Raw genomic sequence first — 56343 nt, forward strand, 5'->3', positions numbered from 1 at the left:
ATATTTTTTTGATATGGTAATTGTTATAGTCAATTAGTTATCAGTCTGGAGTTTATTGATGAGTGATACTTTGTAGAGTGCGTCGATAACTTTGTTATCATTTACTTTTCTCTTTCTCACATTCCTTATGTATGCGGGATCTTTCGGTTCTTTTTTGAGAATGATATTGACGGATGTAGTGTAGCGTGCCGGCAGCCACTGCTCAATGAAATCAAGCTTTTCGCCGGTTTTCTCGTGATGAGAGGGATTCATCAATGTGCTCATAGAAGTGAATAATTTTTGTTTAACCTTTTTTCGTAATTTTGTGTCTGTCGGATAAGACATTTTAAAAGCAAATATACAATTATATATTTAAAAACAACATATTATTGAATTTTTAACAATATTTTGTTGTTTTATTAAAAAAAGAAAAAACTCAATATGAAAATCTACGAAAAGATCCGCGAGTACAGCAAGAGTAAAGGTGAAACCATGAAGGAAATTGCCGATGCTTACGGCGTGACACCCCAGTCGATTCAGCTTTATTTTTCGGGAAAAAATGCAATGCCTCTTAATTTTCTTGTGTGGTATATCGAAAAACACCCTGATCTGGATCTGTACGCACTGTTCAATAAAAATCTGTCGAGTGTGGTTGCTGAACCTAAGTCTACCTACAGCAAGAAGTCGAAAAAGCAGGACGTTATTGACAGAATTGTAGAAATCCTGGAAAAAGAACTGTAAACGGCTGTAATGAAGCTTTCTAAAGTCTTATGATAATATAATATCTCAAATTGAATGAATTGTAAGATTTATGCTTTTCATACAATTATTAATGATTATTTAGTGAAATGCTATTCTGTGAATGTTAAATTTTAGTAAATTAAGGGCGTTTATAGTAGTTTTAATTTTTAATGAACTACCTTTATCGTGATATAGAAAAAACTACATTTTTTTATAATTATGTATTACATTTTTGTATATCTATTGTTTTAATGATCAGGATTCAACAAATATATCAGAAGGTTTGTAATCAGGATTCCGGTATTCAGGCGGATATGTTCGCCGGCTACGCTGTAAACTTCATGTATCATCATAAGTTTATGAATTTCGGGGTGAACAGTTATTCAGTTATTTTATTTTTAGTTAAGGATTAGAATCTTTTTTTTGGTATGACAAGCAAAATCATCGGTGTAGGGAACTACATACCCTCAGAAACCATCAGCAATTTATTTTTTGGTAATCATGTATTTCTAGATGAAGAGGGCATCTTATTGAAAGACAGTAATGAATCTATTACAAAAAAGTTACAAAAGATCACAGGTATTGAAGAGAGAAGGTATGCCGGCAGCACGCAGGTAGCTTCTGATCTGGGTCTTATTGCGGCACAGTCTGCAATAGAAGATTCGGGTATTGATCCTGAGACTCTCGACTATATAATTTTTGCCCACAATTTTGGCGACGTGCGTTTCGGAACGATACAGTCTGATACGGTTCCGAGCCTGGCTTCCCGCGTAAAACATTCTTTAGGGATAAAGAATAATTTCTGCGTGGCATATGATGTTCTTTTCGGATGTCCTGGATGGATTGAAGGAATGATCCAGGCCAATGCTTTCATCCGTTCGGGGATTGCTAAAAGGTGTCTGGTAATCGGTGCAGAAACACTTTCCCGGGTAGTTGATATCCACGACAGGGACAGCATGATCTATGCAGACGGAGCAGGAGCGGTCATCCTTGATGCCAATGAGGCGGATGATTCAGGAATCAAGGCTCATCTCTCGGCTTCTCATACGCTGAACGAAAAGGATTTCCTGTATTTCGGGAAATCATATAATAATGAATGCTGTCCGGATACGAAGTATATTAAAATGGACGGAAGGAAAATCTATGAGTTTGCCCTTTCCAATGTTCCGGCTGCAATGCAAAAGTGCTTTGACAGCAGCGGATATTCGATCAATGATCTGAGTAAAATCATCATTCACCAGGCCAATGAGAAAATGGATGAAGCGATTGTGGAAAGATTTTACCAGCTGTACGGCATGAGCGCTCCTTCCGGAATTATGCCAATGGTAATCAGCAAACTGGGGAACAGCAGCGTAGCAACAATCCCTTCTCTGCTTACCATGATCCTGAACGACGAGCTGGAATCTCATACGATAGAAAAAGGCGACGTTGTTCTTTTTGCATCCGTAGGAGCAGGCATGAATATCAACGCACTTGTTTACAAATTTTAATTGTCATTGGTATCCGCTTTTATCACCTAAAAATATATTTTTGATAATCAATCATTTAAATTAACTGTAGTATATATATTTTTTGTATATTTGCAGAACAAAACAGGTTTCTGCCTTTGCTATTCTGTAGAGCATAGATAATATTTTCTTTCAGTTTACTTTTTCAGCCACCATTTAGTTTTAACAATCAAGTCAGAGCACAAGGCTTTTGACTTACCAATAATTTTTTAATACCATTTACAATGCAAGAAGGCACAGTAAAATTTTTCAATGAAGCAAAAGGCTTCGGATTTATCACTCCTGCAGACGGAAGCAGAGATGTTTTCGTACATTCATCCGGATTAATCTCAAGATCTATCCAGGAAAATGACAGAGTAGTTTTTGAAGTTCAGCAGGGCCAGAAAGGCTTAAACGCTGTGAACGTAAAGTTGGCGTAATGCCGAATGTCAAGGTATTGACAGTTGAGATCAAAAGGTATTGACGAACTTTCTCAGTTAGCCAAATCTAGATAATATCCGATTTTATCGATTTTTCTCATCCTGAATATATTACCTGAAACGACATTATTGAATTGATTTAATCTTATTTTATATATGTCATCAGCCTCCCTCAGAAATGCGGGAGGTTTGTTTTTTTCTCTACTTATTGGGATAAAATAGTTTTCCTGTTTTTAGCAATTTATTTATCTTCGTTTTTTCAACCATAATATTTTAATTTTGCCGCCAGAAACATTAAATATGCCAATCAGTTCTCATAAATTAATTCCTATGACAGATTTTGTTATAGAATATTATTCCCATGAAGGATATGCGGATCTGCAGACCCTGAAACTGATGAATAACTATGCTAATTTTCTTAAAAAGCCTTTGACACTGGGCATGTTCGTACCGGTAGACAGTAAGGGAAACATCCTGAAAGAGCCTAAAAACTATTCTTCATGGAAATCTCTTGAGCACAACAGAAAAGGAACGAAAACTGACGGAACGGCATTCGAAGAATATAAAATTTACCGTAAGGCAGAAGAAAAATGCCTCTTCGAAGGATTTACAATTGCATATAACGGTTATTCCGTAGTACGTATTACCGCAACATACAATCCTTCCATCGAGCTTTCATTCAATAAAAATGATAAAACATTTCAGAACTTCAGTAATGTGGAATCACTGACGTCGTTTGATGAAATATTTTTAAATGCGAATGCGTTGAAAAAACTCGGTTTACGCCCATAAGTATTGCTAAAGCGTAAAAGAATAGAGCCTTTTTTAATTTTAATCTTTTAACATTAAGCAATTAAGTCCTTTAAGCTTAACTTACTAAAATTCTTACTGTTAATTTAAGAATAAACAATTTTTTTTTAATTTAGAAATTAAGAAAAAGCTATAAAAAATGTATTAAGCAAATTTAAAATAAGTTCTTAATTTTTTACCGCTTTTCCGTAAACATCAAGTGCTCTTTTCCTGGCGAAAGCATGTTCTACAATTTCCTCTGCATTAATTTCATCTTCGGTAAGCCATTTTCTAATGTATTTCTGATCTTTATCAAATTTTTTCGCCTGCTCAGACGGATTAAAGACCCTGAAATATGGAGCTGCATCGCATCCGCAGCCTGCCGCCCACTGCCAGTTGCCATTGTTGGATGACAGTTCGTAATCCAGCAGTTTTTCTGCGAAGTACGCTTCGCCCCACCTCCAGTCGATCAACAAGTGTTTAGTGAGGAAACTTGCCACTACCATTCTTACCCGGTTGTGCATGAAACCGGTTTCGTTCAACTGACGCATTCCTGCATCAACCATGGGATATCCGGTCTTCCCTTTGCACCAGAGATCAAATTCTTTTTCGTCATTTCTCCATTGAATCGCTTCATATTTTTCTTTGAAAGAATGATTGACGACTTTCGGGAAATGATACAGGATCTGCATAAAGAATTCTCTCCAGATCAGCTCATTCAGCCAGGTTTCATTGTGTCTCATGGCAAAATGAACACAACTGCGTACCGATATGGTTCCGAAGCGGAGAGCCACGCCTAAATGAGTCGTATGTCCCATTCCCGGAAAATCTCTGTATTTATCGTAATCGTTAATAATCGATCTGTTTAGCGTAGGATGTACAAATTCCAGATCTGTCTTTTTAAATCCGAGATTTTCAAGATCAGGAAACCTTGCAGGTCTGTACGAAAGAAAGTGAGAAAAATCTGTTTCGAAATTTTCAATGCGGGTTCTGTTGAGAAGTTCTTTCCATTTTTTTGAATAAGGCGTGTAAACCGTATACGGCGTACCGTCGTTTTTCATCACCTCATCTTTTTCGAAAATCACCTGATCTTTGTAACTTTTAAAACCGACCTGATGGTCTTTAAGAAAATCCGCTATCTCCTGGTCCCTTTTAATTGCTTCGGGTTCATAGTCTGCATTACAGAAAACGGTATCAACCTGATACTCTTTTATAAGTTTTTTAAAGGCATCCAGGGGTTTTTCATGGAAAACGGAGATTCCGCTATTGTGTTTTTCAAGTTCTTCATGGATTTCTTTCAGAGCCTGGTGGAAATAATCTACCCTTTTATCGTATTTGTTTTCCAGCTGATCCAAGATCTCTTTATCGAAAATAAAAACAGGAAGCACTTTATGCTCTTTCTTTAAAGCATGATAAAGCCCGCAATTGTCCTGCAGCCTAATATCCCTGCGGAACCAGAATACATTTACTTTATACTTTACTTCGGTCATAAATATTATTGATTGAAGTGTTTTTCGAGCACTTTGAAACGATAATCGAAGATATGTTGGAGTTTGCTTTTTACAAACAATACATGCGCAATATCTCCGAGAAAGCCCAGAGGAAGTTCATAATCAACCGTATCTTTCATTAAGACGCCGTGTTCATTTTCAATAAATTCATGATGATGATTCCAGAGTTTGTAGGGTCCTTTCTTTTGGAAATCGGTAAAGCTTTTTCTGAAATCTACCTGGGTAATTTCTGTTTTCCATTTCATTTTAATGCCCAAAATTGGTGAAACGAAATAATCGATGATCATTCCTTCGTATATTTCATCATTTTCAAACTTTGTGCGCACCACGAAGTTCATGTCTTTGGGGGTAATTATAGAAAGATTACCAGGCGCGGAGAAAAACTCCCAGGCTGTTTTTATATCACAATGCAGCTGCTGCTCGCGGAATAATGTATGTCTCATATTTTTTTCAATCAAATACAATTAAAGTACCACAACATTAAATTACAGAATAAAAAAGTAAAATAAATTACTAATACTGCAAATTTAATATATTATTTTTTAATACAGTAATTTTTGAATTGAGAAGCTGTAAAATATCGGGCATATTTAATGGTAACTGTATCATTATCCAGAAAATAAGTGGGTTCAAAATAACATCCCTGAAACAGATCACTTACCGGGTATACGTGGAATTTATATTTTTTGCCTAAAACGATTTCTTTGCATTTCTTTCCTTTTTTATCTTTGAAAGTTTCAATAATATCATTGTTGTCAGCAACGAGAATTTTAACCCTGTCGTTTTCGTAAACTTTTATGATTCTTCTCTTTACAGTAAATTTATTAGAACCACAGCCTGTAAGCAACAAAGCAATAAGCAAGAGAAACACATGATTCTTCATATTAATTATAAATCCACATCAGGACAGGAGTTTTTGATTGCTGCAAGAGCGGATCGATTTCTTTCATAGCATTATTGGAAACGGTAGGACAGCCCCATCCTTCGGGAGATCCTTTCGGAAAGCATTCTTCATCGCCCATCAGTTCCCATGAGTGAAACACAATAACTCTTTTCAAAGCGTTATTATTGGTATCTTCCAGTCCATGCATGAGATATTTAATATTAATTCCCCAGTTGCTGTACCCTCTTCCCTCAAGCCTGTATTTCCCTAAAGAAGAAAGATGGCTTCCATCCTCATTACTGAACTGTGGCTTATCGCGCGATTCATCAGCGCTCCACCGATTGTTTCCGCAACCGTGGCCTACAAGATAAGATGCAGTAATATTTTCCTTTTTAAAGTCCCAGAGAAAAAGCCTCTTCAGTCCCGAATGCATACTCATGTCGATCAGAATACAGAAATCGGTACTCAGTTGATTCTTTTTACAGAATTGCAGGGCTTCAATGGCTTTTAGACTTATCTTTTTAAGATCGGCCTCAACCTTATATGCAGAAGTCTTTTGTTCGGTTAAAAAAGTTCCGGAGCTGTTTTGTTGCTGTTCTTTCTGACAGGAAAGAGATGCGTACAAAAATACAATCCCCAAATAAAAGATCTTTCTCATTTTTTATAGTGCAGAAATATCCCGTAGTCAGTAGGCGTCCACAATGCAGCTTTTTGTCCGGCCGCTTTCAGTGCATTATTTGCCCAGGTATTGCAGGTATCAAGGAAGCTGTATCTGCCTTTAGCATCATAAAATGCATCATTTTCCCCATAGACCGCGTTGGTGGGAATCAGGATATAGTTTCCATTCTTATCTGTATCAAATTTATTTTCCACAAATTGTACGAGCTGCTTATACTGATTTTTGCTGATCATAATCATTTTACAATCGTCACCTTGTTTCATTTCTGCGTAATAAGTACAATGCATAGCAGATTCGCTAAGCCAGAAAGCGGCTTTGAAAGCGGTTGAAAATTTAAGATCGGCCCAGGTAGGCGTATCCAGATAAAATCCCTTGTCGCCCCAGCCAATGCCTATGAATTTATAGTCTGATTTTCCGGATTTTGTATTGGTAAAGGGAATTTTGGAGCTCCAGTCATGAAGATCATTTTTTACAGGCATTACAATATCGGTATGTACTCCGTTGGTATAAATATAAATAGGAATCTCTTTCTTTTGTCCGTCCTCTTTTTCCGAAATTTCGATAAAGGGGAGCAAATATCCTAATGCTACGTACAATGCAACAATACCAACAATAATCCCTACAGTTTTCAGAATGATAAACACCATTTTCTTCGCAGTCATGCTTATAAATATAGTTAATAAAATTTAATATTAATTTTCAAAAAAATATTGGATGTAAGTAAATTTTTCTCTAAATTTAAGTACAAAATGTTCACAAATATGCAGAAAAACGCTAAATCCAACAAAAGATTTAAAATAAGAGTAAAAGTAGCTCCGAAAAGAGTTCAAAAAAAACGTTGATTTTCATGGGATAAAATAATCTCCGGAAGTCAATTTTCTTTTTTAGAAACTATTCTATTTATTAAGTCTTGCCTCTTTAAATACTGATTTAAGGATTGGCCGTTTACCCTTTTTACTTTGGAACCTCAATAATTCCAGACAGGAGATTATCTCTAAAAATTATCCAGCTTATTCCTGCTTTCCAGAAATTCGATATTTCTTTTTAGTCCGGAAAACTTTGTCCTTTTAACAGGAGATTTCCTGAAGATTTCCGAAAACAGTTCCTGGGTGAGTTCTTTCCACTCTCCTTTTTTAAAATTTTTCAACGCTTCGTTCGGAACAAATTTCTTTTGTTGTGTGGGTACTGAAAACCGGTTCCATGGACAGACATCCTGACAGACATCACAACCAAACATCCAGTCGTCCATTTTATCTTTAAAATAATCGGGAATTTCATTTTTCAGCTCAATCGTAGCGTAAGATATGCATTTGCTTCCATCAATCAGCTTATCGGAAACAATAGCTTTTGTCGGACAGGCATCAATGCATTTTCTGCAGGTTCCGCAATGATCTGTCGTTGCGTGATCGGGACTCAGCTCCAGATCGCAGATAATCTCTGCGAGGAAATAAAATGATCCGTTCTGTTTGGTAATCAGATTGGCATTCTTGCCCACCCAGCCTATTCCTGACTTTCTGGCCCAACTTCTTTCCAACACCGGCGCCGAATCTACAAAAACCCGGAATCCGAACTCACCGATCTCCTCCTGCAGCCCCGAAACCATATCCCTGAGAATTTCTTTAATAACCTCATGATAATCTTCAGCATAAGCATATTTGGAAATTTTGAAGTTGTCCAGCGTGGAAATTTTTTCTTCAGGAAAGTAATTATAAGAAAGAGAAATCACCGATTTTGAACCTTCAACGAGCAGCCTCGGATCCAGTCTTTTATCAAAATGATTTTCCATATATTTCATTTCGCCATGAAAATTATTTTTCAGCCATTGTTCCAGCGGTTTTGCATCTTCTTCCAGAAAATCGGCCTTAGAGATACCACAGCTCTGAAAGCCAAAACTTTTTGCCCTGGTTTTTATCAACTGTGAATATTTTTCAGCGTTTGAATTCATGATTTTACCTTGCAAAACTAAGATTATTTTATAAATTTGTTTGAGATTTGAAGATTGAATTCCTGTATAATTGTTTTCAGTCATTCATTTTCAACAAATAACTCTAAAATATTACATATGTCTTTATCAGAAGTTTTAAAATCAGGAAATTATGCATTAATCGACGTTCGCGAACCTATGGAACTGGAAATGGACGGAAGCATTGATGGTGCTAAAAATATTCCTTTAGGAGAAGTAGAAGACAGACAAGAAGAGATTTTGTCTATTGAAAAGCCGGTGATTATTTTCTGCAGAAGCGGAAACAGAAGCGGAAAGGCTTTAGAATATCTTAATTCTCAAGGACTGAAACAAGGCTATAACGGCGGAGGCTGGGCAGAGCTGAAGCAGGCTATAGAAGCAAATCAGGGAACTTTTTAAAGTTCCTTTTTTTATCTAAATATTTTTTGAATGCAATTGAGAGAAAAATTTTCAACGCTCTGCTCCACATTCACAAACGATCAGAATCTTATTGAAAATTTGTGGATGGAAATTGAGAAAAAGTATTCCGAAAAGGGAAGATATTATCACAATTTTGAACATTTGCAAAACATGTTTCGTGAATTTAATGATGTAACAGCTGCTGTACAAGATTATACGGCCATTGCTTTTTCGGTGTTTTATCATGATGTAATCTATAATGCTTCTTCAAAATCGAATGAAGAAAAAAGCGCGGGTTTTGCAGAGAAACATTTGCAGCAAATTGATGCAGAAGAAGTCTTTATTAAAAAAATTTCTCAGCAGATTATGGCTACGAAGTTTCATCAGCAATCCGGAGATGCTGATACCAATTATTTAGTGGATGCTGATCTCTCGATTCTCGGCCAGGAGTCCGAAAAATATTTAGATTATACTCAAAAGGTAAGGAAGGAATATTCCATTTATCCTGATTTCCTTTATAATCCGGGGAGAAAAAAAGTACTGCAGCATTTTCTGGAGTCAGAAAGCATTTTCAAAACAGAATATTTTAAAGAGAAATATGAGCAGCAGGCAAGAAAAAATATTCTTTCGGAAATCGAATATTTAAATTTTGGCTGAAGCCAAAGCTGGAATTTTTAAAGTAAAGCGGGCTAAAGCCCGCTCCTATTGCTATTATAGCAGTTCTATTTAACGATTCCCGGTTTATGGAATCGTTTTGACTTCACATATAAACTCTCCCGATTTTTTCAGAACAACTTCAGGAACTTCTTTATGCGGTGTGTGGCCAATATCGGGAATAATGAATTTTTCGGAAGTTCCGCTGAGCCCTGAAAGTGTTTTCTCAACCTGATGTAGGGTTCCATATTCGTCATTTTCGCCCTGAATAAATAATAAAGGCGCCTGAATATCCTGAAGCAGATATTCTATATTCCAGTTTCTGAACCTGTCACTCAACCATATTTCCGTCCATGCTTTTACCATCATTTCCACTTTCTCACCGTGATATTTGGCAAGACGTTCGGGAAGATTAGTTGTTGTATAGGCATCGAAGGCATCCTGCACACCTTTTACGGTAATGTTTTCCACGAAAATATGTCCGGCTTCACAGATGACAGCTTTTATTTTTTCAGGGAATTTTGCAGCTGCTATTAAGGCAATAGTTCCGCCGTCGCTGTGACCGAAGAGGATCGCTTCCGTGATATTTAGTGTTTCAAGCAAATCGTTCAGGACATCTGCTTCGGTTTCCATGTAATCATTACTCCGTTCATGAGTATCCATAGGGAATGATCTACCATACCCCAAGCGGTCGTATACTAAAAGATTACATTCTGTTTCTGCAGCCAACTTTTCGGGAAAATCCCTCCAAAGCTGTACTGATCCCAGTGAATCATGTAAAAAAACAATTGTTGGCCGATTTTCGAATGAATCATTGTATTCTACATAGAGCTTTTTACCTTTTACATCAATAATTCTTTCCTCCATGAATTTAATTATATCACCGGATTTCCTGTGTTTCTGAATTCTTCCAATAAGTTATTGAATACGGTTTCTGCAGGAAGTACTTCATCAATCAATGCTGACACCTGCCCGATTTCAAGCTCGCCTTCATCCATATCACCTTCGAACATTCCTTTTTTGGCTCTAGCCCGTCCAAGGGAAGCGATGAGAGATTCTTTATTTCTTCCGGTATTATAGATTTCCTCAAGGTCGTTGAAGAATTTATTTTTAACCATCCTTACGGGAGCCAGCTCTTTTAGGGTGAGATGCGTATCTCCTTCCTGTAGCTCGGTTATTTTGTGTTTCCAGTTATCGTGCGCGCTCGCTTCGGTAGTTGCGGCAAAGCGGGAACCGATCTGTACTCCGTCTGCTCCGAGAATCATGGCTGCTTTCATCTGGGAACCCAACGCGATACCTCCGGCTGCGATCAATGGTTTCGAAATATGTTTTTTCACATTCGGAATAAGGCAGAATGTTGTGGTTTCATCTCGTCCGTTATGGCCACCGGCTTCAAAACCTTCTGCAACTACGGCATCAACGCCTGCTTCTTCACACTTGATAGCGAATTTGGTGGATGATACTACGTGAGCCACCTTTAGCCCTTCCTTCTGTAACGTTTGGGTATAGGTTTTTGGATTTCCGGCTGATGTAAAAACAATCTTTACACCTTCTTCCAGGATAATCTGTATCACTTCATCCAGATTCGGGTAGAGCATAGGAACATTCACTCCGAAAGGTTTGTCTGTTGCCTGCTTACATTTCCTGATATTTTCACGTAAAATGTCTGGATACATGCTTCCTGCGCCAATAAGTCCCAAGCCACCGCAATTGGATACCGCAGAGGCGAGCCTCCATCCCGAGTGCCAGATCATCCCTGCCTGGATAATAGGATACTGAATATTAAAAAGTTGTGTAATTCTGTTTTGACTCTCCTGCATATCATGAAGTTTTTTTGCCGAATTGAAATCTATAAAATTGCTCATGCTGTAAAAATAATAAAAACTAAGATTTAGCGGGAGTTTTAAGCACAAAAAAACCTTCAGAAAATTCTGAAGGTTTCGTATTATTTTTTGATTGAATCTTTCTTCCAGTTCCCTTTAAAAGCACAGCTGTCGTAACGGCCGTCTATGGAAATAAATGTTGTAGTCAGTTTAGAATTTACAAATTTTTCAACCATTTCATTTCTTGTTTTGTTGAGTGCCATTTGTTTGATTCTGTCATAATCTGTCTCCAGGGTAATCTGGTGCGAAGGAATTACATCTTCTATTTTTATGATCTTTACAACTTTTCTGTCTCTTTCATCCTTATCATCAAATGCATTGGTAATATCGCCTTTGTTAAGGCCCGCCAACTCATAGCTGATAGCTCCGGGAACCGATTCTCTTTCGATTTTGCTTGAACCGTCTGCTCCCGGGATGACTCCTGCATTGAATTTTGTTCTTTTGTCATCCGAAAATTTAAAAGCGGCATCTTTAAAGGTTATTTTCCCGCTGGCAATCAATCCTTTGATACTGTCTAATTTTGCTTTTGCCGTTTTGATCTCTTCATCGGTAGGTGTTGCCATTAAAAGAATATGCCTTGCGTCGTAAATCTTTCCTGATCTTCTGACCAGCTGTATGATATGATATCCGAATTCGGATTCTACAGGGTCAGAAATTTCGCCTTCCTGAAGATTCAGGGCCGCGGCTTCAAAAGGTTTTACCATCTGGCCTTTGGAAATATTTTTCATAAGTCCTCCGCTTGACGCAGATCCAGGATCCTCGGAATAGATTCTTGCCTGGCTTTCGAAACTTTCGCCTCCTTCGATATCTTTTTTAATCTTCTTCAGTCGGTTGATAAGATCTTCTTTGTGAGCCTCAGTAAGCTTAGGATACATCATAATCTGTGACAAAGAAATCTCATCTTTCACTTCCGGAAGCTGACTCTTGTACATATTATAGAAATCCGTTACTTCATTAGGAGTAACGTCTGCTTTTTCCGTAATTCTCTGGTATTTTGCCTGTCCGTAATATTGATCGGTATCGATTTTCTCGATGGCATTTTTCATTTCGTATCCGTTTCGGAACTTGTAGGCCGTCAGCATTGTTTTCTCATCGGGAAACTGTGACAGTAACTGCTGATATTTTGCATTGGCCTGCTCTTTAATGGCAGCAGAACGGTTTTCAATCAACGTATCTTTTCTTGCTTCATACACGAGAAGCTTATTGTTGAGAAAGTTTTCCAGAAACTCACACTTATCTATATTGGTTGCTCCCTGCTGCTTGGCGTAGTTCATCTGTTCATTTACGTCAGACTCCAGAACAATTTCATCACCGATCACAGCAGCAATACCATCCACTAAATCTCCTTGTTTCAGCTGAGCATTCATCGTATTTGCACCAAACAAGATGATGAAAATTCCAAAAAGAAAAGTGATCTTAAGTTTATTTATCATTTTACTATTTTAAACAAGTTGCAAATTTAGAATTCTTAATGAATTACACTAAATTTTTTATTATAAATATTTCTTAAAAAAGACCTGTTTATTGTAGTTCGACATCAAAAGTAGTCAATTCTTTAAACTGTCTTAATCTCTCGAACATATCGGCTTCGTTTACTTCTTCGATTCTTTCGGTTCCGAATTTTTCAACAGTGAAAGAGGCCATTGCAGAACCTACGATAAGTGCAGATTTCATGGTTTCGAAATTTGTTTTGCCTTTTTTGGCCAAATAAGCTGCAAAACCTCCTGCAAAAGTGTCTCCCGCTCCGGTAGGATCAAAAACCTCTTCTAAAGGAAGCGCAGGAATAGCAAATACTTTACTGTCATGGAAAAGCAAAGCACCGTGCTCCCCTTTTTTAATGATGACATATTCCGGTCCCATTTCGTGGATCTTTTTAGCTGCTTTTACTAACGAATATTCTCCTGAAAGCTGTCTTGCTTCTTCATCATTAATGGTGATCACATCTGTTTTGGCAATCATATCCATTAAGATATCCCATGCGGTATCCATCCAGAAATTCATGGTGTCGAGGATTACCAGTTTCGGACGGTTGTGCATTTTTTCCAATACGGAAAGCTGTACACCCGGATGAAGGTTTCCCAATAATAAAATCTCCGCATCCTGCATAGACTCAGGAATTTTAGGATCGAAGTTTTCAAGAACGTTCACTTCTGTCGCCAATGTATCTCTTGTGTTAAGGTCATTGTGATATTTACCGGACCAGAAGAATGTTTTTCCTTCTTTTACGATTTCAATGCCTTCGATATTTATATCTCTGCCGGTAAACATATCCAGGTGTTCCTGCGGAAAGTCGCCTCCCACTACTGAAACAATCCCTGATTTCACCCCAAGAACAGAAGAAGTGATCCCGATGTATGTTGCCGCACCTCCCAAAATTTTATCTGTTTTACCAAACGGTGTCTCGATTGCATCGAATGCAACACTTCCTACAACTAAAAGTTTCATATTTTTTTCAAAGTATATTTAAGAGTAATTAATTTTTCCATTCAAATGTATCAAGCAGGTGCTTCATATCTTTTTTGATATAATCTACTGCGGGTGCCAGAGAATCCGGCTTCGGTCTTGTGTTGAAATATAAATAGGCCGTCACAAAGTGTTTTGTACTATCCGTAATATAAAACTGAAGGTTTGAAGCACTTTGACCTTTCAGCTCATAGAAATTCCCGTACACTTTTTTATCAGGATATTCAAATGACTTGGTATCAATAGCGCTTGCTTTTATAGTATGTTCGTACACCATTTTTTCAGCTTCCTGAATGTGGGCGGCAAAATCATTCTGTATCGGATAGTACGTTACGAAGATTTTAGCTTTCATTTTGGGATAGCTCAGGTAGTACCAGCAGGGCTTTTTGGCATCTGTAATTTTTGCAAAATCAGAATATTCAAAAGTATAGGCACAGTTGTTTTCAAACTTCTGATATTTCGGTGCGGGATATTCCAGGCGAAGCTCGCCGTAGGGCTTCGGAACCGGGTCTTTGGAACAGGACACCATTACCAGTGCAATAAAAATAAAAATGGCGTTTTTAAACATTTTGCAAAAGTACAAATTAGATTTCAGATTTCGGAAGACAAATTTCAGCATTTCAATCTGTAATAGTGATTTTTACACTGATGTTTTAATTACACTATAACCGCAAAACTTTAATTTAAGCCAAAATTATTTAACATTAAGATTTTATAAGGTTTTAAAGAAAATATTTTAAGGGCATTTCTTAAATCCGGATGGTAAAATGGAGTTAATTTCGTGAACAAGTTTATAAACAAAAAACGAACTTTAAAAAGTCCGTTTATTATTTAATTGATCTAAAACTTCATTACATCCTTTACAACTCCGTTGTTCTGCGTATGCTGCAGCAATTCCGTTTCGATAAAAGATTTTATTGTTTCTTCGGAGCCGTTATTAGGAAATAACAGGTGAACATTAGCTCCCGCATCCAGTGTAAAAAATAAAGGCAGACCGGTTTCTTTTCTGAACTCCCATATTTTATTGATCACTTCAAGGGTTCCTGTTTTCATCAGGATAAATGCAGGATCACTCATCATCATCATCGCATGGAGTGTTAATGCTTCATGCTCTACGAGTTTAATAAACTTCTGTAAATCTCCTGCGGCGAGAATTTCTTTCATGGGTCCAAAATTTTCTCTTGCTTCCTGAAATCTTCTGTCGGCGTAGGGATTATTGTTCATCAGGCCGTGGCCTACTGTTGAGGAAACGCTTTTCTGCCCTTCATGGATAAGCAGAACCCAGTCATTAAAATCTTTAAAAATTTCATGAATTTCTTCGTTGGGATACTGAACCGCAAAAAGATCCGAGCTTTCTTTTATCTGACATTCTCCCCAGACAACGAGTCCGTTGTACAGACTTCTGCAGGCGCTTCCGCTTCCCAGTCTTGCCAGGAAAGACGCTTTTCTAAGAGATTCTTCTTCAGAAGTTTTTCCTGAAAAGTTTTCGTCCAGTTGCATCAGGCATTTAGCAATCGCCCCGAAGCCGGAAGCGGAGCTGGCAATTCCTGAGCTGTGAGGAAAGGTATTTTCCGTTCTGATAATATATTTCCCCTTTAAAATCCAGGGAAGGTATTGTTCTATATTGCTGAAATATTTTTCAATTTTCGCCGCAAATTTAGGTTCTTCGTTACCTGCTAAGAAAGTCTGAACGGAAAACGGTTCATTTGCTGAAAATTCTATGGTGGTATTGGTTTTACAGTGGCTTAATGTATAACTAATGCTCGGATTCGCAGGAATCTGATTCTCGTACTTGCCCCAATATTTGATCAGTGCAATGTTGGACGGGCAGCTATCCGAAACCGTCTGGTTGTGTATGGTAAATTCATTATTTCCTAAAAATTCCTGTGTTGTCATAATTCTGTTTTTGTCAATAAGCGCCAATATTCAATCCTGTTTTCAGTACATTTCATCAATGAGGTCTGCGTATTTTTTAAGAACCACATTTCTTTTCACTTTCAGCGTAGGCGTGATCTCTCCGGTGTTGATCTCAAATTCTGCCGGCATCAGCGTAAACTTCTTCACTTTTTCGTAATCAGACAGATGTTCCTGCAGTTCTTTGATTTTCTGTTTATAAAAATCGTTCACCTCTTTGCTTTTCACCACTTCCTCCCAACTGGTAAAAGGAATATTATTCTTTTTAAGGTAATCTTTCAAAAACTCGAAATTGGGTACAATAAGCGCCGAAGCAAATTGTCTTCCTTCCGCGATCATTACGATCTGCTGGATAAAATTATTATTGGTGAGGAGATTTTCGATCTGCTGCGGAGCAATATATTTCCCGTTGGATGTTTTCATAAGGTCTTTCAGACGATCGGTGATGGTAAGATTTCCTTTTTCATCGATCTTTCCGGCATCACCGGTTTTGAACCAGCCGTCTTCGGTAAAAACTTTCCGGGTGTCTTCGGGGTTATTGTAATACCCTTTCATAATTCCGTTTCCTCTGGCCTGAATTTCATCCTGATCTCCGATGCGGATTTCCACTCCCGGAAGCGGCTTTCCGCTTGTTCCGTGTTCGAAATGGATGAATGGAAAAAGCGTAAGCGTAGCCGTAGTTTCCGTGAGTCCGTATCCTACCGTAACATGAATTCCTACGGATTCAAAAAAACGGGTTACTTCAGGAGATAAAGAAGCTCCTCCGCAAGGTAAAAACCACAACCTTCCTCCCATCCTGTCTTTAATTTTGCTGAAAACCAGCGTTTCTGCAACGGTTTGTTTCATTTGTAAACCGAAAGGAATGGGTTTTTCATTCCGTTTCAATTCTGCAGTCTCCCAACCTGTTTTTACGGCCCAGTCGAAGATTTTTTTCTTTAATGCTGAACCTTCTTCGGCCTTTTCCAGCACACCGGCATAGATTTTCTGAAAAAACCGCGGAACGGCACACATCATTGTGGGCTTTACCTCTTCTAATGTGTTTGCAATATTTTTAGGATCTTCAAGAAAATATACTTTTGCACCGCCATACAGACAAAGCAGGCTCCAGCTTCGCTCGAAAACATGGCTTAACGGTAAAAATGCGAGTGAAAGTTCTTCCTCAAAATTTTTAAATTTAAAAAATTCAAAATGCGCATCGAAAGCTTTGATGAAATTTCCGTGGGTAAGCATCACCCCTTTCGGCGTGCCGGTAGTTCCGGAAGTATAAATAAGGGTTGCGACATCATCGTTTTCTTTAGCACAAAATTCTGCTTCTGCCGGCAACTTTGCAATAAAATCTTCCAGGTAAAAACTGCTGAATTCTTTCTTGATCCAGACTGCTTTTTTAGAAACAATGATCGTTTCGAGGCTGCATTCTTTTTTATGTACAATTTCAAGGCACGCATCATACTGAGCCTGATCTCCTACCAAAATAATTCTTGACCCCGAATCTTTAATGATATACTCTGCCTGCTCTGCGTTATTGGTTGAATAGATGGGAACCGTGACCGCACCCAATGACAACGCCGCCAGATCAAAGATCATCCACTCCGAAGAGTTATCGGAATAGATAGAAACTTTATCGTTTTCTTTTATCCCGGCTTCTTTTAAAGCATTGGCTGTTTTAAAAATAATTTCCGAGAATTTCTTCCAGCTGAGCTCTTTCCATCCTTCCTTCTTTTTTTTAAATCCGATTGCAGATTTCAGGGGGTGTTTTTCTATATTTTTTTGAATGATTGCCTCCGCAAGATTCATTGTTTCGCCTTTTTATCGTTAATATAATTCTTAAGGTGGAAGTCTATGGTTTCTTCCAGCGGAATAAAGGTGTAGTTCAGCCTTTCCTTTACTTTCCTGTTTGATACTATTTTCATCCGGGAAATCGCTTCCACATTTGATTTGGTGACCATTTTAAGTGGCGGGATCAGCCATCCGAAAAGCGTATTGGCCACTATTCCTATATTAAGCTGGAATTCTGAAAGTATTTTTGCTTCTTTCAGGCCAAACTCTTTCCTGATCTGTTTTGCCAGATCAGCATATTTTTTGTTTTCAGAAATAATAATGAACCGTTCTCCGAAAATATTCCTTTCCATCAGTTCAATTGATATTTCAGCGACATCTCTTACATCTGCATAGCTGGTTCCTCCTGAAAAAGTAAAGCTGTTTTTTTCCATCGTAGGGAATATGTCGCCGCTGCTGTTTCCCCAGTTTCCGCTTCCAACGATCATTCCGGGGTTTACGATAACAATATTCATTCCTTCGGCAGAGGCTCTCCAGGCTTCCATTTCGGCAAGATGCTTTGAAATCGCGTAAGCAGAATGATCTTCTTTGGGATTGAAATCCGAATCTTCATCGAGCTCGCCATATTCATTATCAATATCAAGGACAGCAATGGAGCTTACAAAGAGAAATTTCTTTACTTCCGATCCTTCGCAGGCGTACAAAAGATTTTGGGTTCCTTTTACGTTGGTATGATACATTTCCTTATCATCCTTTGGGTTAAAACCTACTTTGGCCGCGCAATGGTATACTTCTTCAACACCATGCAGTGCATCCTGAATCGACTGAATGTCATCAAAATCTACATTCACCCATTCTATTTTATTAAAAAAACCATCGGGATTCTCCGTATAAAATGAATAGGAATGTTTTACATCGTCTAAATTGCTTGCGGCCCTCTTTGCAGCGCGAACGTTTTTCCCTTTTTTAAGAAGTTCCAAAACGATGACCCTGCCGAGAATCCCGGTAGCACCCGTTACAAAAACCATCCGTTATATTTACTTGGTTGACTCATTTATGTTCACATTCTCCGTATTTGCAAATTTGCGATTTTTAACGGAGAATTCCATTTTTAAATCGTTCTAAATTATATTATCTTCAACAATATTCCAACATAAGAATCATGAAATTCTTTTGCCGATAAAAAAAACGGGCAATGCCCGTTCTATCAAAATTAAAAAAATCATTTTTCTGTTATGCCAGAACAGCATTACTTCTTCTGGGAGCTTTATCACAAAGAAGGTCTGCGATACTCCTGGAAATCAGGTTTTCCTCGGTAAGATTATCCAGCCAGAAAAATTCTCCCGCTGCATTAATTTCAATAAAATAATATTCGTCTTCCGGAGAAACAATAATATCGATGGCTCCGTAATCTACATGATAGACATCAAGAAGCTCCAGTAATTTTATTTCAATATCAGAGGGAAGTTCTGTTGGAACCCATTTGTCAATAAGGTTGACCCCATCTTTTCTCCAGTCTATTTTTGCGGCATCCGACTGTTGGGAATCAATTTCAAAAGCAAAAATATCTCTTCCTACAACAGTTACCCGAAGCTCTTTTTTCTTTTCAATCTTTTTCTGAAACTGCATCGGGCAGTATAAAAGGGTATCCAGCTCATCCAATTTGTCTTCATTAACGACGTTGGTAAACACCACACTTTCTACCCCATCTTCATAAATGGCGAAACCGGTCTGCATTTTTGCTACGACGTTCCGGTGTTTTACGATAAACTGTTTTGCTTCTTCGGGATTATTGGTAATGCAGGTCTCAGGGATTTTAAGGCCTATTTTATCTGCAATTTTCAATTGCTCTTCTTTACTGTCAAGCCTTCTGTAAACACTAGGTTTTCCCAGCGAATAAACATCAACTGATTCTAAAAAGCCAAACAGGGTATTTCTGATTTCTCCCATTGCTGCGCCGTAGAATTTTCCATCGATTTCCTCTCTCAGACCCTGACCTATATTGTAAGCCCTTCTGTACCAGATTGCTGCAATATCATCAAGACGGTGCTTTTTTTCAGGTGTTTCAAGAATGGTGGTCCATTTTCCATCCTGAAAAGTGGAAGATAATTTGTTGGTTAAAGGATATTCGTCTACATTAAAGCGGATAACTTCACATCCGTTTTTATCAATATATTCGGTTACTTTTTCGACTGAAAAGTTATCTGCGGTATGGGTAATTATTAAAATTTTATTCATTGGTTTTCATTCTTTTTATAAGATTATCGGCAATTCTCTGTGCGATGGGAAAGTTGAGATCTTTCTGCAGCATTCCCCATTCTCCCTGCGGATTTACTTCCAGAAAGTAATATTTCCCGTCTTTTCCTCGGATCATGTCTATGGCTCCTATATAAAGACCCATTTCTTTCATCATTGCAGTAAGGCCTTCCTGTATTTTTTCGGGAAGATGATATGCGGACCAGAAGTAATTTCCGTGTGCAATTCTCCAGTCGGCATTTTCACTGTTATTGATTTTACCGGTAAAAAATTCTCCGTCAAGATAAACAATCCTCAATTCATATTCTTTGTCAATGTATGGCTGAAAGATCATCGGGCAATATTCGATATCGGCAATACCCTCAATGGAATCTTCATCAATAATCTGGGTTGAAAGGAAATTTTCTCCGCCCATTGATTTTGAAATGACACCGTGAAGCTTTGCAACCATTTTTCCGTTGCAATGGCTGCGGAAAAATGCTGTAATAGTGTATGCATCGTTAGAAAACAAGGTTTCAGGCACCGTCAAACCGTTTTTTTCAGCAAGGTTAAGCTGAAGCATTTTATTGCCGTCTATTTTGTTTTCAATTTCGAAAGGATTAATCCACGGAACATGCTCAAGTGCTGTGAAAAGGTTGTATCTCAGGGTTGAATATTCTTTAAGAAAAATATTTTTGTAGGCCTCATCCAGCTCTTCAGGAATATCAATCTGCCAGGATTTTCTGTGCCATACCGCTGTAATATCTTCCGATTTTACGGTATTTCCGGACTCGTCTGTGAGTTCAAATGAGTTCTGACAAATGCTGATCTTCTGACGGTAGTTCAGCTTATCGGAATTCAGCCTGAAATAAGGAATATTTTTTTCCTTAAGGTATTCGAAAAAGATGTCAATATTGTAAAAATCCCGGGAATGTGTAATGCAAAGAATCATTTGCCTGTTTTTATTAAAAAAGGAAACTTAGAATGTAAGTTTCCTTTTGATATGATTTTGTTAATATATCTTTTATCAACAATTCACTTATACAGTCGGAACATCATCGTCACCATCTGACGGATATTTCATTGTATGAGCCATGTCATAGATCGGCTTAGTTACAGTATCAGCTTCTTTTGTGGTAATTACACCGTCTTGTGTAGCGATGGTAACATCACCTCCACCTTTGATTTTTTCAGGATCCTGAAGTTGTTTTTCAAGGAAAGAAGCGAAAAAAGGTTTCTTTTTCGAATTTTTGTTTTTCATAATAATTTAATTTAGAGTTTTAATTTGTCGGTTTCTTTAGTTTTTAAACTGCTGTTGCATCTTCGTCACCGTCTGAAGGATACTTCATGGTTACGTGATCGCCTCCGGGTTTTGTAACATTATCCAAAGTGGTTGAAGTACCGCTGTCCTTCAATACTCCTGTTGTATTATCAAGTAATACAGAAGTTACAGTACCACCTTTTATTGTTTCCGGGTCCTGGATTTGCTTTTCAAGGAATGAAGCGAAGAATGGCTTTTTTGATTTTTTACTTTCCATCGTATTAATATTTAATGATTTAGAATGGCTCTAAAGTATTAAAAAAAAATCACCTAAGGAAGAATAAAATAATTTTTAAGAAAATTTTAACAAATAAAGACAAATATCAAAATTATTTTAATTAATATGTAAAAATTCTTTGACAACATTAGCAAAATCCACGGGATTTTCTGCCTGAACCCAATGTCCTGCATTTTTTACTGTTACAAATTCAGCTTTTGGAAACTGCTGTCTGATCGAAAAATGATCCTGAGGAAGGATATAGTTCGATTTTTCTCCGGCAATGAATAAGGTTCTGCCTTCAAAGACGCCGAATTTTATGGCATTCGACACAAATTCGTTATATTTTTCGGATAAAGTTTTCAGATTAAACCTCCAGCCCAGCTTTTTATTATCGTCCCAGTACAAATTTTTTGTCAGGAACTGAATGGTAGATTTTTCAGGAATATATTGGCTGAGTACTGCTTCCACGTCATTTCTTGAAGAAACCGTATTAAAATCAACCGTTTCCAATGCTTTAATAATTCCCTGATGGTGCGGAGGATACGCTTTTGGTGATATATCAACTACAATGAGGCTTTCCACTTTTTCCGGGAATTTTATGGCAAACTGCATTACTGCTTTTCCACCCAGCGAATGTCCCAAAATATGAGCTTTATCGATCCCGTAATGTTCCATATACCTCAAAATATCTTCTGCGAGATCATCATGAGACATATCTTCCGAATGAAAGCTTCTTCCGTGGTTCCGAAGATCAATAAGATGTACGGGCAGAAATTCACCCATATCTTTTCCGAAAGTACCCCAGTTATCAAGCATTCCGAATAATCCGTGGAACACCAGAAGTGGTGTTGACGAAAGGTCTTCGCCGAATATTTTTGAATTTAAAATTTCCATAATTTTTTATTTTTAAGGACAAAAAGCATTAAGATGCTAAGATTTAAACAACAGTATATAAAACTGCCGGCCTCGTCCTGCTCCTTCAAATTCTTATTTTACCATTTTGCCAGTCTCTTCAGATAAGCCTGAACCGTATTTTCCAACCCCATATATAAAGCTTCGGAAATTAACGCATGACCAATAGAAACTTCCAGTAAATTAGGGATATTGTCTGCAAAATATTTAAGATTATCCAAGCTCAGATCGTGCCCGGCATTCAGTCCAAGACCAAAATCTGCCGCTACCATTGCCGTATCGTAATAGGGTTTCAAGGCTAATTCTTTATTTACCGTATAGTTTTTTGCATATGCTTCCGTATAGAGTTCAATTCTGTCAGTTCCTGTTTTTGCAGCATATTCTATCATTTCCGGATTAGGATCTAAAAAAATTGAGGTGCGGATTCCTGCATTTTTAAACTCAGCAATGATTTCCGTAAGAAAATCAAGATGTTTTTTGGTATCCCAGCCTGCATTGGAAGTGATGGCGTCATCAGCATCAGGAACCAGAGTCACCTGTTCGGGTTTCACCTCTAAAACCATATCGATAAAGGGCCTGTGCGGATTTCCTTCGATATTGAATTCTGTTGTTACAATCGGTTTAAGGTCATAAACATCTTTTCGGGTGATATGTCTCTCGTCCGGCCTTGGGTGAATGGTAATTCCCTGCCCTCCATATTCCTGAATTTTTATTGCAGCCTCTGTTACGCTTGGCGTTTCGCCTCCTCTTGCGTTTCTTATGGTTGCAATTTTATTAATGTTTACGCTTAGTTTTGTCATTTTTACTGATAAGTTTTTGAAGTACAGTTCTGAAGGCTAAGGCAATTAGCAGGAATCAAATAAAGACGCAGCTTGCCAGGAATAGTACCGTCAGACCTGTGATGGTTTTACAGATACAAAGCTATTGATAAAATCCAGATTTCAGAAATGAAAAGACTAAAATTCTCTCACAGAAAGCATCTGTAATAACAATTTCATCGTTATTGTTTTGAAAGATTAAATTTTTACCTGCATCACTTCCAGATCAAATTCTTTTGAAGCAACCAGAAGGTGGTCAAAGATATCAGACTGTATTTCCTCAAACCGTACCCACTCGGTATCGTTGGTAAAGGCATAAATCTCCAGAGGAAGACCCTGCGGCGTACTGTTTAGCTGACGGACCATAATCGGACCTTCTTTATCAAGCTCAGGAATGCGTTCTATATATTTTTGGGCATAATACCTGAAAACTCCGATATTGGTAAGCTGCTTGCCGTTGATGATCTCTTCTTTGTGCGCCATATTTTCTTTTTCTTTTTTCAGCTCTAGCGATCTCTGCTCGAGATAATCAGAAATAAGATTAATACTTTTAAGACGTTCGATATCTTCTTCCGAAAGGAATTTAAATGAGTTGATATTAAAGAAAATAGATTTCTTGATTCTTCGGGCATTGGTTTCGGAAATGACCTGCAGGTTTTTGATTTCCGTAGTCAGCAAATCGTAGGTGGGAATGGTGGAAAATGTCCTGTCGAAATTATTGATTCTTGTTGTCAACAGATTTATTTCAGCAATATTTCCCTCTACATTATATTTCGGAATGCTTACCCAGTCTCCTACTTTAAGGTTTTTAGAGGTTGCTACATGGAGCCCGGTAACAAATCCTAAAATCGTATCCCTGAAAACCAGAACCAGAACAGCAGTAATCGCTCCCAAACTACCGACAATGGTTGTTCCTTTGATCCCGAAAATCACGCAGATCCCAAGTACCGAAAAGATGAAAATCCCAAGAATCTTCACCGTTTCAGAAATAGCATTAAGTGCCATGATTTTGTAAAAATCCTGCTTGATGACGAAATAATTCCTGAAAGCCGTCAGACCTCTGTACAGCATTCCGGCAAAGATCATTACCAGACCCAGATTTACACATCGGACGATGAATATGGTCGTATTCTTTAAAGCTCCGTAGAATATAGATTCGTGAATACTTCCGATAATAAGGAGCGCAAAAAGATGAGCAATGGAATTGGTGATTTTTGATTCGTAGATAGAGTTCACCACCGGATATTTCTCCTTATTCCGGAAAATCCGGAAAACGCTGTTGATTACAATTTTAAAAATGAAATCAAAAACCAGGAAAATAGCAATAAGCAAAAGAATCTTGAAAATAATATGAAATACAAACTCAAAACCGGATGGGGAAATACGGCTGATATATCGGTAAAGAGGCTCACTCAGCCCCTGTATAAGATCTTTTGTTTCTTCTAATTGGTCGTTCATTACAGCAAATTTAGGAAAATAAGTATGATTTTTAACATAATATATTGCATCAATTTTTATCCCAAAACAAATTTTCAGTCTGGATTTAATGTAAGTTTTTTTGATTTTTTTTAAAATTAAGACCTGCCCCAAACCCCCTACAGTAAATGAAAAATTCAACAAAAATACAGAATATGAATAAATTATTTTAAAAATAATCAATATTCTATGATTTATTATTCAATTTATTTTTACATTTGATATAAACTAAATAAATCAAAACCTGATACATATGAGAAAACACTACTTCTTTATTTTACTGTGTGTATTCACACTTTTAGCTAACTGTTCCGGAGGAGAAGATGCTCCGATAATTACCGAAAATACAAATACGGCCGTAAAAACCGGGAAGATTACCGGTAAAGTAATGTCACAAAACGGGAGCAAACCTATCGGCGGAGCTTCTGTTTTTACTTTTGATGACAAGTATAAAATCTATCATACCACTTCTGATTCCGGAGGTAATTTTACACTTGACGCTCCGGCCGGAAACCGTACTATCTACATCCAGACCGGTAACGGCACCAATTTCCGTACTGAAATTTCTGCAATGGTAAAAGACAATGAAACAGTTGCGCTTGACGCGAGCCAGACAAAACTTAACCAGGTTGCAAAAATCGCGTACGTAAAAGGAACGTATGATAAGATAGAAGACATCATTCAGACTTTAGGATATACGGCTACCGAGATCAACAATAATGATCTTGCCAATATGAACACAATCGCACAGTACGATATCATATTCCTCAACTGCGGCTCCAGAAACAGCTACTATACCAACCCTGCACTTTACGCTGCCATTGATGCCAATTTAGCCATCTTTGTTGCCAACGGAGGAAGCATCTATGCTTCAGACTGGGATGTAGCTTATTTAGTAGGCGGAACCACCAACACCAACAACTGCTCATTGCCGGGAGGATTTGTACCTGACTCAAAACTGTGTTCTAAAAATATCGGAAATTCAGGCAACGTAAGTGCCACGGTAAACAATGCCGGACTTGCATCTGCTTTAGGATTTAACAACCTCAACATTGACTATGATTTGGGAACATGGCAAAAAATAATCAACTACGATCCTGCTTACTGGGAAGTTTTGGTTAAAGAGTCTTCTACCAATGACGCTTTAATGATCAGAACCAATCATTTTGCAGCAACGGGAATTCCTGTTACTCCTATCGGAAACGCTCCCAATACAACGTTTGTAACGGTTTGCGTTACGCTTCCGGGAAATATCCAGATCAGCCTTTCTGTTCCTCAGGCGGTAGTTCCTTACCTCGTTGCATTAGGTGCAACGGTAGGGCCTTGTTCGGGATCTTCCAACAGTGGCTATATCTATTATACGACTTTCCACAATCACGCTTCCGGAAATATCGGTAATGCCGGTGTCATTCTACAGTATGTAATTTTAAACCTTTAATAAAAACTTCATCTTAAACATGGAAGTGGCTTTTCTGAAGCCACTTTTTTTATTATCTTTTCATGAAATTAAAAAAATGGACACAGCCTTAATTGATATTCTCTGCCTCATCCTTTTGTTTTTAGGAATTTTAGGAACTTTTTTACCAATTTTACCCGGTTTGCTTCTAAGCATCTGCGGACTTCTGATCTATAAATTCGGCACTGATGCAGATCTTAGCATGATTTACATCTGGGCATTTGTAGTTCTTACGATTGTTTCCGTGGTTCTTAATTACGTCATTCCTGCAAAGACGAACCAGAGATACGGAGGAACACGCTGGGGAAGCATCGGCTCAATAATAGGGACCTTTGTAGGCATCTTTTTACCGATTCCTTTAGGATTTTTAGTGGGAATGTTTGCAGGCGTTTTTATAGGAGAACTCCTGCATGACAGCAAAGACATGAACAAGGCTCTGAGATCCACGAAAGGAGCTTTCATAGGTTTCATCTACGGAACAGGATTCAGCTTCGTAGTCGGTGTGGCAATGTTTTTGGTGGTAGTACTGGATATGCTTGCTATTATATAAAAAGAATCAAATGTTATACAAAGCCATTATATTAAGTGCAGGATTATTATTAATCAACTGCAAAACACAAAAAGGAGCGCAGGTTCCGCCAAAAGATAACGTGGAAACTTCAGGAAATCTTACAAAAGGCACCACCGCTGGATCTGTAATCTACTTCCATGAAGGAGAAAACAGATTTCTGGACGAATACCAGATGAATGTAACATTCAAAGGCATCTCGGAAGACAGCCGTTGCCCGAAGGATGTCAACTGTATCTGGGCCGGAGTTGCCGTAGCCCAAGTGGAAGTCATGGGAACTACAACAAGACCGATGACTTTATCTCTTGCAAGTTTGGACAATAAGGGAAGAAATTATCATCAATCGGCTGATTTCAACGGATACACCATCACCTTAACGGAAGTAAATCCGTATCCTGAATCAGCAGAAGGATCAAAAGGTCTTAAAGGAAAATATAAAATCGGTATCACGATTAAAAAAAACGATAATACTTCTACCATGAAATAGGTTTTTTCCCTTTTGATATCAGATATTCATTAATTTTTGAAAAAGGTTTGCTTCCGAAAAAACCCCTGTGAACAGAAAATGGTGACGGATGCGCAGACTTTAATATAAAATGCTTAGCCGGATCAATGAGTTCGGCTTTTTTTTGTGCAAAAGCACCCCACAATACAAATACTACGTTTTCTTTTTTATCAGAAATTTCTTTGATAATAAAATCCGTGAATTTTTCCCAGCCCAGATCTTTATGAGAATTCGGAGAGTGGGCGCGTACGGTTAACGTCGCATTTAAAAGCAGAACTCCCTGTTTTCCCCAGTCATCCAGCTCTTTTGAAGTTCGTTCTACACCGATATCATTTTTAAGCTCTATAAAAATATTCTTCAGTGAAGGAGGTGCAGAAACCTGCTCGGAAACTGAAAAACAAAGTCCGTTTGCCTGATAATCATTATGATAAGGATCCTGACCAATAATCACAACCTCTACCTCATCAAAAGGAGTTATTTCAAGCGCCCTGAATATCTGGCTTTTAGGAGGAAAAACTTTTGTTGTTGCGTATTCCTGTCTTACTTTTTCCCAAAGATTGGTAAAATATTCAGTGTTTTTTATCGGGGCTAATATTTCTGTCCAGGTCATATTCTAAATAATTTGTCGAATGATTTTATTCTATTGACTTTCCAAAGCTGATTTATAAGATCAAGTATTGCCAGCTTAGAACCTTCTGCCGTTCCTGATCAGGAAATACTCTATAAAAATTCAGCTGGTATTATTTTCAAATATAAAAATATATCACGACATCCCGAAATGCGGTTCTGCATCATATGTATAAACTAATTATTTCTGGTATTATGAGCAAGAAATTACCCCTGACTTTCATCATCATTTACCTTCCTGCTATTTACATGATTTATTTTTTCTGATACGTTTAAGCAAATAAACGGCCGAAAAATCACAATTACCGTTCAGGCTTTAACAATTTTCAACTTAAGTATTGGTTTCGATGAAAATTACACAATCAAACATATATTAAAGATTTATATCATATTCAAAAATTATCATAAAATTAACATAAACTCTACCTTTATATCATAAAACAAAGGAATATTACATAACATAATTAATAAATATTTGTCGATATGAAAACTTTAAGAATTTTCTTGAATGCTACAGCGCTATGCGGAACATTATTTTTTTATCAAAATGCAGAAGCTCAAAAAATAAATCAGAAGACAACAGTAATTGCCGTTAACGGAACTTCACCTTTACACGACTGGGAAATGAATTCTTCAGCAGCTTATTTTACAGGAACTGTCAGCGGAAACAGTATATCCAACGCCACTTTTACCATGCCAGTGAAAAACCTGAAAAGTAAAAAAGGCAGCACCATGGATAACAAAGCCTACGAAGCCTTAAAATCTTCACAATATCCTACCATCAGCTTTTCGGCAGCTTCCATCAATTTCGGCAAAAGTAATGTAAGCGGAAAACTGACTATTGCAGGAGTTTCCAGAAATGTATCTTTTCCCGTAAGCGTTGCTAAAAATGAAAACACTTACACCATTTATGGAACCGAAACCTTAAAACTTTCAGATTTCGGAATGAGCAGACCCGGATTCATGGGCATCAAAACGGGAGATGAAGTTACCATCAAAGTAAATATTATGGCACAATAAACTACAATCAACATTAAAAAAATAAAACGTTATGAAAACTATTTATATAAAAGCAGCTTTATTAGGAACCATTTTACTTGCCGGTGCCGCACAGGCACAGCAGTTTCCTCTAGACAACCTTAAACCGAGAGACCAGAGAGGCATTAATATTTTTGAAAACCCTAAAGATTCCGTAACAACCTTTGAAAAACTTAAAGTAAGAATCGGCGGAGCATTCGCCCTCCAGTTCCAGGGTCTGAAACATGAAAGCGGCGCCGACCAGACCGTACCGGCAACCCAGCTTTACGACATCGGAAACAACTTTAACCTCGCTACAGCCAACCTTGATATTGATGTGGCTTTATATGATGGTATCAATTTACATTTAAGAACCTTTTTAAGCTCCCGCCACCATAATGAGACCTACGTAAAAGGAGGCTACATTCAGATTGATAAGCTTGATTTCATCAAAAAAGACTTTCTGAGCGACTTTATGAAATATTCAACCATAAAATTCGGTCATGACGAAATTAATTACGGGGATGTGCACTTCAGAAGAAGCGACAACGCCTACACTACCCAAAACCCGTTTGTAGGAAATTACCTGATGGATGCTTATGCAACAATGGTTTTTGCTGAATATTACTACCGCAGAGACGGCTTTATCGGAATGGGAGGTATTACCAACGGAAGACTCAACCAGAATGCCAACGGCGGAACAAGTCCTTCATTGTATGCTAAAATAGGTTATGACAAACAACTGAACAGCGATCTGAGAGTACGTCTTACCGGTTCTGTTTACAACACTGCCAATACCCAAAGACTCGACTTCTATGATGGTGACAGAGCAGGATCACGATATTACTATGTGATGGAAAATGCAGCTGCCACTTCTTCTGCCAACTTCAGATCAGGACAGGTAGTTCCGGACTTTAAAAACAAAGTTACCTCCATTATGATCAACCCGTTTGTAAGATACAAAGGTCTTGAATTCTTCGGAACTTTTGAAAATGCATCCGGCAGAAATACTGCAGAAATCGACCGCAGAACCTGGAACCAGTATGCTGCAGAACTTCTCTACCGATTCGGAAATAACGATAATCTGTATGTAGGAGGAAGATACAATCTTGTAAAAGGCGAGCTTGCCACCGGAAACAAAGTAGATGTTACCCGTTACAATATTGGCGGAGGATGGTTCATGACCAAAAACATCCTCACCAAAGTGGAATATGTGAATCAGAAATATGACGGCTACCCTACTTCAAGCATTCTGTATGACGGCAAATTCAACGGATTTGTTCTGGAAGCTGCAATTTCTTTCTAAATGTTAATGTAAGAAAAGGCTCAAATTGAGCCTTTTCAAAATACCACCTGAATTATGAAAGCTTTTTTAACTGTTGTTCCGCTCTTATTCGGAATATTCATGAGTGCTCAGGACAACTATATCCAGATCAGCGGAAGCACCAATATCAATACTTTTAAATGCACCAACAATACATTCAGAACACCAGGAGGAAATTTTACGATCAGCGAAAGAAACCTCCCGAACATCGCATTAAAAGTTGATGATTTTGACTGCCGTAACAAAATGATGACCTCCGATTTTCAGAAAACCCTTTCCGCAGAAGATCATCCTTATCTCAATATCAGATTTCTTTCTTTAGACAAGAATAAAGCTGTATACAATGCACAGATCGAAGTAAAGATGATCAACAGGAGCAAAATATATAATATTACGCTCTGCCTTGAAAACGGAAAGCTTACCGGAAAAAGAAGCGTGAAATTCAGTGATTTTAATATTTTGCCACCGACAAAAATGGGCGGAATGATTGTAGTAAAGGATGATCTTAATCTCGTTTTTGCGCTGGCAGCAAATACTCAGTAAAAAATCCCGTTTAGTTCATAAGGAAATGTTTAGAGATTGATGAAAGTCTGCAGTATAAAATTACTGCAGACTTTTTTAATTTTAAATATCAGCTATTTACTGTTCTTCCGACTGAATACAAGATTATCAGGAAAACCTTCATCTTTTTTATCCTCTTCCCAAATAAAACCGTGACGCTGAAGAAGCTTTTTAGAATCATCATTCATTCTGTGTGTCATGGCAACGATTTCATCCAAAATTAAATTCGTAAAAGCAAAATCCACAACAGTTTTTAAGGCTTCGGACATCATTCCTTTACCGTGATAATCCGGCAGCAGTTCATAACCGACCTCCGCTGTTTTGCGGTCTTCCGAAAAATTATAGAGACAGATCGTCCCGATAAGATTCGGCTGATCTTTTAAAGAAATCCCCCAATAGAATGTCTGATTATTCTTCGTTCTTTCTTTAATCATGAGAATAAACTGCAGCGCATCATAGTTGTTTTTCGGAGAATCCCTTTTAATAAAACGGTTGATCACCTCGTTGCTTCTGATCTTTAAAATATCTTCGGTATGGTGCTCGTTGATCTCTTTTAACTGTAATCGTTCAGTGGCTAGTTTCATGTTTTAAATTTAATAATTAAACTGGTAACATTTAAACAGTCTCAAAAGATTTAGTCATCAGAATCTCAGGAATGTAAACTTTAAAAATGGTAATTTACCTGATAAGAAATCAAAGATTTACAAAAACTAATGTGTCCTTCTTTGCAGTAAACTTAACTTCAAATAATTAATGTATAAAATCTTTGTGCCTTTTGTGGCTAAATAACAGTAGACTTATTAGTCAAATTAGCTCATTTTCAAATTAAAATTCACATTTTCTCACTAAATTTGCATTGTGTTTATAAATAAAGAAGATTTAAATGAATTAGAGTTTCCGCAATTGCTCGCGGAGATCTCTCCTTTTGCATATTCTCCGAAAACGAGAGAAAAAATTCTTCAGCTTCGTCCAATGGAGATTGATGAGGCTGAACTTTCCCTGAAGAAAACATCAGAATATTTATCAAGTTTTGAAAGCTCCAATGCCGTTCCTTTCGACGAGTATGAAGATATCGAAAGCGAACTGAAACTGATGCTGATTGAGAATTACCGCCTTGAAAACAGCGCTTTTATCAAAATAAAAACCCTCACGGAACAGATCGGAAAACTTCAGAAGTTTTTCCCAACCATGCCAGAAACATTCCCTACATTGATGAATGATGTTTCTGTACTGGAATTCAAAAAGGAAATTATTGATAAAGTAGATAAGGTTTTTAACCGTTTCGGAGAAGTAAAGAGTGAAGCTTCACCGGTTTTAAAAGTTTTAAGAACGGAAATCCAGCATGCTAAAAAAGCAATTCAGGAAAACTTTAACCGGGCTTTGTTCAATTACGGTCAGAGCGAATTTTTAGATGATATCCGCGAAACAATTATTGATGACCAGAGGGTTTTAGCCGTAAAATCAGGCTTCAAGAAGAGAGTTCCGGGAAGAGTTCTGGGATTATCAAAGACCGGTTCCATTACTTATATCCAGCCGGATTCTGTGGTGAAGCATTATTTTAAGCTTAAAGAAAACGAAGAGGAAGAAAAGAAGGAAATTGATAAGATTTTACGACAGCTTACTGCAGAATTGGCCGAATACCAACCTCAATTGTGGAGATACCAGAAATATATTTTTGATCTTGATTTAACGAGGGCTAAAGCAAAATTTGCCGAGGTTATTAACGGTATTTTACCGAAAATCAACCGCCATAAAACACTGAGGCTAAGAGATGCTTTTCATCCTTTGTTGTTTTTAAGAAATAAAGCAGAAAATAAGACGATTTATCCTCAGACGCTTACCTTTACGGAACATAACAGAATTATCTGTATTTCCGGGCCGAACGCCGGCGGAAAATCAATTACCCTGAAAACCGTAGGATTACTTCAACTGATGATCCAGAGCGGAATTCTTGTTCCCGTTCACCCAAAATCCGAAATGTTTTTCTTTGAAAAGATCATGACTGATATTGGTGACAATCAGTCTATTGAAAACCATTTATCGACTTATTCTTCGAGATTGAGAAAAATGTCGGGAATTATCCGAGAAGCGGACGCCAATACGCTTTTACTGATTGACGAATTCGGTACCGGCTCCGATCCTGAATTAGGAGGTGCTTTAGCAGAAAGTTTTCTGGAGTTTTTCTATGATAAAAAGAGCTTTGCAATTATCACCACGCATTACACCAATATCAAACTGGTGGTAGAACAGCTTCCGAATGCACAGAATGCCGCCATGCTCTTCAATGAGGAAACGCTGGAACCGATGTATAAACTTGAAGTAGGACAAGCAGGAAGCTCATTTACTTTTGAAGTAGCCGAGAAAAATAAAATCCCAAGGTTCATCATTCATTCTGCCAAGAAAAAGGTAGAACATGATATCGTAAATCTTGATAAAACGATTGTAAAGCTTCAGCAGGAAAAGTACGAGGTTGAAAAGCTGAAATCTGATCTTGCAGAAAGGAAAGAATCCGTTGAGGACAAGCGTGATAACCTTCAAAAGCTGAATGAACAGCTTCAGCAGAAATTATATAATTTCCAGAAGCTGTATGAAGAAGAACACCGTAAACTGCAGTTCGGGAACAAGATTGAAACGTTTATCGACAGCTACACGAAAGGAAAATCGAGAAAAGATGTAGTGAAAGATTTTGTAAAACTTCTGGAACAGGAAAAATTCCGTAAGCTGGGTGTTGACAAAGATGAAAGCAAGCGCCTTCAGGTTGTTAAACGGAAAATCACCCAACAGCTGAAAAAAGAAGATGTGATTGAAAAAATTGCCGAGACCAATGAAAAATTGGAAGAAAAAAGGCAAACTGACCGTTCCCTTTGGATGAAAGTGGGACAAAGAGTTCGTATCGCCGGAAGCACCAGTGTAGGAACGATTGAAAAAATTTCCAAGAAAAAGGTGGTGGTGAACTATGGTACGTTCAAAACGACCATTGATGCGGATGAGCTGGAAAGAATTTAATGATCATAGTAAAAACCCATATCACGTTTAAGGATTTTTTGATGTTTCATTTAAAAAATTCATTAATACGAATCATTGTATTTCCAATAATTGCATTGATTTTTTTTGGAATAAATTATTATAATGCAGATAATGATAATCGGGAATTTATGGAATCAGCATCGGTCTGGTTACTGGTTTTCTTTGTGTTCATCATTATCCGCACTTATTTTAGTGTAAAAAATATTTTTTATTCCAATAAAAATATCCAGGAGATGATTTCTTACACCTTCACGGACGAAAAAATCCGTACGGAAGGCAAAACCTTTGATGCATATGTTACATGGGATTCGATTTATAAAGTAAAAGAAAAAAAAGAATGGTTTCTGATTTACCAAACTGCCCAGACCATGAATATGGTTCCTAAAAAGTTTTTCACAAAGGACCAGATTTCAGAGCTTAGAGATCTTATCAGAAAGAATAATGTTAAAGCAAAACTCAGAAACGATTGAAATAAAAATGAAAAGAGTGCCGAAAAGCACTCTTTTCATTTTTAAATAGTGATAAGATATTCTGTTCTATTGCTATATTTGAATATGATTAAAACCATAAAAATTCTCTGGATCTTCTATCTGAAACTATTGATCCCTTCCTTATTGTTTTCTGTATTATTAGCTTTTCAGACAGGATTTAGCATAGGAAATTTCGGATTCTGTTTTCTGGTGATGTTACCTGCATTTCACTTTTTGATTTATGAATTAAGACTGAAAAGGGAATATTTGTTTTTTGCTAATTTTGGATTTTCAAGGCAGCTTCTCTGGATCACAACCGTTTCAATCGGATTTATTATCAACCTTATTTCCAAATTGTTATGAGCAAGCTTCATATTGACAGTGTCACAAAATCGTATGGTTCAAAGAAAGTCTTACAGGACGTTTATTTAAGTTGTGAAAAAGGAAAAATTGTGGCTTTATTGGGAGGAATCGGATCTGGAAAATCAACATTGTTACAGATTATTTTCGGAACGCTGAAGGGAGATTCTCAGTTTATTAAATTCAATGACCAGGTTCTTACAAAGCAATCCGATAGAAAAAACAAGATTGCCTATCTTCCTCAAACTCCGATTTTTCCAAGAGATATTAAAATTAAAAACCTGATTTCTTTATTCTGCAATGAAATGAATGCTCAAAAACTTTTTAATTCAGACCTTATTCAGCCTTTATTAAGCAGAACGATGAGAAATCTTTCGGGAGGTGAAAGAAAAATGGTAGAAGTATTAATAATAATCCATTCCGACGCTGATTTTATCTTACTTGAAGAACCTTACAGCGGCCTGTCACCAATTTTAACAGAAAAGGTGATGAAGATTATAAAAGAATTATCTCAGGAAAAAGGCTTTATCATTTCAGATTTTAATGTACAGGAAGCCACTGAAATCTCGGATGAAATTTATCTTCTTTCCAACACTTATTTGAAACAAATTAAAGATTTAAAAGAATTGCAACAGCATTATTATCTGCCGAAAAATATTTAATTTATATATTTGACAATCAAAAAAATCATGATGTCCGTAAATAAAACATTATATATATCCGTTTTCACTTTTCTTTTCTTGTTTTTTGCCAAAGCCCAGGATAAAGTTCCTTTCGGTGTTGTAAAAGCAGAAGAAGGTTACGCCATGGTGCGTGTTCATAAAGACGATTACCGTAAAATCATTGATAAAATCCGAATGAAAACTGGCGATGTTTTTATTTATGTAAAACCTGCTCCCGGAGAAACAGAATGGATCTGGATCAAATATCCTGAAAAAGATGACACCGACAAGCCTTTCGTAAGATACGACAGCATTACCAAAGAAGGAATGGTGAACAAAAACCGCGTGGTTTTCGTGGATAAGCTGCCCCCATTCACTCCGTCAAAATCTAAAAACGGAAGATCACTTATTTTTACAGATGATAACAATCCTAAAATTCCGGGAAACCAGAGAACAAAAGTGATTATCGACGTTTATCCTTCGTATGCCAAGCTTAAAAAGCAGGAAAAAGATACTGATGGAAACATCATCAAAATCGACAAAGTAAAATCCTGGGGTGTCGGCAAAGAAATTCCTGAGGACATGACAGAGATAAAATCAGTAAGGGTCCAGCAGCCGGGAAGAGGTTCCGTATTTGTAAGGGATGCTATTAAAAATATGTTTCAGCCGACCATGGATTTCAATAACGTTGGCGTAACAGCCATTGATAACGACCATATTTTCCTTTATATGACCAATGGTTCCGGAGAAAACCGATACACAACGATCTGGACGATCAAACAGGGAAAAGTTCAAAGCCAGATCATTTATAAAAACCCGGAATAATTCAGTAATATTCATTACTTTTGCTGCCGAAAGTCCAGCTTTTGGCTTTCAGGAAATTGGTTTTGCTTAACTGCAGATTAAAAGGGAATCGTGTGAAAATCACGAACTGTCGCGCAACTGTAAGTAACTGAAGTCTTTATTAATAATCCACTGTGAAAATATTACGGGAAGGAAATAAAGATGTTACAAGTCAGGAGACCTGCCTTTTCTTCACAATAAAAACTTTCGCGATTTGAAGTTTGTTGATCTATAGAACCTAGGGATTTTATGCTCTGCTTTTTTCTGTTGTTTTCAATTTTCATTTCGCTTTTAATTAAATGAAATATGACTACAGAAGAAAGAATTGAAGCCTCGGAAACCAGAATTTTCAAAGCCGTTTTTCCCAACACGACCAACCATTACGATACGCTTTTCGGAGGCACAGCCATGCAGCTGATGGACGAAGTCGCTTTCATTGCCGCAACACGGTTTGCCCGAAAACGCGTGGTAACGGTAAGCAGTGATAAGATCGATTTTAAAAGACCAATTCCTGCCGGCACAATCGTGGAGCTGATCGGGAAAGTAGTACATGTCGGGAAAACCAGTATGAAAGTGAATGTGGAAATCTACACCGAGCAGATGTATTCTTACGAGAGAGAAAGAGCCATTGTGGGGGATTTTACTTTTGTAGCGATTGATGAATTTAAGAAACCAATTCAGATACTATAAAGAAGTTTCGGCGGGCTTTGCCCGCCGAAACTTTATTTTATTTCCCGCAGATTGCACAGATTCACAAATTGTGTCTATATCAAATTTTAAGCTAAAAATATATACAATCATCTGCGTAATTTGTGGAATCTGTGGGAGAATTCTCAATTGAAATTAAAAACTTACTTCAACACCTTTTCGGTTTCCAGATTTTTGATTAAAAGCAACTGAAAAGCTTCGCCAAGTTCATCAGACGCTCTTACAATTGCATTCTCCAGCATATTTCTGATTTGTTTTTCGGTAACTCCGGCTTCTGTCCAGCTCTTTCCGGAAGTGTGCGAATTCAGGATAAAAGGCATAATCCTGTCGATCGCACAGGCAAAAATAGCATCCGGAGTCTGTTCTTCTTCAAATTCAAGCCAAAGGTTAAAAAATTCAGAGCGTAAAGGTTCATCCAAAATTCCGAATATCTTTTGAGCAGAAACTTTTTCTCTTTCAAATTTTCCTGCCATTGCCGCTTCATCAAACAGAAAGGTATCGCCAGCTTCAATTTCTACCAAATCATGGATCGACAGCATTCTGATCACTCTTAAAAGATCAATATCGGTTCTGTTTTTCGCGTACGGAAAAAGAATTTGCGCAAGAATGATGATCTGCCATGAATGCTCCGCGGTATTTTCTCTTCTGGAATCGTCGGCATTAAAGTTTCTACGTTGTACATTTTTCAGGGCATCAACAGCCAGGATGAAATCGATTTCCTTTTGGATCTTCATTGCTCTAAGTTTATATGTAAATATTTGAAATTGCCTTCAGTATGAATTATTTTAAAAAAAATGACAAATTTCATGAGGTGCAAAAATAATACTTTAAATATAAAGCTATATTAATTAACAGATTAGTCTTATTTTTATTGTAAATATTTATCATGGCTTCAGAATTCAATTATCCGCCTGAAATTAAAGGAAAAAGAAAATTATATTCCCTATTTAACGGGGTAAAAGATCCTTTAGGAGTGATTAGTGGGAATCATACCATTTCAGGAGACAGTTATCATCTTAAAGCTACTTTCACGAATAAATATTTTATTTTCTCTCAGGATAAAGAGTTCACAGAATATATTTTAAAACAAAACCATAAGAATTATTTTAAATCTGAAATACAGTCTGTTACATTAGGAAAATATCTTGGCAATGGTTTACTGACCAACAATGGAAAAGACTGGCTTAAGCAACGAAGATTAATTCAACCTGGTTTCAGTAAAGCCAAAATTGCCAATCTGGTTTCGATTATGGAAAAAGAGATTGATTCGGCATTTTCGCTTTTTGAAAAAGAGCCTGAAATTGATCTGTACGATGTTTTTCATACACTGGCTTTTAATATTGTTGCGAAAACTCTTTTTAGTTCTGATATTGATGAAGAAAAAGTGAAAGAGCTGGGCAAAATTATCACTGAAGTTCAGGAAGTTTTTGCTAAAGAAGTACGAATACCTTTTTATACCCAAATTTTAAACATTCTGGGAATAACAGATAAAAATATACGAAAAAGTAAGCAGGCAAAGCATATTATTCAGGGCGTTCTGGATAAAAGAAGGAATTCAAAGTTAGAAAAAAACGATTTGCTGGACATGCTGATCCACGCAAAATATGAAGATACACAGCTTCCGATGTCGGACGAACAGCTTGTGGATGAGATGCTGATTCTCTTCATTGCCGGCCATGAAACAACAGCAAACGCTTTAACCTTTATTCTTTTCGAAATCAGTCAAAATCCGGAAGCAGAGAAAAAATTAAAAAAAGAAATTGATTATGAAGGCGAAAATGCCTTTAACGCAGAAAGCTTAATGAAAAAATCATTCACCATCAATGTCATTAAAGAAGCAATGCGACTGCATTCTCCGGCCTGGGCTATTGACCGGCAGGCTTTGGAAGACGACAGCTTTAAGGAATTCTCGTGGAAAAAAGGCACTTTAATCATACTTTATATTTCAGGGCTTCACAGAAATCCAAAATATTGGGAGCAGCCTGATTCCTTTATTCCTGATCGCTTCGATGATGAAAATGCTAAAAATTTTGCCTATTATCCTTTCGGAGCAGGTCCCAGACTTTGCATCGGTGAACATTTTGCGATGATGGAAATGGCTCTCATTATCCGTAAATTCTACAAAAACTACAGCTTTATATCTTACCAGAAAGAGCTGCAGAAAAAAGCATTAGTTACATTAAGAGCCGTGAGCTTGAAAGGTAAAATCATAAAAAATAAACTGTAACTAACCGACAACTTTCGATTCTTTTATTTAACACTAAAAATAATTTAACTGATTTTCAATTAGTTAAATGTAATTATAAAATTATTCCACTACTTTGTATTGCATAATACCATTTTAATTACATATCTTTGTAATGTAAAATCGAAAGAGGTTCATCTAGCTAGGTTCCGAATTCGAAAATTATATAACTAATTAACAAAACTTATCAAAGATGAATACCGAAAATACCAAAGCGCAAATGCGAAAAGGAATTCTGGAATTCTGTATTTTAAGTCTCATCAATCATCGTGAAATGTATGTTTCCGACCTAATAGATGAACTGAAAAAAGGAAAACTGGATGTAGTGGAAGGAACACTCTACCCTCTTTTAACAAGATTAAAAAACGGCGAGTTTCTTTCGTACAGATGGGAAGAATCCACAGGAGGACCTCCAAGGAAATACTACCAGATCACTGAAAAAGGTAAACTGTTTTTAGACGAACTTCAGAATACCTGGAATGACTTAACAGATTCAGTAAACCAAATTACTCAAAAAAATTAAAAAACAAAGCTATGAACAAAACACTCTCAATAGGACTCGCAGGTTTTTCTTTTACCATAGAAGAACATGCATATATAAAGCTCAGCGATTACCTGAACGCACTGAGAAGCTCTCTGGATGCTTCCGAAGCGGATGAGGTAATGCACGATATAGAAATCAGGATGGTAGAAATCTTCAAAGATTCAATGGCAAAACGTGAAGTAATCAATGACTCTGATGTAGAAAGGGTAATTGCCCAGATCGGAAGTCCTGAAACGATTGAAGAACAGGAAGAAGCCTATTATTCTGAGAAGAATACCAAAAAAACAGGTACTGCCGGAACCGAATACTCTGATAAAAAACAGCTTTTCCGTGATCCTGAAAGACAAAAAATCGCAGGTGTTTGTGCAGGATTAGCTCATTATGTAGGAATGGATATTACCGCCATGAGAGCGATCTGGCTGGGAATCTTCATCCTGGGAATCTTTACGGCTGCGGTGTCATCCACATTGGTTGTTTTATTATACGTTATCCTTTGGGCGGTATTGCCAAAAGCAGAAACGGCAGCAGATTTCCTGAAAATGAAGGGAAAGCCTATGAACTTCGACAATCTTAAGAATGAGTCTAACAAATTGGTACAGTTTGCCAATGAGTCTACTCAGAGGGTCGGAGAAATTTATATCGAAAACAAACCGTATATCAATAACGCAGGAAGCGGATTATGGAATGTTGTACGCTATATCTTAGGTGGAATCTTTGCATTCATGTCATTATCCTGTCTGATCGGAGTATTCGTAGTATTCGGTTTTATGGGAGCCGACAGCGATTTTCCTCCTGTAAGCGAAATGAACTTCTATTTTGATAATGATAATATGAAGTACGTTATCATGGCAATGATTACGATCGGAAGCTTATTACCCGCTATGTTATTCGGATTATTAAGCATTAAATTAATTTCGCCTAAAACTAAATTGAGAAATACAGGATGGGTTATCGGAGCATTATTCCTTGCATTAATCGCTTTGGGTGCTTATTTCGGATTCAGCATGGCTAAAAAAGAAATGTTCCTGAAAGGCCATAAAGAAGATACGGAAGAAGTTTCTATCAATACAAAATCAGACACGCTCTATGTTGATTACAAGCAGGTTACTATTCCTCAGAATTTTAAAGGTTATGATGATGATATTTACTCCGACAAAATTTCAGTGTATGAAAAAGACTGGATTCATGTGGATGTAACAAGAAAGGCAGATATCACAACTCCTTACCTGATCATCAAGAAAGAAGCTAAAGGATATAATCTTCCGCTGAATGTAAGCGTGCCTGTTGAGGTAGTAAATAACAGAATCATTCTTCCGAACTATATTAAATATCCTTACGAACACAGATTCAGAGATTACAGCATTGATTATGAACTGGTGCTTCCTTTGAAAACCATTGTAATCCCTGCTAAAAAAGACGGAATCAACTTCGACGGAGATCTTAATGCAGACGGAATCAATGACAATGACCAGGAAAAAGATGAAAGCGGAAACATTAAAATCGAAAATAATAAAATCACGGTAAACGGTTCTACAATTGAGTACAATTCTGATGATGAAGACAGCATTATCGTAAACGGAAAAAAAGTTCCGAGTAACCAGGCTGACAAGGTAATCGATTCTATGAAGCACAGCATCAAAAAAATGAAAGGCGCCAATATTGACTTCAAAGTAGACGAAGGTAAAAATGAAATTTCCATACAAACTAAATAACTAAACTGCAGAGAGTGGCAGAAGGTGTGAATGGATAACCCAACCGTTTGAAATTCACATCCTTCTTCTCTCACAAACAGGCAAAAAAAAATTAAAATTTAGTTCGCTATGTAAATAAAATACTTTACATTTGTGTAATAAAATTATAACCAAAAACACTCAAAAAATATTAACTGATCATGATACAACTGGCACTAGAAATTGTAATGAAAATCGTAGATTTAATCAGCGGTTTGTTTTAAGAGCGATAATATTTCAATATATTTGTAAAGTATAACCACTTTGGTTATACTTTTTGTTTTTAATTCAGATGATATGAGAAAGCTTTTGGGCAAAATACTATTAAAATTAATGGGTTGGAAAGTCGTTCTGCAAGGCGATGTAAACAGCCTTAACCGATGTATTCTGGTGGTGGCACCGCACACCCACAATATGGAATATATCCTGGGAAATCTCGCCTACTGGTCTCTTAAAAAACCTTTGAAAATAATCATTAAAGATGCTCACACCAAATCCTGGTACGGAGGCCTGGTAAAAGGTCTTGGCGGGATCGGGATCGACAGAAGCCAGAAAAATGACCTGGTGAATTTTGTGGCAAAACAATTTGCAAAGGATGATTTCAGTCTCGTTATTACCCCCGAAGGAACAAGAAGCTGGGTCCCAAAATGGAGAAAAGGCTTTTATCATATGGCATTGGCGGCTAAAGTACCAATCGTTCTCGCAGCAGGAGATTTTAAACGCAAAATTATTTATCTGGGCTATACCATTCCTTATGAAAGAATAGCTTCCGCAACTTTTGCAGAAATTATGACCGAAATTCAGGAATATTATATTAAAAACGATATTGTCCCTAAGGTTCCCGCAAACTGGAATCCAAATATTATGGGAAATGATCCGGAAAGTAAAGATTAAAAGTTAGAAATTAACAGAACTATTAATCATTGAGCATTTATCATTAATAACTTACTATTCAGATCAATCATCAATCATCAATTATCATCTATAATCAATATGTACATTAAAGATAAAAAAAAAGAAGATTTATTGCAATTTATCAACGATTGGGGCGGGGAAACTTTTGCGAAAACGTTAGATATTAAATTTATCGATATTGACGTTGAAAATGAAACATTAACGGCAACGATGCCTGTTTTGGCGAGAATTCACCAGCCTTTCGGGATTATGCACGGAGGCGCAAGCTGTGTTCTGGCAGAAACAATGGGTTCAAGCCTTTCTAATATCTTTATCGACGGTGAAAAATATTTCGGAGTGGGAACGAATATCAACACCAACCATTTACGAAGCAAAAAAGACGGAATGGTAACTGCTGTAGCAAGATTTATCCGGAAAGGAAAATCCATGCATGTTTCGGAAATTGAGATACGGGATGAAAAAGGCCAGCTCATCAGCCATACTACCATGACCAACACAATTATCAACAAATAAATTTCACAAGCTCAAAAAAATTGAGCTTTTTTTATTTTTTACTGCAACCTTTTCAGAATGCTGCATCTTATAGATACAAAACTTAAAACAATTTCTCTATGAAAAAACTACTTTTACCTTTTTTTGTATCTGTTTTATGGGTATTTAATTCTTGTACCAATACTACCGGTATTAATGACGAAGCAGCTAATAATTTGCCACAATCCTACGATGTTTACATTGCCGGAAGAGAAAACAGCAAAGCCTGCTACTGGAAAAACACCATTAAAACTGATCTTGCCGGTGGCGAGAATCTGGTCCCTCTTGAAATCAAGGAGGAAAACAATAATGTATACGTTACGGCAAGCCTGGGCGTTACACCAACTTCTTTTAAATCGGTTCATTATTTCTGGAAGAACGGTACCAAAACCGATATCAAGCAATATCTTGGAATTCCTTCCGGCGCACAGAATGATATTACAGCATTTGGAGTAAAAAACGGAGATCTCTATTTTGCCGGTTATGTTGAAAATTTATCTCCTGCAACTCCCAACCAGCGATATGAGCTGTGTTATTGGAAAAACGGCGTAAAAACACTGCTTCACCAGAGTCCGTACATCCCATCCGCAGAAGGGCTTTTCATCAATGGTTCAGATATTTACGTATCCGCTCTTATTGTTGACAACAATCAGAATGTGGACAGAGGATATTTTAAAAACACAACATTTAATTCTCTTGGGCAGCCTAGTTATGTTTTTAACTTTGCTAAAAATAATAACGGATTGCATATCCTTTTTCAGAAAAATGCCAAATATTACTCTAAAAATATTACCTCAAATACAGAAACAATGATCGGTAATTACGCCATCAATTTGCCGTTCTACGGAAAAATTGCTTCTGATGCAGGTTCCAATGATTTGTATACAACGTATTATAATCAGGGAAATGATTATTTCAAGAACACTAGTATCGTGAGTACCGGTTTCTCATCGCTTCCATATATTCAGGATTTATTTGTATTGAACAATAATGTATATCTGATAAAATACAGCACCGCAAATAATACGTATCTTGGTAAGGTATTTATCAATGGGGTGGAAACCCAGAGTATCAACGGTACACAAAACGGAACTGTAAATTACACCTCAACATTTAATTCAATATATGTTGTAGAAAACTAAAAACTATGTCTAAAATAAAGCCGGACTGGAACAAAATTTATTCAGGCCTATCCCCAAAACTTTTGGGGATTTGTCGCAGATATATACAGGATATTTATACTGCAGAAGATATTGTGCATGACAGTTTTATTACGGCCATCCAGAAGAACGATCAGCTGAATGATGAAAAAGCCTTATTTGCCTGGCTCAAAAAAATTGTTGTCAATAATGCGCTTCAGCACATCCGTAAACACAGCCAAGATACTTTTATCTCTACAGAACCCTCAGAAATTCCAGATACCTCCACAGAAATGGACTACCCTATTTTGGAAGATAAAAACGTCTTCATCTACGATTTTACCAACGAACAGCTGTTGTCATCGATCGATAGCCTTCCGCCTCACCATAAATCTGTTTTCAATTTATATTTCATTGAAAATCATTCTCATGCTGAAATTTCCGGTTTATTGGGAATTACGGTCAATACTTCAAAATCGCATCTACTCAGAGCAAAAAGATCGGTCCAGAATCATCTACTGAACAATTTTGTAAATCAGAATACCCCGAAAAATAAAATTGCCCAGGTTCTTGTTATTTTCGGACTTGGCAGTTTGTTGTGGGCACAGACTTTCCGGAGTAAATTTGCTAATTTTAAAATATACCCTTCCAAAAAACTGCAGATTCCTTCGGGTATAAAACCCGGCAGCATAATGATCTCTTCTTCAGACAGATCTTCAAAAAATAAAATGGTGATTGGAATTACTTTTCTTCTCATCATTATAACCTCTTTATTTTTAGTAAATCGTAAAAAAGATTTGTCATTTAAAAATTTTACAGGTTCTTCATCCAGATCAATGGATATAAATACAGAAACAAATGAGAATACGATACAGCAAGAAGATGTAACATCGGCAGATCCGGTTCCTGCACAGTCTACCGCTCGAAATGTTTCTAATACTATTCCGATGCCCGGACAGGGAAAATCGCCTTCGGAAAAACAACAGGCCGATGATCTGAACGTTATGGAAATCCCGAAAAACCGGAAAAAATTGATCGGAAAGGATTCTCTGGATGACACTCCGCAAAAGGTAATTGTTGTGAAAAAAGTCATCAGAAGAGACACTATCTTTATTGAAAAGTAAATTATCGAGCCATGATTTTCAAAAAGATTTTTTTTCTTTTTCTTATACTGTTGATGAGCATTTTTCATGCGCAAAAGCGAAAGAAAGTAGATACCGTTTATCTTTATGAAAACGTTGTCGTTTATGATACGGTATATCTTCTTAAGCCGATCCCTATTAAACCCAGTGAATTACTATTATCAAAGCCTAAAGTACAAGAAAAGTTTGTCCGCAATATTTATATCGAAGAATTGGAAAAACAGCTCACAAAAAAAAGAATCAGGAAACAAAGATACGGTATCTTCGAATACGGAATTGAGGCAGGATTTGGAATAAAAAACAGTGGCTGGACAAGAGCTATTTCCACTGAAAGAGTACAATTTGGAGAAAATGTGAATATCTGGGTTTCAAGAAATATTTTTTCTCCACAAGTATTTATGATGCTATCTGCCGGTATTTATCATTGGAATTCATCCTTCGATCTCGATGCCAACAAAGAGGATACCTATCTCAACGGATTTTATTTTACAGAAGATCATCAGCCTTTGCTGTTTCAAAGGTTTAACAATAAACATTTTGAATATGCTTTTCAAATGAAGCTTGTTTACGAATGGAAAAACATTCGTCCTTTTGCCGGAGTTCTAGTTAACCGGAACACCTACAAAATGCAGTTTCTAGTTCCCGAAAACAATGTGCTTAATAAGCTGGATGACTTTAAAAGCAAGCAGACTAATATCGGATTCTCCTTTGGAATTCAATACAGACTTTTCAGAAAATTGCTTTTATCATTAGAATATCAGCAATATAAGATGAAAAATATTTCCTTAAAAAACAGCACTTTTGATTTTGACATTTTTAAGACTAATAATACCTTTGCAGAAAGAAAAGTAAACTTCGGAATTTCTTATGTTATCTCCGGACGCTGATCTTCGAAAAAGTACCATAAGATGATTTATTTCAAACTTCCATTCGACGAAAATCTGTATTCTACAGATCGTGACCCCAATGAAAACCATATTATTTTTCTTCCTTTCGAAGGCATGGAAACCATTGAACATCATGGGAAAATTATTACAATGAAGCCCGAAAAAACAGATTTCAGCGAACTTATTAATACTTTATTGCCAAACGACAGTAATCATTACATCGCTGAAACCAAGGACGAATACCTGAAGAATCTTGGAGAGGTAATTGACGTGATCAACAAGAATCAGCTGCCTAAACTGGTCTATTCCAGAAGAAAAATAATTACAGATTTCGGAAAGATCGATCTTAAAAAAAGTTTCACTAATCTCTGTAATTCCTATCAGAATGCATTCCGGTATATTTTTATAAGTGGAAAAACATCCTGGATGGGAGCTTTTTCCGAAGTTCTGGGGAAATTCAATAAACAGACGCACAAGTTTGAAACCATGAGCCTTGCCGGCACGCTCCCGGTCTCGGAAAGCTGGTCAAAAAAGGAAATTGAAGAACAAAAACCTGTAACGGAATATATCCGGAACATTCTAAAAAAATATTCGGAGCATCCTGAAGAATCTGAAACTTATGATCATATCTCCGGAAACATTAAGCATCTGAGGACAGATTTTAAAGCCAGAATTAATCCTGAAAATCTTGACAGCCTCATTCAGCAGCTCCACCCGACTCCGGCAGTATGCGGTATTCCGAAAGACTTTTGTAAAGAAAAAATCAGGGAGCTTGAAAAATTTCCCCGTGAGCTGTATGCGGGCTATATTAAAGTTGAAACTAAAGAAAGTATTCTTTATTTTGTTAACCTTCGTTGCTGTAAACTTTATCAGGATAGCGTACATGTTTTTGTAGGTGGTGGCATTACTGCCCAAAGCAGCCCTGAAAAAGAATGGCAGGAAACAGAACTGAAATCGGAAGCGATTCTAAAAAATCTCGCGGTTATCACTGGCTAGATTTATTTGTAATCAGCACCGTTAAATTCCACAAAAAAACCTCTCTCAATAAAGAAAGAGGTTTATATAGTTTAATATAATTCCTATTTTTTAATGCCTATTTTACTCCATGTATTCATTACGAAAAGTAAAATAATACCAATGAAAGCTGAAGCTGCTGAAAATACAAACTTCAGGTTATCTTCTGACAATAAGTCTGTCTGCCAGTCCAGCGCATACAGATTAATGGCGATGAACACTACAAATACTACTAAAAATACTTTATAAAACTTCTGCATGATTCTTAAAAATTAATATATGTCTTTACCAATTCGGCAAAATTTGCGGTGAATAATTTAATTGAAATTGCCAGCAAAATGATTCCGAAAACTTTCTGCAGGATTGCCAGTGTGGCATCACCTATTTTCCTCTCAAGCCAGTTAGCAGATTTCAACACCAAATATACGAAAATTGTATTGAGTATAATCCCAAAAATGATATTAATATCGTGAAATTCAGCTTTAAGCGATAATGTGGTGGTCAATGTTCCCGCTCCTGCTACCAAAGGAAAAGCAATAGGAACAATGGAAGCAGACCTTGCTTCGGAAGTTTTGTTGATTTCAATTCCCAGGATCATTTCCAGCGCAATGATAAAAATCACGAAAGCTCCGGCAATAGCAAATGAATTGACATCAACTCCAATAAATTTCAGGATTTTATTTCCTACGAAAAGGAAAACCAGCATAATCAGACCTGCGGTAATTGTTGCCCTCTCGGCTTCAATTTTGCCGAATCTCTGCTGAAGACTTACGATAATGGGAATAGATCCTATGATATCGATCACAGCAAAAAGAACCATAAAACAGGTAACGATTTCTTTAATAGAAAAATCATTGAAAATCTCCATGCCTTTAGAATTATTAATTTCGCAAAAATATGAAAATAAATTGACTATTTGCTAATTTGTGAATACAAATTCACGATAGACTTCAAAAGCATATCTATACCTTCCGGAGATTTTACGGGAGCAAATTTCTCGATCTGGATTTTCTGCGTGAGACTTCTGTATTCTTCGGCAATGGCAGCCCCTTTATAATTTTCAAGAAATATCGCGAAATCTTCTGCGGAACTCTGGAAATACTGACTTCTTACTTCAGAATCAAGTTCTTCGTAAGTTTGAAAAAACTTTTGATAATCTTCTTTATCTTTGAGATTTTCTAAATAGCTGAAATAATCATTGACATCTGTTTTCAGTCGCTCCCTGATTTCTTTTTCTGTTTCAGCTACAGAACCCAGCGGTTTTACAGGTTCATCCTTTTTAGGTAAGCGACGTCTTTTCTGCCAGTTTTTGAACAGAAGATACGCTATAAATAAGGCAATTAAGATAGCAATATTTACGAAAAGGGTATTCCAGTGCAGCCTGTTCTTTTCTTTAACCTTAAAAGACGTGGTTTTTAAAACAGGTGTATTCACGGTTTCCAGGAAAGTATTCGTATACTCATTTACTTTTTCAACGGCAGTACGCGATTCCAGAATCTGATCATGAGAAAACGTATTGACTTTGAGTACTTCCTGCCCAAGGTCTATATACTCTTTTTTAGCAGGATCAAAAAAAGCAAAATTTTCAGTCTTAATAGAAAGCTCTCCGGCTTTTTTGGGGATGACAAGATAATTGGCAAGAATTTCACCTTTCATTCCTGTTATTTCCGTTGATACCTTAGAAGTTATTTTAGGAGTGAAGACTTCATAATCCGGAGATTCGGCAAGTTTAGGAAGCTCCATGTTTTTCAGATTACCTTCACCGCTCACTTTTACAAGAACTTTAATCGGCTTTTTAACCTCAGCTTTTTCTTTAGAAATATTGGAAATGCTTACCTTAAAATTCCCCACCGCATTTTTAAAATACTCGGGCGAACCTTCAGGAAGCTTTTTAACATTGATTTTAACCTTGTTGGAAATAATTTTATTTTTACCCGCATAAGAACTTATAGAAGCCGAAGCTCCCGGTACTTCAACATATCCTGACTCATTAGGGAAGATCATAAATACTGCGAGAACCTGAGACGACATATTTCCGTAATCGGAAGGGTCAATTTCAGATTTTGCAAAACTTACAGGGTAAACATCCAGATCTTCATCCTTGGGAAGGCGTATATTTTTCACCCTTCTCAAGTTGTCCATATTCCTGGAATACACCTTCAGAACAGCAATAGTAGGCTCATCCTGATAAACTTCACGGTCCTCTACTTCCATATTCAGGTATACATCCTTGGAGGTATTAGTTGCCACAGCTGCTTTTTTATCGACATCTTTTATGAGGATATCGAAAGGTTCGGTTTTATAAATTTTGTTATTAATGGTAATCAGGAACGAACCGATTTTTACTTTTCCTTTTTGCTTCGGCTCCAAAGCAAGACGCGTCACGGACTGGGAAATGACTGTGTTGGTTTCCGGGTCCATAAAACCATTGGTTATGGAACCTGTTCCGATGAGATTGAATTTTGAAAAATCCGGCAGTCTGAGCTTCGTCTGCTGGCTGTTATATTCACTGCCTTCGATTTCCAGAACGATGGTGAGGTTGATTACATCTCTTGCTGTATAAGTGGATTTGTCGGAAGTAACGCTAAGATTTACCTGTCCATAAGAAATTACGGATATTAAAAGGAATATTATGTAGGTAAGTCTGCTCTGCATCACCAATCTTTCTCGTTGCTTTCGGGCATCGAATAAGAATTTTTATTTAAAATTCTTCTGGCGGTTTCTTTCTCTTTATCGCTTACTTTATTGAGTATCTGATTTTCAAGCCCTTTCGGGATTTTACCTTCATTTTCGGGCTTCTGATCAGGATTGTTTCCCTGTCCTTTTCCCTGATTCTGCTGCCCTTGTCCCTGATCCTGTTTTTGATCTTTGGGACCTTTTTGATCATCATTTTTCTGCTGGTTTTGGCCACCGCCTCCTTTGCCGGAGTTATTTTGTTGTTGTTTTTTCTGCTGGTTTTCTTTTTCCTTCAGTTTGGCTATCTCATAATTTTTTCTCGTCGCCTCACTGTAAGGATTTTGTTTCAGAGATTGTTTATAAAATTCTGCCGCTTTTTCCGGCTGTTTCATCTGCATATAAGCATTACCTAAATTATGAAGTGCCGCTGCTTTATCGGGAATCGTCTGAGAAAGTCTCTGGGCTTTTTCAAATTCCGATTTCGCTTCTTCGTACTTTTTACTTTTATAAAGTGCATTGCCTAAATTGTAATGCGCTGCAAAATCTTTATCATTAGCTTTTATGGCTTCCATATATTTTGCGGATGCCCCATCATAATCTTTGCCGTTAAATCTTTCATTGCCTTCGTACACGAGAGTACGGTAGTTTTTCTGCCCAAAAAGAAGTCCTGAGCTTAAGAAGGCAGTAATAAACGACAAAAAAATGATTTTAGTATTCATCAGATGCAAAATTATTCCTTTATATGTTAAGAAACAGCGCCTTATTTGTTAAAATTGGGTTAAAGTAGGCGTTTGGGCAAGCTTTGCTTTTTGGTTTACACATTGAAGTCACGTTTCGGATTAAACATATAGATCAAAAAGAAGAAAAATAGCGAAACTGCCAGAAAATATTGATAGTAGTGATTGGCATTCTGTGATTTGACCATCGTTTCGGAAGATCCCGATTTCTTTTTCAGGGCTTCGATGATTCTTTCCGGAGCTTCATTGATATTATTTCCGTCGATATACGTTCCACCTGTAGATTCAGCCATTTTTTTCAAAGCTTCAGTCTGTCTCTTGGAAATTACCGTTTGTCCGGACATATCTGCTTTATAGCCCATCAGCTGTCCAAAAGCATATTCGGGAACCGGAGCACCTTCATCGGAACCTATTCCTACGGAAGTGATCATAATCCCTTCTTTTTTAGCCAGTCTTATTGCTGCATCATCATTCCCTTCATTATCTTCTCCATCGCTTAATAAAACGACTTTCCGGGCATCTTTATTTACATTTTTAAATTTCTGGACCGCCACTTTCATTCCATTGAGAAAATCAGTTCCCTGAATCTGCATGGAATTGGTTTCAATGGCACCAACATACGTTTCTGCCGAAGTATAGTCTGTTGTCAGCGGCATAATAGAAGTCGCCTGTCCCGCAAACATTACAATTCCCACCTTGTCATTTTTCATCCGCTGCATGGTCTGAATAATCAGATTTTTTGCTTCCGTAAGACGGCTCGGATCAATATCTTCGGCATTCATGGAATTCGAAACATCCAACATGAATATTACATTATTCAGTTTCTGACTGGTTTTGATTTCTTCGGAACCGCTCAGCAAATCAATAATGGAAAAAATCAGGAAAAGTGTTCCCAGAAGATACAACGCCGGAAAAAATTTAGTGAAACCTGAGCTTTTTTCGAAAAGATGCTGATGAAACTGGCTGTCTGCAAAAAGTTCTCTTTTTTTCTTCTTCCACTTTAAGTAACGGACCAGAAAAAAGGCCAACAGCGGTAACAGCAGCAGCAGTAATAAATACCAATAATTCCCTAAATACCAATCCATTAACTTAAAATTTTATATAATACCCATCTCAGCAGTGCATCCAGAAACAGCATTCCCAACGCAATCCACAGAAAGATTTTAAAATATTCCTGATAATTAAACAGTTTAGCCACTTTTACATCAGATTTCTCCAACTGATTAATTTCATCGTAAACTTCTTCCAGACTTGTGTTTGATGTTGCCCTGAAGTATTTTCCGCCGGTCATCTGCGCTACTTCTTTTAAAACAGGTTCGTCGATCTTAACTTCGGTTTCGGTAAAAACAAGATCACCAAAAATATCAATCTGTGTAGGCATCAGTGCATATCCGTTGGTTCCGATCCCGATGGTGTACACTTTAATATTGTTATTTTTTGCCAGCTCTGCAGCAATAGGAGGAGGCATTGCATTTTCAATGGTGTTGACTCCATCAGTCATTAAAATAATGATCTTACTTTTGGCTTTGCTGTTTTTCAGGTGATTTACGGCTACCGAAAGCCCCTCTCCGATGGCAGTTCCCGGCTCCAGCTCCTGAAGATTAAGATTTTGAAGCTCATCAATAACCACCTGATGATCGGATGTTACGGGAACTTTTGTAAAAGCTTCTCCGGAATAGGTTACCAGCCCGATTCTATCATTGGGTCTTTTCTGGACAAATTTAACGGCAATATCCTTCAAAGCTGTCAGACGGTCGGGTGTAAGGTCTTTGGTGAGCATACTCAGGGAAACATCCACTGAAAGCATGATGTCTATTCCTTTTGTATCGTCGCGATCCTGAGAAATGGTAAAGGTTCTGGGCCTTGCCATTGCGATAATTAATGCAGAAAGAATAATATACTTTGAAAGTTTCAGCAAAAACATTACGACCCGGATTCCTCCGCTTTCGCCCATATTTTTAACGGTAGGAACTTTAATTCCTTTCCTTTTCTGAGTACTGATGTCTCTGATCAGAATTGGAATTAACAGCAGGAAAAGCAGCAAAAACCATGGACTGTAAAACTCAAAATCAAACATCTTTTCTCAAATTTTCGAATTCCAAATCTTTTGATGAGCGCTTTACAAATTCTCTTATGTCAGCGAGGTCTTTTTCCATTGTTTCTTTATCCGGGAATGTTTTCGCAAATTTAACGAGATCACCTCTTACAAATACATCTTCTACTACCCTTTCATTTTCCTGGGAGATGGTATTATTTTTCTTCATAAGGTCTACAAGATCATCGGTTAGTAAAACATCTGCGGGCAAACGGTATTGTTTTGCGATGAATTTCCTTGAAATATCAATTAGTTCTACATAAAAAGAACGATAATTTCCGGTCTCCACATATTTTTTCTTCTGAAGAGAATCAAGCTCCTTAAGCGTTTGATTGGTTGCTACAACCGGAGAGTCTTTTGATTTTCTTCCGTATTTTATAAACATTACCACAGCAATGATCAGCGCAATAACCGCAATGGCTGCGAGAATATAAAACTTATACAGCTGCCAATAATCGGTAACTTCAAGCTTTACTTCTTTATTATTCATGATATCATTAATCGGATCATCTTTCTGAGCAGTATTGATGACATCAATTTCATAAGGAATTGTTTTCAGTATTTTGCCTCCCACCTTGAATTCAAGTGCAGGAATAGTAAACTTTCCTTCTTCAAAAACGGCAAATTCTATTCTTCTGTAATACACATCCTGAGTCTGCGAAATACTGTCTTTCACTTCCTCAAAATGAAAGGGCAGCAGCTCATTTTCCGGAGCCGCAGAAACTTTCTCGCTCTTCAGATCATTAATGGTCACTACAATATGATCCACCTCCCCGAGCGCAATGGTTTTCTTCTCCACACTGGAAGAAAGAATCTGTGAAAAAGCGCTTGCACAGAGTAAAAAACAAAATATAAATAATAATTTTTTCAATTTCAATTTAATGATTCAAAGTTTAAAGTTCAATTCAAGGTTCAGGGACCTTTAATTTTAGCTTTTAATTTATTTTTTCTGAAAATAATTGTACAGTAATTTCGAATAATCGGAACCTGTATCAATATTGAGAAAACTGGCTGAGCTGGTGGCAAAATCATCTTCCAAAGCTCTCAGTTTCTGCTTCTGAGCCTCTGCGAAATTATACCTCCATCTTGCGTTCGACGTGTTCGCCCAGACCTGCTGCCCGGTTTCAGCATCGTACAACAGCATATATCCCACATCCGGAATCTCATTATCTTTTTGATCAAAGATTCTCATGCCCAGCAGCTGATGCTTTTTGGCTGCCGCTTTCAGCATTTTGGAATCATATTCATCTTCAAAATCGGAGAACATAAAAACCAGCGATTTTCTCTTAAAAATACCCATCATATACTCTAACGCTTTATCGATTTTTGTTGTTGCCGGAATATATTCTGCTGTAAGAATGGTACTTATGATCGAAAGGATATGTTTTCTCCCTTTTTGAGGAGGAATTACCCTGTATACTTTATCAGCAAAAAGAATTAATCCTACTTTATCATTATTTCCGGCGGCTGAAAAGCCAAGACTTGCCGCAATTTCTGCTACATATTCACGTTTGAGCTGATTTCTGGTTCCATAATCCATTGAGGCTGAGATATCCACCAGCAACATCATCGTAAGCTCCCTCTCCTCCTCCATTACTTTCACAAATGGTTCACGGAACCGGGCCGTTTTATTCCAGTCGATCCTGCGGATTTCATCTCCGAACTGATAAGGACGTACTTCCGAAAAAGTCATTCCCTGGCCTTTAAAAGCACTGTGATATTGCCCCATCAAAGTAGCTTCCGTCTTTTTTCGGGTACGGATTTCTATTTGTTTGACTTTTTTTACAATATCTTTTATCTGCATATAATTATTAAGGTTTTTGGTTCAATGTTTTTGGTTTAAATGTTCCATTTTATTAAAAAATTAAATTGGGTTAATGGGATTAATAAACTTTAAATCTAAAACATTAAACCTTAAACTCGATTGAAACATTCAACCATTCATCATCAAATTTCGGGCTGTATTTTTTATAGAAATTAATCGCCGGCTCATTCCAGTTTAAAACCTGAAAGACCATTCCGCTGTAGCGACCGGATTTTCCATATTCCATCGTAGCTTCAAATAATTTTCTCCCAACCTGTTTTCCTCTGTACCTTTCGGTCACGACCAAGTCTTCAAGATAAAGTCTTCGTCCTTTCCAGGTGGAATATCTGTCGTAATAGAGTGATATTCCGACAATTTCACTATTATATTCAGCCACAAAAGCTCCCCAGACAGGAGATGGTCCAAACCCATCTTCGATGAACTGATCTAATGTGAGGATAACTTCATCCGATGCCTTCTCATATTCTGCAAGTTCTTTGATAAGTTCCAGCATAGAATGACAATCTTCCGGAACAGCTTTTCTAATAATCACTTCATCCATTACGGAGCCTGAATTTTTGCTAAAATTCTGTTGACGATCTCCTCTGATGAAATTTCTTCCGCTTCCGCTTCGAAAGTAAGACCGATTCTGTGTCTTAAAACATCTTTTGCCAATGATTTTACATCTTCAGGAATTACAAAGGCTCTTCCTTTAAGGAATGCATAGGCTCTTGAAGCAATAGCTAAATTAATTGAGGCTCTCGGCGATGCCCCAAAACTGATGTAATTTTTAAGTTCGGAAAGACCATAATTTTCAGGAAAACGGGTTGCAAAAACCATATCCAGAATGTATTTTTCTATCTTCTCGTCAAGGTAAATCTGATTGATTAATTCCTTTGCAGCAACAATATGTTCAAGTGAAATAACCGGTTTCACGGTAGGCTGATGAGAGGTTGACACCATTCTCATTACCATCCTTTCATCCTCAAATTTAGGATAATCGATCGTACACTTCAGCATAAAACGGTCGCTTTGTGCTTCCGGCAAAAGATAAGTTCCCTCCTGGTCAATCGGGTTTTGGGTTGCCAATACCAGGAACGGTTTCGGCAGCTTCATCGTCTCGTCACCTATCGTTACCTGCTTTTCCTGCATCACCTCCAAAAGAGCCGACTGTACTTTCGCGGGTGCACGGTTGATCTCATCTGCCAGTACAAAATTGGCAAAAACAGGACCTCTTTTTATGGAAAAATCATTTTCTTTAACATTGTAAATCATGGTTCCCACCACATCGGCAGGCAACAGATCCGGAGTAAACTGAATTCTTGAAAATTCACCATCAACAGCATCTGCCAGCGTTTTTATGGCAAGTGTTTTCGCTAATCCGGGAACACCTTCCAAAAGAACGTGTCCATTCCCTAAAAGTCCGACTAAAAGACGGTCTATCATATATTCCTGACCGATGATTACTTTATTGATTTCTTCGCGGAGACGGGAAAAATGGAAGTTGGCTTCTCTTACCTGCTCGGTTAGCTGACGAATATCTTCTGCTTGATATGTATCTGACATAGTCTAATTAAAATAATTGGTAAATTTCTAATAAATACTTGCATAAATCAACACAATCAATGCCATATTTGAGTTAAAGTTTGTTAAATATTCCGGCATCAATGCGAGATTGAAAATAAATGAAACAGTAATCCGAAGCAATAATAAAATAGATTTTCATAAAAATATATAAATTTTGACTGAATCACCTGTTCAAAAATTGTCATTTCCAGTTTATTAAACTATTTTTGGTGATTAAAAATTTTGCAAAGTGAATTATCATTTTCAGGCCCACAGACAGGTGCGGAAGAACCTTCTGGATATTTTACAGAATACTTCTCATGAAGATCTTTTGCTGATTCCGGACGGCTTCAACAACAATATTTACTGGAACATTGCGCATACCGTTGCTACTCAGCAGCTTCTGCATTATTACCTGAGCGGTAATCCTTTCAGAATTGATAAATACTGGATCGAAACCTATAAAAAAGGAACGCTGCCCAACCTGAACGTTCAGAAGTCTGAAGTTGAAGATCTTGAATTTCTTTTGACGGAAACTTCAAAGATTTTAATGAGGGATTACGACAGTGATTTCTTTTCGGATTACACGCCATATACGACAAGCTTCGGAATGGATCTTAAAAGCATTCAGGATGCCATCATTTTCA

At 37.2% G+C, this 56343-nt stretch carries 62 protein-coding genes and 1 riboswitch (1 of these 63 cut by a window edge); of the genes, 27 read left to right on the forward strand and 35 right to left on the reverse strand.

The window, feature by feature from the left end:
• Window positions 1-33: 33 nt before the first annotated feature.
• Complete coding sequence (locus ACYT6F_RS00300; RefSeq protein ID WP_472599353.1) at window positions 34-264, reverse strand: hypothetical protein; 231 nt, start codon at window positions 262-264, stop codon at window positions 34-36.
• A 156-nt stretch (window positions 265-420) separates the two neighbouring features.
• On the opposite strand from ACYT6F_RS00300, the gene ACYT6F_RS00305 reads away from it, so the two are divergent.
• The 4 genes from ACYT6F_RS00305 (at window position 421) to ACYT6F_RS00320 (ending at window position 3439) form a co-directional block, all read left to right on the forward strand.
• Window positions 421-720, forward strand: coding sequence for a hypothetical protein (locus ACYT6F_RS00305; protein ID WP_472599354.1), 300 nt, complete (start codon window positions 421-423; stop codon window positions 718-720).
• A 428-nt stretch (window positions 721-1148) separates the two neighbouring features.
• Window positions 1149-2210, forward strand: a complete 1062-nt coding sequence (locus ACYT6F_RS00310; protein ID WP_472599355.1) for a 3-oxoacyl-ACP synthase III family protein — start codon at window positions 1149-1151, stop codon at window positions 2208-2210.
• A 242-nt stretch (window positions 2211-2452) separates the two neighbouring features.
• On the forward strand, window positions 2453-2647 hold the full coding sequence (locus ACYT6F_RS00315; protein ID WP_169229630.1) for a cold-shock protein: 195 nt from the start codon (window positions 2453-2455) through the stop codon (window positions 2645-2647).
• Window positions 2648-2977: 330 nt separating this feature from the next.
• Window positions 2978-3439, forward strand: a complete 462-nt coding sequence (locus tag ACYT6F_RS00320; RefSeq protein ID WP_472599356.1) for a hypothetical protein — start codon at window positions 2978-2980, stop codon at window positions 3437-3439.
• A gap of 185 nt (window positions 3440-3624) precedes the next feature.
• Here the strand turns inward: ACYT6F_RS00320 and ACYT6F_RS00325 are convergent, their stop codons facing one another.
• The 6 genes from ACYT6F_RS00325 to queG all read right to left on the reverse strand — a co-directional run bounded on the left by ACYT6F_RS00325 (window position 3625) and on the right by queG (window position 8454).
• Window positions 3625-4926 carry a cryptochrome/photolyase family protein gene (locus tag ACYT6F_RS00325; RefSeq protein ID WP_472599357.1) on the reverse strand — a complete coding sequence of 434 codons (1302 nt, stop codon included), beginning with the start codon at window positions 4924-4926 and terminating at the stop codon, window positions 3625-3627.
• 5 nt (window positions 4927-4931) lie between these two features.
• Window positions 4932-5390 (reverse strand): SRPBCC family protein, encoded by a 459-nt coding sequence (locus ACYT6F_RS00330; RefSeq protein ID WP_472599358.1) that lies wholly within the window; start codon window positions 5388-5390, stop codon window positions 4932-4934.
• Between the two features lie 92 nt (window positions 5391-5482).
• The gene (locus tag ACYT6F_RS00335; protein ID WP_472599359.1) at window positions 5483-5830 is read right to left on the reverse strand and encodes a hypothetical protein; all 348 of its coding nucleotides are present in this window, start codon (window positions 5828-5830) and stop codon (window positions 5483-5485) included.
• Between the two features lies 1 nt (window position 5831).
• On the reverse strand, window positions 5832-6488 hold the full coding sequence (locus ACYT6F_RS00340; protein ID WP_472599360.1) for a murein L,D-transpeptidase catalytic domain-containing protein: 657 nt from the start codon (window positions 6486-6488) through the stop codon (window positions 5832-5834).
• The gene (locus ACYT6F_RS00345; RefSeq protein ID WP_472599361.1) at window positions 6485-7171 is read right to left on the reverse strand and encodes a TIGR02117 family protein; all 687 of its coding nucleotides are present in this window, start codon (window positions 7169-7171) and stop codon (window positions 6485-6487) included. The genes ACYT6F_RS00340 and ACYT6F_RS00345 overlap by 4 nt, the downstream gene beginning before the upstream one ends.
• Before the next feature lie 332 nt (window positions 7172-7503).
• Entirely contained in the window at window positions 7504-8454 is a 951-nt protein-coding gene (gene queG / locus ACYT6F_RS00350) for a tRNA epoxyqueuosine(34) reductase QueG (RefSeq protein WP_472599362.1), read from the reverse strand.
• 117 nt (window positions 8455-8571) lie between these two features.
• Between queG and ACYT6F_RS00355 the strand changes: the two genes are divergently transcribed.
• Together ACYT6F_RS00355 and ACYT6F_RS00360 are read left to right on the forward strand one after the other, a co-directional pair.
• Window positions 8572-8871, forward strand: coding sequence for a rhodanese-like domain-containing protein (locus tag ACYT6F_RS00355; protein ID WP_472599363.1), 300 nt, complete (start codon window positions 8572-8574; stop codon window positions 8869-8871).
• A gap of 30 nt (window positions 8872-8901) precedes the next feature.
• A complete protein-coding gene (locus tag ACYT6F_RS00360) occupies window positions 8902-9528 on the forward strand; it encodes an HD domain-containing protein (protein ID WP_472599364.1) in 627 nt (208 codons plus the stop codon).
• A gap of 84 nt (window positions 9529-9612) precedes the next feature.
• On the opposite strand, the gene ACYT6F_RS00365 is transcribed toward ACYT6F_RS00360, so the two are convergent.
• The 15 genes from ACYT6F_RS00365 to ACYT6F_RS00435 all read right to left on the reverse strand — a co-directional run bounded on the left by ACYT6F_RS00365 (window position 9613) and on the right by ACYT6F_RS00435 (window position 24525).
• Entirely contained in the window at window positions 9613-10392 is a 780-nt protein-coding gene (locus ACYT6F_RS00365; protein WP_472599365.1) for an alpha/beta fold hydrolase, read from the reverse strand.
• 8 nt (window positions 10393-10400) lie between these two features.
• Window positions 10401-11390, reverse strand: a complete 990-nt coding sequence (locus ACYT6F_RS00370; RefSeq protein WP_472599366.1) for an NAD(P)H-dependent flavin oxidoreductase — start codon at window positions 11388-11390, stop codon at window positions 10401-10403.
• 80 nt (window positions 11391-11470) lie between these two features.
• On the reverse strand, window positions 11471-12841 hold the full coding sequence (locus ACYT6F_RS00375; protein ID WP_472599367.1) for a peptidylprolyl isomerase: 1371 nt from the start codon (window positions 12839-12841) through the stop codon (window positions 11471-11473).
• Between the two features lie 88 nt (window positions 12842-12929).
• A complete protein-coding gene (locus ACYT6F_RS00380; protein WP_472599368.1) occupies window positions 12930-13853 on the reverse strand; it encodes a PfkB family carbohydrate kinase in 924 nt (307 codons plus the stop codon).
• Window positions 13854-13881: 28 nt separating this feature from the next.
• Complete coding sequence (gene gldD / locus ACYT6F_RS00385) at window positions 13882-14439, reverse strand: gliding motility lipoprotein GldD (RefSeq protein ID WP_472599369.1); 558 nt, start codon at window positions 14437-14439, stop codon at window positions 13882-13884.
• Between the two features lie 272 nt (window positions 14440-14711).
• Window positions 14712-15767 (reverse strand): diphosphomevalonate decarboxylase, encoded by a 1056-nt coding sequence (locus ACYT6F_RS00390; protein ID WP_472599370.1) that lies wholly within the window; start codon window positions 15765-15767, stop codon window positions 14712-14714.
• Between the two features lie 42 nt (window positions 15768-15809).
• On the reverse strand, window positions 15810-17579 hold the full coding sequence (locus tag ACYT6F_RS00395; protein ID WP_472599371.1) for an AMP-dependent synthetase/ligase: 1770 nt from the start codon (window positions 17577-17579) through the stop codon (window positions 15810-15812).
• On the reverse strand, window positions 17576-18589 hold the full coding sequence (locus ACYT6F_RS00400; RefSeq protein ID WP_472599373.1) for an NAD-dependent epimerase/dehydratase family protein: 1014 nt from the start codon (window positions 18587-18589) through the stop codon (window positions 17576-17578). The genes ACYT6F_RS00395 and ACYT6F_RS00400 overlap by 4 nt, the downstream gene beginning before the upstream one ends.
• A gap of 205 nt (window positions 18590-18794) precedes the next feature.
• Window positions 18795-19799 carry an MvdC/MvdD family ATP grasp protein gene (locus tag ACYT6F_RS00405; RefSeq protein WP_472599374.1) on the reverse strand — a complete coding sequence of 335 codons (1005 nt, stop codon included), beginning with the start codon at window positions 19797-19799 and terminating at the stop codon, window positions 18795-18797.
• Window positions 19792-20748 (reverse strand): MvdC/MvdD family ATP grasp protein, encoded by a 957-nt coding sequence (locus ACYT6F_RS00410; RefSeq protein WP_472599375.1) that lies wholly within the window; start codon window positions 20746-20748, stop codon window positions 19792-19794. Before ACYT6F_RS00410 ends, ACYT6F_RS00405 begins: the two co-directional genes overlap by 8 nt.
• Window positions 20749-20835: 87 nt before the next feature.
• The gene (locus ACYT6F_RS00415) at window positions 20836-21057 is read right to left on the reverse strand and encodes a microviridin/marinostatin family tricyclic proteinase inhibitor (protein WP_169229609.1); all 222 of its coding nucleotides are present in this window, start codon (window positions 21055-21057) and stop codon (window positions 20836-20838) included.
• Window positions 21058-21100: 43 nt separating this feature from the next.
• Window positions 21101-21334 (reverse strand): microviridin/marinostatin family tricyclic proteinase inhibitor, encoded by a 234-nt coding sequence (locus ACYT6F_RS00420; RefSeq protein WP_472599376.1) that lies wholly within the window; start codon window positions 21332-21334, stop codon window positions 21101-21103.
• Between the two features lie 117 nt (window positions 21335-21451).
• Complete coding sequence (locus tag ACYT6F_RS00425; RefSeq protein WP_472599377.1) at window positions 21452-22231, reverse strand: alpha/beta fold hydrolase; 780 nt, start codon at window positions 22229-22231, stop codon at window positions 21452-21454.
• 98 nt (window positions 22232-22329) lie between these two features.
• Entirely contained in the window at window positions 22330-23049 is a 720-nt protein-coding gene (locus ACYT6F_RS00430; RefSeq protein WP_472599378.1) for a pyridoxine 5'-phosphate synthase, read from the reverse strand.
• Window positions 23050-23265: 216 nt separating this feature from the next.
• Window positions 23266-24525 (reverse strand): mechanosensitive ion channel family protein, encoded by a 1260-nt coding sequence (locus ACYT6F_RS00435; RefSeq protein WP_472599379.1) that lies wholly within the window; start codon window positions 24523-24525, stop codon window positions 23266-23268.
• A 271-nt stretch (window positions 24526-24796) separates the two neighbouring features.
• On the opposite strand from ACYT6F_RS00435, the gene ACYT6F_RS00440 reads away from it, so the two are divergent.
• The 3 genes from ACYT6F_RS00440 to ACYT6F_RS00450 all read left to right on the forward strand — a co-directional run bounded on the left by ACYT6F_RS00440 (window position 24797) and on the right by ACYT6F_RS00450 (window position 27054).
• Window positions 24797-25981 carry a peptidase associated/transthyretin-like domain-containing protein gene (locus ACYT6F_RS00440; RefSeq protein WP_472599380.1) on the forward strand — a complete coding sequence of 395 codons (1185 nt, stop codon included), beginning with the start codon at window positions 24797-24799 and terminating at the stop codon, window positions 25979-25981.
• A 76-nt stretch (window positions 25982-26057) separates the two neighbouring features.
• Window positions 26058-26549 carry a DUF456 domain-containing protein gene (locus tag ACYT6F_RS00445; RefSeq protein ID WP_472599381.1) on the forward strand — a complete coding sequence of 164 codons (492 nt, stop codon included), beginning with the start codon at window positions 26058-26060 and terminating at the stop codon, window positions 26547-26549.
• A gap of 10 nt (window positions 26550-26559) precedes the next feature.
• Entirely contained in the window at window positions 26560-27054 is a 495-nt protein-coding gene (locus ACYT6F_RS00450; protein WP_472599382.1) for a hypothetical protein, read from the forward strand.
• Here ACYT6F_RS00450 and ACYT6F_RS00455 read toward each other — a convergent pair.
• Window positions 27041-27682, reverse strand: coding sequence for a uracil-DNA glycosylase (locus ACYT6F_RS00455; protein ID WP_472599383.1), 642 nt, complete (start codon window positions 27680-27682; stop codon window positions 27041-27043). The genes ACYT6F_RS00450 and ACYT6F_RS00455 overlap by 14 nt on opposite strands.
• Before the next feature lie 500 nt (window positions 27683-28182).
• On the opposite strand from ACYT6F_RS00455, the gene ACYT6F_RS00460 reads away from it, so the two are divergent.
• The 3 genes from ACYT6F_RS00460 to ACYT6F_RS00470 are packed head-to-tail and all read left to right on the forward strand — an operon-like array spanning window position 28183 to window position 30583.
• Window positions 28183-28719 carry a YceI family protein gene (locus ACYT6F_RS00460; protein WP_472599384.1) on the forward strand — a complete coding sequence of 179 codons (537 nt, stop codon included), beginning with the start codon at window positions 28183-28185 and terminating at the stop codon, window positions 28717-28719.
• 31 nt (window positions 28720-28750) lie between these two features.
• Window positions 28751-30022: a hypothetical protein gene (locus ACYT6F_RS00465; protein ID WP_472599385.1), complete on the forward strand. Its 1272-nt coding sequence runs from the start codon at window positions 28751-28753 to the stop codon at window positions 30020-30022.
• A 54-nt stretch (window positions 30023-30076) separates the two neighbouring features.
• Window positions 30077-30583, forward strand: coding sequence for a hypothetical protein (locus ACYT6F_RS00470; protein WP_472599386.1), 507 nt, complete (start codon window positions 30077-30079; stop codon window positions 30581-30583).
• A 92-nt stretch (window positions 30584-30675) separates the two neighbouring features.
• On the opposite strand, the gene ACYT6F_RS00475 is transcribed toward ACYT6F_RS00470, so the two are convergent.
• Window positions 30676-31185, reverse strand: a complete 510-nt coding sequence (locus ACYT6F_RS00475; protein ID WP_472599387.1) for a GNAT family N-acetyltransferase — start codon at window positions 31183-31185, stop codon at window positions 30676-30678.
• Window positions 31186-31459: 274 nt separating this feature from the next.
• Here ACYT6F_RS00475 and ACYT6F_RS00480 point away from each other — a divergent pair, with 274 nt between their 5' ends.
• The 5 genes from ACYT6F_RS00480 (at window position 31460) to ACYT6F_RS00500 (ending at window position 36653) form a co-directional block, all read left to right on the forward strand.
• Window positions 31460-33607 carry an endonuclease MutS2 gene (locus tag ACYT6F_RS00480; RefSeq protein ID WP_472599388.1) on the forward strand — a complete coding sequence of 716 codons (2148 nt, stop codon included), beginning with the start codon at window positions 31460-31462 and terminating at the stop codon, window positions 33605-33607.
• 149 nt (window positions 33608-33756) lie between these two features.
• Entirely contained in the window at window positions 33757-34098 is a 342-nt protein-coding gene (locus tag ACYT6F_RS00485) for a YcxB family protein (protein ID WP_248391694.1), read from the forward strand.
• A gap of 359 nt (window positions 34099-34457) precedes the next feature.
• Entirely contained in the window at window positions 34458-35120 is a 663-nt protein-coding gene (locus tag ACYT6F_RS00490) for an ATP-binding cassette domain-containing protein (protein ID WP_472599389.1), read from the forward strand.
• Between the two features lie 27 nt (window positions 35121-35147).
• Window positions 35148-35945, forward strand: a complete 798-nt coding sequence (locus ACYT6F_RS00495) for a hypothetical protein (RefSeq protein ID WP_472599390.1) — start codon at window positions 35148-35150, stop codon at window positions 35943-35945.
• A 39-nt stretch (window positions 35946-35984) separates the two neighbouring features.
• Window positions 35985-36166, forward strand: a riboswitch (cobalamin riboswitch).
• Window positions 36167-36269: 103 nt separating this feature from the next.
• Complete coding sequence (locus tag ACYT6F_RS00500; RefSeq protein ID WP_472599391.1) at window positions 36270-36653, forward strand: acyl-CoA thioesterase; 384 nt, start codon at window positions 36270-36272, stop codon at window positions 36651-36653.
• 161 nt (window positions 36654-36814) lie between these two features.
• Here the strand turns inward: ACYT6F_RS00500 and ACYT6F_RS00505 are convergent, their stop codons facing one another.
• Window positions 36815-37405, reverse strand: coding sequence for an HD domain-containing protein (locus ACYT6F_RS00505; RefSeq protein WP_472599392.1), 591 nt, complete (start codon window positions 37403-37405; stop codon window positions 36815-36817).
• Between the two features lie 152 nt (window positions 37406-37557).
• Between ACYT6F_RS00505 and ACYT6F_RS00510 the strand changes: the two genes are divergently transcribed.
• The 9 genes from ACYT6F_RS00510 to ACYT6F_RS00550 all read left to right on the forward strand — a co-directional run bounded on the left by ACYT6F_RS00510 (window position 37558) and on the right by ACYT6F_RS00550 (window position 46800).
• Window positions 37558-38898, forward strand: coding sequence for a cytochrome P450 (locus ACYT6F_RS00510; RefSeq protein ID WP_472599393.1), 1341 nt, complete (start codon window positions 37558-37560; stop codon window positions 38896-38898).
• Between the two features lie 211 nt (window positions 38899-39109).
• Window positions 39110-39439, forward strand: coding sequence for a PadR family transcriptional regulator (locus ACYT6F_RS00515; protein ID WP_299176323.1), 330 nt, complete (start codon window positions 39110-39112; stop codon window positions 39437-39439).
• Window positions 39440-39450: 11 nt separating this feature from the next.
• Window positions 39451-41172 (forward strand): PspC domain-containing protein, encoded by a 1722-nt coding sequence (locus tag ACYT6F_RS00520; protein WP_472599394.1) that lies wholly within the window; start codon window positions 39451-39453, stop codon window positions 41170-41172.
• Between the two features lie 315 nt (window positions 41173-41487).
• Window positions 41488-42084, forward strand: a complete 597-nt coding sequence (locus ACYT6F_RS00525; protein ID WP_472599395.1) for a 1-acyl-sn-glycerol-3-phosphate acyltransferase — start codon at window positions 41488-41490, stop codon at window positions 42082-42084.
• Window positions 42085-42189: 105 nt separating this feature from the next.
• Window positions 42190-42618 carry a PaaI family thioesterase gene (locus ACYT6F_RS00530; protein ID WP_472601090.1) on the forward strand — a complete coding sequence of 143 codons (429 nt, stop codon included), beginning with the start codon at window positions 42190-42192 and terminating at the stop codon, window positions 42616-42618.
• Between the two features lie 98 nt (window positions 42619-42716).
• Window positions 42717-43778, forward strand: coding sequence for a hypothetical protein (locus ACYT6F_RS00535; protein WP_472599396.1), 1062 nt, complete (start codon window positions 42717-42719; stop codon window positions 43776-43778).
• Between the two features lie 5 nt (window positions 43779-43783).
• Window positions 43784-44899, forward strand: coding sequence for an RNA polymerase sigma factor (locus tag ACYT6F_RS00540; RefSeq protein WP_472599397.1), 1116 nt, complete (start codon window positions 43784-43786; stop codon window positions 44897-44899).
• A 53-nt stretch (window positions 44900-44952) separates the two neighbouring features.
• Complete coding sequence (locus ACYT6F_RS00545; protein ID WP_472599398.1) at window positions 44953-45804, forward strand: hypothetical protein; 852 nt, start codon at window positions 44953-44955, stop codon at window positions 45802-45804.
• A gap of 21 nt (window positions 45805-45825) precedes the next feature.
• On the forward strand, window positions 45826-46800 hold the full coding sequence (locus ACYT6F_RS00550; RefSeq protein WP_472599399.1) for a chorismate-binding protein: 975 nt from the start codon (window positions 45826-45828) through the stop codon (window positions 46798-46800).
• Window positions 46801-46883: 83 nt separating this feature from the next.
• On the opposite strand, the gene ACYT6F_RS00555 is transcribed toward ACYT6F_RS00550, so the two are convergent.
• The 10 genes from ACYT6F_RS00555 to ACYT6F_RS00600 form a co-directional block, all read right to left on the reverse strand.
• Window positions 46884-47078: a hypothetical protein gene (locus tag ACYT6F_RS00555; protein ID WP_472599400.1), complete on the reverse strand. Its 195-nt coding sequence runs from the start codon at window positions 47076-47078 to the stop codon at window positions 46884-46886.
• A 5-nt stretch (window positions 47079-47083) separates the two neighbouring features.
• The gene (locus tag ACYT6F_RS00560) at window positions 47084-47686 is read right to left on the reverse strand and encodes a MarC family protein (protein ID WP_066441188.1); all 603 of its coding nucleotides are present in this window, start codon (window positions 47684-47686) and stop codon (window positions 47084-47086) included.
• Window positions 47687-47730: 44 nt separating this feature from the next.
• On the reverse strand, window positions 47731-49473 hold the full coding sequence (locus tag ACYT6F_RS00565; protein WP_472599401.1) for a BatD family protein: 1743 nt from the start codon (window positions 49471-49473) through the stop codon (window positions 47731-47733).
• Window positions 49473-50192 (reverse strand): tetratricopeptide repeat protein, encoded by a 720-nt coding sequence (locus ACYT6F_RS00570; RefSeq protein WP_472599402.1) that lies wholly within the window; start codon window positions 50190-50192, stop codon window positions 49473-49475. The genes ACYT6F_RS00565 and ACYT6F_RS00570 overlap by 1 nt, the downstream gene beginning before the upstream one ends.
• Before the next feature lie 116 nt (window positions 50193-50308).
• The gene (locus ACYT6F_RS00575) at window positions 50309-51316 is read right to left on the reverse strand and encodes a vWA domain-containing protein (protein WP_472599403.1); all 1008 of its coding nucleotides are present in this window, start codon (window positions 51314-51316) and stop codon (window positions 50309-50311) included.
• Window positions 51316-52308, reverse strand: coding sequence for a VWA domain-containing protein (locus ACYT6F_RS00580; protein WP_472599404.1), 993 nt, complete (start codon window positions 52306-52308; stop codon window positions 51316-51318). Before ACYT6F_RS00580 ends, ACYT6F_RS00575 begins: the two co-directional genes overlap by 1 nt.
• A complete protein-coding gene (locus ACYT6F_RS00585; protein WP_472599405.1) occupies window positions 52301-53197 on the reverse strand; it encodes a BatD family protein in 897 nt (298 codons plus the stop codon). Before ACYT6F_RS00585 ends, ACYT6F_RS00580 begins: the two co-directional genes overlap by 8 nt.
• 69 nt (window positions 53198-53266) lie before the next feature.
• Window positions 53267-54130 (reverse strand): DUF58 domain-containing protein, encoded by an 864-nt coding sequence (locus tag ACYT6F_RS00590; protein WP_472599406.1) that lies wholly within the window; start codon window positions 54128-54130, stop codon window positions 53267-53269.
• 103 nt (window positions 54131-54233) lie between these two features.
• A complete protein-coding gene (locus tag ACYT6F_RS00595) occupies window positions 54234-54692 on the reverse strand; it encodes a GNAT family N-acetyltransferase (protein ID WP_472599407.1) in 459 nt (152 codons plus the stop codon).
• The gene (locus tag ACYT6F_RS00600) at window positions 54692-55696 is read right to left on the reverse strand and encodes an AAA family ATPase (protein ID WP_169229574.1); all 1005 of its coding nucleotides are present in this window, start codon (window positions 55694-55696) and stop codon (window positions 54692-54694) included. Before ACYT6F_RS00600 ends, ACYT6F_RS00595 begins: the two co-directional genes overlap by 1 nt.
• 250 nt (window positions 55697-55946) lie before the next feature.
• Between ACYT6F_RS00600 and ACYT6F_RS00605 the strand changes: the two genes are divergently transcribed.
• On the forward strand, window positions 55947-56343 hold the 5' portion of the coding sequence (locus ACYT6F_RS00605; RefSeq protein ID WP_472599408.1) for a DinB family protein. The gene runs 74 nt beyond the window's last position; the window shows 397 of its 471 coding nt (coding positions 1-397); its start codon is at window positions 55947-55949; its stop codon lies beyond the right edge, outside the window.

Source organism: Chryseobacterium sp. NG-CE01 (assembly GCF_055695505.1).

Excerpts from the sequence above, each read along its gene's own strand:
- ACYT6F_RS00355 (WP_472599363.1), top strand. The coding sequence starts at position 8,572 with ATGTCTTTATCAGAAGTTTTAAAATCAGGAAATTATGCATTAATCGAC.
- ACYT6F_RS00545 (WP_472599398.1), top strand. The coding sequence starts at position 44,953 with ATGAGCATTTTTCATGCGCAAAAGCGAAAGAAAGTAGATACCGTTTAT.
- ACYT6F_RS00410 (WP_472599375.1), bottom strand. The coding sequence starts at position 20,748 with ATGATTCTTTGCATTACACATTCCCGGGATTTTTACAATATTGACATC.
- ACYT6F_RS00495 (WP_472599390.1), top strand. The coding sequence starts at position 35,148 with ATGATGTCCGTAAATAAAACATTATATATATCCGTTTTCACTTTTCTT.
- queG (WP_472599362.1), bottom strand. The coding sequence starts at position 8,454 with ATGAATTCAAACGCTGAAAAATATTCACAGTTGATAAAAACCAGGGCA.
- ACYT6F_RS00505 (WP_472599392.1), bottom strand. The coding sequence starts at position 37,405 with ATGAAGATCCAAAAGGAAATCGATTTCATCCTGGCTGTTGATGCCCTG.
- ACYT6F_RS00595 (WP_472599407.1), bottom strand. The coding sequence starts at position 54,692 with ATGGATGAAGTGATTATTAGAAAAGCTGTTCCGGAAGATTGTCATTCT.
- ACYT6F_RS00520 (WP_472599394.1), top strand. The coding sequence starts at position 39,451 with ATGAACAAAACACTCTCAATAGGACTCGCAGGTTTTTCTTTTACCATA.
- ACYT6F_RS00465 (WP_472599385.1), top strand. The coding sequence starts at position 28,751 with ATGAAAACTATTTATATAAAAGCAGCTTTATTAGGAACCATTTTACTT.
- ACYT6F_RS00515 (WP_299176323.1), top strand. The coding sequence starts at position 39,110 with ATGAATACCGAAAATACCAAAGCGCAAATGCGAAAAGGAATTCTGGAA.
- ACYT6F_RS00415 (WP_169229609.1), bottom strand. The coding sequence starts at position 21,057 with ATGAAAAACAAAAATTCGAAAAAGAAACCTTTTTTCGCTTCTTTCCTT.
- ACYT6F_RS00435 (WP_472599379.1), bottom strand. The coding sequence starts at position 24,525 with ATGAACGACCAATTAGAAGAAACAAAAGATCTTATACAGGGGCTGAGT.
- ACYT6F_RS00305 (WP_472599354.1), top strand. The coding sequence starts at position 421 with ATGAAAATCTACGAAAAGATCCGCGAGTACAGCAAGAGTAAAGGTGAA.
- ACYT6F_RS00490 (WP_472599389.1), top strand. The coding sequence starts at position 34,458 with ATGAGCAAGCTTCATATTGACAGTGTCACAAAATCGTATGGTTCAAAG.
- ACYT6F_RS00370 (WP_472599366.1), bottom strand. The coding sequence starts at position 11,390 with ATGAGCAATTTTATAGATTTCAATTCGGCAAAAAAACTTCATGATATG.
- ACYT6F_RS00555 (WP_472599400.1), bottom strand. The coding sequence starts at position 47,078 with ATGCAGAAGTTTTATAAAGTATTTTTAGTAGTATTTGTAGTGTTCATC.
- ACYT6F_RS00395 (WP_472599371.1), bottom strand. The coding sequence starts at position 17,579 with ATGAATCTTGCGGAGGCAATCATTCAAAAAAATATAGAAAAACACCCC.
- ACYT6F_RS00400 (WP_472599373.1), bottom strand. The coding sequence starts at position 18,589 with ATGGTTTTTGTAACGGGTGCTACCGGGATTCTCGGCAGGGTCATCGTT.
- ACYT6F_RS00445 (WP_472599381.1), top strand. The coding sequence starts at position 26,058 with ATGGACACAGCCTTAATTGATATTCTCTGCCTCATCCTTTTGTTTTTA.
- ACYT6F_RS00475 (WP_472599387.1), bottom strand. The coding sequence starts at position 31,185 with ATGAAACTAGCCACTGAACGATTACAGTTAAAAGAGATCAACGAGCAC.
- ACYT6F_RS00335 (WP_472599359.1), bottom strand. The coding sequence starts at position 5,830 with ATGAAGAATCATGTGTTTCTCTTGCTTATTGCTTTGTTGCTTACAGGC.
- ACYT6F_RS00550 (WP_472599399.1), top strand. The coding sequence starts at position 45,826 with ATGATTTATTTCAAACTTCCATTCGACGAAAATCTGTATTCTACAGAT.
- ACYT6F_RS00450 (WP_472599382.1), top strand. The coding sequence starts at position 26,560 with ATGTTATACAAAGCCATTATATTAAGTGCAGGATTATTATTAATCAAC.
- ACYT6F_RS00525 (WP_472599395.1), top strand. The coding sequence starts at position 41,488 with ATGAGAAAGCTTTTGGGCAAAATACTATTAAAATTAATGGGTTGGAAA.
- ACYT6F_RS00425 (WP_472599377.1), bottom strand. The coding sequence starts at position 22,231 with ATGGAAATTTTAAATTCAAAAATATTCGGCGAAGACCTTTCGTCAACA.
- ACYT6F_RS00455 (WP_472599383.1), bottom strand. The coding sequence starts at position 27,682 with ATGACCTGGACAGAAATATTAGCCCCGATAAAAAACACTGAATATTTT.
- ACYT6F_RS00405 (WP_472599374.1), bottom strand. The coding sequence starts at position 19,799 with ATGAATAAAATTTTAATAATTACCCATACCGCAGATAACTTTTCAGTC.
- ACYT6F_RS00500 (WP_472599391.1), top strand. The coding sequence starts at position 36,270 with ATGACTACAGAAGAAAGAATTGAAGCCTCGGAAACCAGAATTTTCAAA.
- ACYT6F_RS00365 (WP_472599365.1), bottom strand. The coding sequence starts at position 10,392 with ATGGAGGAAAGAATTATTGATGTAAAAGGTAAAAAGCTCTATGTAGAA.
- ACYT6F_RS00430 (WP_472599378.1), bottom strand. The coding sequence starts at position 23,049 with ATGACAAAACTAAGCGTAAACATTAATAAAATTGCAACCATAAGAAAC.
- ACYT6F_RS00460 (WP_472599384.1), top strand. The coding sequence starts at position 28,183 with ATGAAAACTTTAAGAATTTTCTTGAATGCTACAGCGCTATGCGGAACA.
- ACYT6F_RS00390 (WP_472599370.1), bottom strand. The coding sequence starts at position 15,767 with ATGACAACACAGGAATTTTTAGGAAATAATGAATTTACCATACACAAC.
- ACYT6F_RS00345 (WP_472599361.1), bottom strand. The coding sequence starts at position 7,171 with ATGACTGCGAAGAAAATGGTGTTTATCATTCTGAAAACTGTAGGGATT.
- ACYT6F_RS00440 (WP_472599380.1), top strand. The coding sequence starts at position 24,797 with ATGAGAAAACACTACTTCTTTATTTTACTGTGTGTATTCACACTTTTA.
- ACYT6F_RS00580 (WP_472599404.1), bottom strand. The coding sequence starts at position 52,308 with ATGTTTGATTTTGAGTTTTACAGTCCATGGTTTTTGCTGCTTTTCCTG.
- ACYT6F_RS00600 (WP_169229574.1), bottom strand. The coding sequence starts at position 55,696 with ATGTCAGATACATATCAAGCAGAAGATATTCGTCAGCTAACCGAGCAG.
- ACYT6F_RS00510 (WP_472599393.1), top strand. The coding sequence starts at position 37,558 with ATGGCTTCAGAATTCAATTATCCGCCTGAAATTAAAGGAAAAAGAAAA.
- ACYT6F_RS00565 (WP_472599401.1), bottom strand. The coding sequence starts at position 49,473 with ATGCAGAGCAGACTTACCTACATAATATTCCTTTTAATATCCGTAATT.
- ACYT6F_RS00340 (WP_472599360.1), bottom strand. The coding sequence starts at position 6,488 with ATGAGAAAGATCTTTTATTTGGGGATTGTATTTTTGTACGCATCTCTT.
- ACYT6F_RS00300 (WP_472599353.1), bottom strand. The coding sequence starts at position 264 with ATGAGCACATTGATGAATCCCTCTCATCACGAGAAAACCGGCGAAAAG.
- gldD (WP_472599369.1), bottom strand. The coding sequence starts at position 14,439 with ATGTTTAAAAACGCCATTTTTATTTTTATTGCACTGGTAATGGTGTCC.
- ACYT6F_RS00360 (WP_472599364.1), top strand. The coding sequence starts at position 8,902 with ATGCAATTGAGAGAAAAATTTTCAACGCTCTGCTCCACATTCACAAAC.
- ACYT6F_RS00330 (WP_472599358.1), bottom strand. The coding sequence starts at position 5,390 with ATGAGACATACATTATTCCGCGAGCAGCAGCTGCATTGTGATATAAAA.
- ACYT6F_RS00315 (WP_169229630.1), top strand. The coding sequence starts at position 2,453 with ATGCAAGAAGGCACAGTAAAATTTTTCAATGAAGCAAAAGGCTTCGGA.
- ACYT6F_RS00310 (WP_472599355.1), top strand. The coding sequence starts at position 1,149 with ATGACAAGCAAAATCATCGGTGTAGGGAACTACATACCCTCAGAAACC.
- ACYT6F_RS00470 (WP_472599386.1), top strand. The coding sequence starts at position 30,077 with ATGAAAGCTTTTTTAACTGTTGTTCCGCTCTTATTCGGAATATTCATG.
- ACYT6F_RS00420 (WP_472599376.1), bottom strand. The coding sequence starts at position 21,334 with ATGGAAAGTAAAAAATCAAAAAAGCCATTCTTCGCTTCATTCCTTGAA.
- ACYT6F_RS00375 (WP_472599367.1), bottom strand. The coding sequence starts at position 12,841 with ATGATAAATAAACTTAAGATCACTTTTCTTTTTGGAATTTTCATCATC.
- ACYT6F_RS00535 (WP_472599396.1), top strand. The coding sequence starts at position 42,717 with ATGAAAAAACTACTTTTACCTTTTTTTGTATCTGTTTTATGGGTATTT.
- ACYT6F_RS00325 (WP_472599357.1), bottom strand. The coding sequence starts at position 4,926 with ATGACCGAAGTAAAGTATAAAGTAAATGTATTCTGGTTCCGCAGGGAT.
- ACYT6F_RS00540 (WP_472599397.1), top strand. The coding sequence starts at position 43,784 with ATGTCTAAAATAAAGCCGGACTGGAACAAAATTTATTCAGGCCTATCC.
- ACYT6F_RS00575 (WP_472599403.1), bottom strand. The coding sequence starts at position 51,316 with ATGGATTGGTATTTAGGGAATTATTGGTATTTATTACTGCTGCTGCTG.
- ACYT6F_RS00560 (WP_066441188.1), bottom strand. The coding sequence starts at position 47,686 with ATGGAGATTTTCAATGATTTTTCTATTAAAGAAATCGTTACCTGTTTT.
- ACYT6F_RS00485 (WP_248391694.1), top strand. The coding sequence starts at position 33,757 with ATGGAATCAGCATCGGTCTGGTTACTGGTTTTCTTTGTGTTCATCATT.
- ACYT6F_RS00380 (WP_472599368.1), bottom strand. The coding sequence starts at position 13,853 with ATGAAACTTTTAGTTGTAGGAAGTGTTGCATTCGATGCAATCGAGACA.
- ACYT6F_RS00590 (WP_472599406.1), bottom strand. The coding sequence starts at position 54,130 with ATGCAGATAAAAGATATTGTAAAAAAAGTCAAACAAATAGAAATCCGT.
- ACYT6F_RS00320 (WP_472599356.1), top strand. The coding sequence starts at position 2,978 with ATGACAGATTTTGTTATAGAATATTATTCCCATGAAGGATATGCGGAT.